Source organism: Streptomyces sp. PA03-3a (assembly GCF_033792735.1).
GTDB lineage: Bacteria > Actinomycetota > Actinomycetes > Streptomycetales > Streptomycetaceae > Actinacidiphila.
In genome coordinates, this window is the sequence record NZ_JARAVM010000051.1 from 1 (window position 1) to 43,165 (window position 43,165).

Sequence of the window (43,165 nt, forward strand, 5' to 3'; positions counted from 1 at the left end):
GCGGAAGGACGGCGGCGGGCGGCCGTGCCGCCGGCGGCGCCAGGGGCGAGGGCGGCGGCCGGGCGGCCGCACGCACCAGCCGGCGCCGCCCCAAGTCGCGGAAGTCGGCCAAGAAGCGGGCCCTGATCTGGACCGCCGGCACGCTCGGGGTCGTGGTCATCGCGGCGTGCATCGGCGTCTACGCGCTGTACCAGCAGCTCAACGGCAACATCAACGCGATCGACCCGGGCATCGGCTCCAAGAACGCCACGTCCACCGGACCGGTCAACATCCTGGTCATCGGCACCGACAGCCGCAAGGGACTGAAGGGCAAGTACGGGGACTCGGCCAACGTCGGCCACGCCGACACCACGATCCTCTTCCATGTCTCCAAGGACCGCTCCAACGCGACGGCGCTGAGCATCCCCCGCGACATCATCACCGACATCCCGGACTGCCCGACGAAGCAGCCCGACGGATCCACGAAGATCATTCCGGCGGAGAGCGGCGTCCGCTTCAACACCAGCCTGGGCCAGTACGGCCGCGACCCGGGCTGCACCATGCGCACCGTCAAGGCGCTGACCGGTATCACCCCCGACCATTTCATGATGGCCAACTTCGACGCGGTGAAGGACCTCTCGACGGCGGTCGGCGGCGTCGAGGTGTGCCTGGCCAAGGACATCGACGACCCGGACTCGCACCTGAAGCTGGCCAAGGGACGGCACACCGTCGCCGGCGAGCAGGCGCTGGCCTTCGTCCGCACCCGGCACAGCGTCGGCTTCGGCGGGGACCTGAGCCGTATCGAACTGCAGCAGCAGTTCCTCAGCTCGATGATGCGCAAGATGAAGTCGGGCGACACGCTGACCAGTCCGACCAAGCTGCTCAAGCTGGCGAACACGGCGACGAAGGCGCTCACCGTCGACACCGGCATCGGCAGCGTGACCAAGCTCAGCGAGCTGGCCAAGGACCTGAGCCGGGTCAACACCAAGAACATCACCTTCGCGACGGTGCCGGTGATAGACAACCCGGCCGAGAAGGTGCACACCACGGTGGTGCTGGACGAGACCAAGGCGCCGCAGCTGTTCAGCATGGTCAAGGACGACGTCTCGCTGACCGAGGTGAAGAAGAAGCAGAAGGCGTCCGACGCGGCCAAGCTCAAGGGCCCCAAGGCCGACCCGATCAACGTACGGGTCGAGGTGCTCAACGGCAGCGGGGTCTTCGGCGCCGCCCAGGACACCGTCAACTGGCTGCAGAACGACGAGGGTGTCAGCCGCTCCACCAACGGCGGCAACGCGCCCGCCGAGGTGAAGAAGACGACGCTGGAGTACGCGCCCAACCAGGCCGACCAGGCACGCCGGCTCGCCGCGATGATGGGGCTGCCGGCCTCCGCGCTCAAGCAGGGCACCGAGGACGCCGCGCCGCGCGCCAACATGACGCTCACCCTGGGCAAGGACTTCAAGCAGGCGGGCACGCCGATCGCCACACCGACGAAGGCGCCCGAGGGCATCCAGAAGGTCGAAGCCGACGACAAGAGCGTGTGTGCCAAGTAGCCGCCCGTTACGGGCACCAGGGTCGACAGGGGTATCAGGGGTGGGGACCGGACGATGACGGACAGTCGTGTGCGCGATCTCGGCTGGGACGACAGCCTCTACGACGACCACCCGCGGGACGGGGCGGCGCGGCGGGGCGCGGACACGGGACGGACCCCGCACCCGGACCCCGAGGACGACGGCGACGGGCCGCCGCGCGGCCCGCGGCCGAAGCGCCGCGGACGCCGGATCGCCCGGTGGACCGCGATCACCCTCGCGGTGCTCATCCTCGGGACGGCGGGCGCCGGTTACGCGTACTACGAGCACCTCAGCGACAACATCCGCAAGGGGAAGCGGAACAGCGGCGACAGCGACGTGGCGAAGGCGCCGACGAACGCGATGAACGTCCTGCTGCTGGGCGCCGACGGCCGTAACTCCGCGGAGAACCTCAAGCTGGGCGGCGCCAAGTACACCAAGGGCGATCCGCCCCGCGCCGACGTGATCATGCTGCTCCACATCTCGGCCGACCGCAGCAACATGTCCGTGGTGAGCATTCCGCGCGACACCCGGGTGCCGATCCCGGAGTGCACCGACCCGGAGACGGGCAGGAAGTTCGCCGCCACCACGCACGCGATCATCAACGAGAGCCTGATGCGCGGGGGTCCCGGCTGCACGCTCGCCACCGTGCAGAACCTCACCAAGGTCTACATCGACCACTGGATGACGATCGACTTCGCGGGTGTGGTGAAGATGGCCGACGCGGTCGGTGGCGTCGACGTCTGCGTGCGGCAGCCCGTGTGGGACCACCCGACCCCGCAGCAGCCGGGCGGCTCCGGGCTGAAGCTGAAGGCGGGCACGCAGAAGATCACCGGCAAGACGGCGCTGCAGTGGCTGCGCACCAGGCACGCCTTCGAGAGCGACCTCGGGCGCGCCCGGGCGCAGCACATGTACATGAACTCGATGGTGCGCGAACTGCGCTCGCAGAACGTCTTCACCGACGCGGGGCGGCTGGGTGACCTCGCCGAGGCCGCCACCAACGCGTTGCAGGTGTCGGAGGAGATAGGGACCCCGAAGAAGCTCTTCGACCTCGGCATGCAGCTCAAGAGCGTCCCGTCGGACCGGATCACGATGCTGACCATGCCGCCCGTCACGGACACCGAGAACGACCAGCACTACATGCCGGACCCGGTGGCCGCCCCCAAGGTGTGGTCGCGGCTGGTCCACGACCTCCCCTTCGACGACAAGGGGAAGAAGAAGGCGGAGAAGCAGCCCGTCGAGTCCGGGCCGGCCGCCCGGCCCGCCGCCGACGTCCCGGTCGCGGTGGTCAACGGCACCGCGGGCGACGCCGCGGGCACCCCCGTGAACGGCCGGGCGGGCGTCCTCGCCCAGGCGCTGGTCGGGTCCGGCTTCGGGCAGGCGAAGGCGGTCGGCACGGCGCAGCCGTCGGCGGCCAGTGTCATCGAGTACCCGGCCGCAGAGGGCGCGCAAGGCCGCTCGGACGCACTCGCCGTGGCGAAGGTGTTCAAGCTCCCCGCCGGCGTTGTGAAGGAATCCTCACATGTCGGCTCCGTCACACTCGTCGTGGGCGCCGACTGGCGCGACGGAACGGTCTTCCAGGGTGCCGCCGACGACGACGGTACGCTGCCCAAGAGCGCCGGGGCCCTTAACGGAGCGAATGATTCAGCCTGCATGGACGTGTACAGGCCATATCGCTGGGATCCCGATTTGGGGTAGTGCGCACGATCGCTTTACACAGCCGATAAGAAACCAAAGCGTTGGCCCCGTCGCGGTTTATGTATCGTGACCTCCAACCATTCGCGAGCAGGGCTGTTCCGGTCCCACAGGACTTCGACAGTCGCACAGCTGACAATCACCCACGATCCGAGCGCCGCGGCGCAGCCGGTGACCGTAGGTACCAGCGCGTCATGGGAGGGCCCACATGCGCCACGGCAGCATCCCCGGAGGGCGGAACGCCCCCTACGATCCTCACGAACCCGGATGGGGCGACTCTCCGTACGGGAACGGTCACGGACAGCAGCCGTACATCCCGCAGCAGCCCGGCTACCCGCACCCGACGGTCCCGCAGCAGCCGCAGCGCGGCGGCTACCGACCCGAGGAGCCGCAGCGCGGCGGCGGGTACCCGCAGCAGGACGCGTACGCGCCGTACCAGCAGCCCGGCCGCGAGGCCGCGGGCTACGACACCGGGGGCTACGGCGACGACGGCCACGGGGCCGAGTACGGCGGCTACGAGGACTACGGGCACGAGGCGGACGACGGTACGTCCACCGGCACCCTGACCGCGACGCAGGACGACGGGGCGGACGACGACGGGCACGACGGGTACGACGGCCACGACGGCGCAGGCCGCCGCGGCACCCGCCGCCGCAAAAAGGGCAAGAGGCGCGCCCTGCGCTGGGTGGCGATCGTCACGTCGGTGGCGATACTCGGCACGGCCGGCGCCGCTTACGCGTACTACCAGCACCTCAACGCGAACATCAAGAAGGACGCGCTCAACCTCGGCGACAGCCAGGCCGCCAAGAGCAAGGCGAACGCGGCGGGCCAGACCCCGCTGAACATCCTCCTCCTCGGCTCCGACAGCCGGGCCTCCAAGGCGAACCAGAAGCTCGGCGGCGCCAAGGCCGACGCGGACCGCAAGCCGCTCGCCGACGTCCAGATGCTGCTGCACGTCTCCGCGGACCGCAGCAACATGACCGTGGTCAGCATCCCGCGCGACACCCGGGTCACCATCCCCAAGTGCACCGACCCGGACGACGGCCACGTCTACCCCGAGACCACGACGGACACGATCAACACGAGCCTCCAGCACGGCGGTCCCGGCTGCACCGTGGCCACCTGGGAGAAGCTCACCGACATATCCATCGACCACTTCATGATGATCGACTTCGCCGGCGTGGTCTCCATGGCCGACGCGGTCGGCGGCGTCCCGGTCTGCGTCAAGGGGAACGTCTGGGACAAGAAGTCCGGGCTCAAGCTCACCAAGGGCGACCACACCATCAAGGGCCAGCAGGCCCTGCAGTGGCTCCGCACCCGGCACGGCTTCGAGGACGGCAGCGACATCGGCCGTACCCACGCCCAGCACATGTACATGAACGCGATGGTGCGCCAGCTGAAGTCGGGCACGAAGCTCACCGACCCGGGCAAGCTGACCGGCCTGGCGGAGGCCGCCACCAAGGCGCTGACCGTCGACACCGGCCTCGGGACGGTCAAGAAGCTCTACGACCTGGGCAACAACCTCAAGGGCGTGCCCACCGACCGCATCACCATGACGACGATGCCGTGGGGCGCCGACCCGCAGAACCCGACCGCGCACGTCGTGCCGACCGGCGCGGCGACCAAGCTCTTCACGCTGCTGCGCAACGACCAGGCCGTGGACGGCAAGGCCTCCAAGAAGAAGAAGGCCGACAAGTCCGCCACCACCGCGAAGCCCTCGCCCAAGGACGAGATCGCGGTGACGGTCCAGAACGGCACCGGCAGCGCCACGACGCCCGCCGTCTCCGGCCGGGCGGGCACGGTCACGGAGAAGCTGAAGGCGCTGGGCTTCACCCAGGCCGAGTCCGACTCCACGCCCCAGTCGCAGTCCGGCAGCACGATCACCTACGCCGGCGACGACGACAAGGCGAACGCCCTGGCCGTGGCGAAGGCGCTGAAGCTGCCGGCCGGCGTGGTCAAGAAGTCCTCCTCCGCGGAGGGCATCACGCTGGTGATCGGCGCCGACTGGACGGCCGGGGCGACGTACCCGGCGGCCAGCAGCACCGACACCAAGGAGGTCCTGGACAGCGCGAGCGCGCTCAACGCCTCCGACGACTCGGCGTGCATGAAGGTGAACCCCTACTACAACTGGTAGGGGTTCACCCCCGCCTCACGCGTCGGCCGCCGCCCGCACCGCAGGGCGGCGGCTGGCGATGACCCGCCGGGCGAGCGAACGCGGGCTGGTCAGGAACCCGAAGCCCCAGGACATGTGCATGGTGGCGAGCGCCACCGGGATCTGCAGCCGCGCGGCGGCCGACAGGCCCTTGCCGGCCGGGAGCGAGCCCAGCACGATGGCCGCGAGGTAGCCGCCGGGGACGACGAAGGCGAGCGGGGTGACCGCCGCTCCCACCACCACGCCCGCCGCGATGGCCGCGACGGCCGCCGGGGCGGCGAGGTAGCGCAGGTTGACCGAGCCCTGGTGGTACCGGGTGACGACACGGCGCCAGCGCCCGTAGTCCTTGTACTGCTTGGCCAGCGCGCGCACGCTGGGCCGCGGGCGGTACGAGACGCGCAGCTCCGGCGAGAACCAGATCAGGCCGCCGGCCTCGCGGATGCGGTAGTTCAGCTCCCAGTCCTGGGCGCGGATGAACTCCTCGTTGTAGCCGCCCTGCTGCTCCAGCACCTCGCGGCGGAACACCCCGAGGTAGACGGTGTCGGCGGGGGCGGCGGCGCCTCCGGTGTGGAAGGCCGCGTTGCCGACGCCGATCTTCGAGGTCATGGCGGCGGCGACGGCGCGCTCCCAGTCGTTCTCGCCTTCGGCGTGCATGATGCCGCCGACGTTGGCGGCGCCGGTCTCCTCCAGCAGCCGCACCGCGGTCTTGATGTAGTCGGCCGAGAGCATGCCGTGGCCGTCGACCCGGACCACGACCGGGTGCCGGGAGGCCTTGATGGCGGCGTTCAGGGCGGCGGGGGTGCGGCCGGTGGGGTTGGGCACCGTGTGGACGCGGGGGTCCTCCCGCACCAGCTCCGCCGCGATCTCGTCCGTGCGGTCGGTGGAGGGGCCGAGGGCGATGACGACCTCGAGCTCGCCCGCGTAGTCCTGTTCGAGGATGTGGCGGACGGAGTTTCGAAGGTGCCGCTCCTCGTCGAGCACCGGCATGATCACGGAGACGGCGGGCAGCACATGGGGGGTCGCAGCGTTCACAGCCGCACACGTTACCGCGAACGGATGATACGAGCGCGTGCGACCGGGCGGGGCTCGTTCCGTACGACGGTATGACTCCTTAGCGTGACTGTATGACCGTCGCTCGTCGCCGTCAGCAACCCGCCGCAGCCGCCCGCAGGACCCGCAAGCGGCCGCCGGTGCGCCGCGGGCTGCGCGTCCTCGGTGCCGTCTCGCTCGGCATCCTGACCGCCAGTGGGATCGGGCACGCCGTCCTGGGGCACATGGACGACCGCCTGGCGCGGGTGGACGCCTTCGCCGGGATGAAGAACCGGCCCAGCCCCACCAAGGGCACCAACTTCCTTCTGGTCGGCACCGACGTCCGCCGCGGGCTGTCCCAGTCGCAGCGCACCGGGCTGCGCCTGGGCGGGGAGCCCTGCGACTGCACCGACACGATGATGCTGGCGCACCTGTCGCGGGACGGCAGGCGGGTCAGCGTGGTCGCGCTGCCGCGGGACTCGTACGCGGAACTGCCGCGCGCCGGCAAGCTGAAGTGGGCCTGGGGGGTGGGCGGCCCCGCACTCGCCGTGAGCACGGTCGAGAAGATGACCGGGGTCAAGGTCGACCACTACGCCGAGTTCGACTTCGGCTCCTTCATGAAGACCGTCGACCGGATCGGCGGGGTCGACCTCTGCTTCGCCCGTCCGCTGCGCGACCCCGTGACCGGACTCGACCTGCCCGCCGGCACGGTACGTGCTGACGGCGGCACGGCACTGCGCTACGTGCGCTCCGGCCACCTCCCCGGCAGCCCCGACCTCCAGCGGATGCAGAACCAGCAGCGGTTCCTGGCCGCCCTGGTCCGCCGGGTCACCGACATCGGGCTGATGCAGAACCCGGTCAAGCTCGACCAGGTGGCCAAGGCCGCGCTCGGCTCGGTGCGCGCGGACCGGCAGACCAAGCCGGACGACCTGATCGCCCTCGCCACGGGGCTGCGCGGCGGCTTCGGGGCCCGCTCGGTGGAGTTCGCGACGGTGCCGGTGGACGCCACCCCGTTCCGGGTGCAGGGGGTGGGGACGACCCTGCGCTGGGACGTCAAGGGCGCCCAGCGGATCTTCGAGGCGCTCCGCGAGGACCGCCCGCTCACCGGCCCGGACGGCGGCCCCCTGGCCACGCCCAGCCCGTCGGCGCCCGAGCCCGAGCAGGTCGAAGTGCCGCCCAAGTCGATCCGCGTCCAGGTCAACAACGGGACGACGGTCAACGGGCTGGGGGCGCGTGTGGACAAGGAACTGCGTCGCCTGGGCTTCCGCACCACCGGTACGCCCGGCAACACCGTCCGGCACGACGCGGAGTACACGGTCATCCACTACGACCCGGGCTGGGACCGCTCCGCCAAGGCGCTGGGGACGGCCCTGCCGTACGCGGAGCTGCGCCGGGTGTCCGGGCTGGGGCCGACGCTGCGGATCACCGTGGGCGCGGACTACGACGGCGTGACCCCGGTACGGGCCGGCGAGCCGGACCCGCCCGCGGCACCGCCGGTGGGGCTCCAGCCGATGCGCGGCGACCGCATCCTGTGCGGCTGAGGGGCGGGGGCTGAGCCGAGGGGCTGAGGGCCGGGGGCCGTCAGTCTTCGAAGCCCTCGGCGGCGCGCTTCTCGCGCAGCTCCATGATCGCCCGGCGGCGGGCCAACCGGTGCGTGCGGCGGATCTGCGCCTCCTGCAGACGGCGCCGGTCGCGGTCGGTCTCGGGCTCGATCTGGGGCACCGGACGCGGTGCGCCCTCGGCGTCCACGGCGACGAAGACCAGGTAGGCACTGGCCACCTGGGTCGCCGGGCCGGACTCGTTCCAGCGCTCGGCGAGCACGCGCACGCCGACCTCCATGGAGCTGCGCCCGGTCCAGTTGACCTGGGCCTGCACCTTGAGCAGGTCGCCGACCCGCACCGGTTCCAGGAAGGCCATCTCGTCCATGGCACCGGTCACCGCGGGCCCCTCGGAGTGCCGTCCGGCGACCGCGCCCGCCGCGTCGTCCACGAGCTTCATGACCACGCCGCCGTGCACGGTGCCCAGGAGGTTCGTGTCGTGGTGGGTCATGATGTGCGCCAGCGTGATCCGCGAGGCGGACGTGGGCTTGAACGGGACAGGGTGCGGGGGTGGCTCCTCGAACATGGCTCCACCCTAAGCACTGCCGTGCCGTGCTCCTCGCCGGGCACATCTTGCCCGGGGGCGGGGCCGGGCGGATGCTGAGAAAGGGGCCGACGTCCCGATGTCCAAGAGGTGATCCGCCATGGAGAAGACGTGGACGATCAAGCTGTCGCTCGAGGAGGACGGCAGCCGCACCGCCTGCACCGCCTCGCTCACCGGGGACGGCGCCCCGGGCGTGGTGGGCCACGGCTATTCGCGGCGCAATCCGCACGACGAGCCCGACATGCGCATAGGGGAGGACGTGGCCGCATCCCGGGCCTGCTCCAACCTGGCGCACGAACTGCTGGAACAGGCCGCCGGAATGATCGAGACCCACACCAACACCCCGACGCATCTCACCGGATGAGATCGTACGGGCACGTTTGGTCACCGCATTTCCGCGGTCCTGTGACCTTTGCATCAGCTCTGCTTCAGAAGAGCCACGGAGGCACTGCCGGGCCGGGCGGCAGGGCACACTGCCCTACATGAACGCATGGCCCGACGGTTGGTCCGACAACAGGAACCAGCGGCAGCAGCAGGTCTCCGAGCCGCCGCTGCCCCCCGAGCTGTCCCCGCGCCGTGCGGCGGCGGCTCCCGGCAGTGTGCCGCGCCAGCAGGCGTACGGCAGCGGCGTCCCGGGCCACGGGGGGCCTGGCGGCGGTGACTACGACGGCTACGGCGGCGGCTCGTACGGCCCGCCGTCCACCGGTGGCCGCGGCACCCCGCCCGGCAGCCGCAAGCGCCGGGCCAAGGGCGTCCTGATCGGTCTGGTCGTCGTGGTCGCCGCGTGGTCGATCGGCACCTACTTCTGGGCGGACGGCAAGGTGCGCCGCGAGGTGGACCTGAGCACGGTCATAGACCGCCCGGAGACCGGCGAGGGCACCAACTACCTCATCGTCGGCTCCGACAGCCGTGAGGGCCTGTCCAGCGAGCAGAAGAAGAAGCTGCACACCGGCTCCGCCGAGGGCAAGCGCACCGACTCGATGATGATCCTGCACGTCGGCGACAACGGGAACTCGCTGATCTCGCTCCCCCGCGACTCCTACGTCACCATCCCCGAGTTCAAGGGCTCCGAGTCCGGCAAGACCTTTTCCTCGCGCGGCCAGAACAAGCTCAACGCCGCCTACTCCATAGACGGGCCGACGCTGCTGGTGCGGACGGTCGAGTACAACACGGGCCTGCACATCGACCACTACGCGGAGATCGGCTTCGCCGGCTTCGCGGGCCTCGTCGACGCGGTCGGCGGTGTCGAGCTCGACATCCCCCGCAACATCGACGACAAGAACTCGGGCCTGCACATCCAGAAGGGCAAGCAGACCCTCAACGGCGACGAGGCCCTGGCCTTCGTCCGCCAGCGCTACCAGGAGGCCGAGGGCGACCTGGGCCGCACCAAGAACCAGCAGAGGTTCCTGTCCGCTCTCGCGAGCCAGACGGCCACGCCGGGCACGGTCCTCAACCCGTTCAAGCTCTACCCGACCATGGGCGCGGGCCTGGACACGCTCATCGTGGACAAGGACATGAGCCTGTGGGACCTGGCGTCGATGTTCTGGGCCATGAAGGGCGTCTCCGGCGGTGACGGCGTCTCGATGAACATGCCGACCTCCGGCTCCATCGGCACCAACGTGGGCAGCGCGCTCAAGTGGGACATGCCGAAGGTCAAGCAGCTCGTCTCGGAGCTGAAGAACGACGAGAAGGTCACGGTCACGCCGGACTCCTGATCCCTCGCGACGGCGGAGGGGCCGGCCGGGCGCGGTGTGCGCGCCCGGCCGGCCCCTTTGCCGTTCCCGTCGGCAACGGAGGGCTCACGGGGTGCTGGAGCCCAGGCGGTCGAGGGAGTGGTTGGCCACGTACTCGTCCATGGTGTCGTTGCGCATGGCCTCCCACAGCTGCTCGCTGCCGTTGTCGTCGAGCAGCACCACCGACTGGCCCTTGATCATGTCGAGCCCGCCGACCGGGGCGTTCATGAAGACCATGTCGCCCGCGCGCACCCCGCGCATGCTCCACATCAGGTCCCGCAGGTCCCCGTCGGAGAGCCGGTCGTCGACGCTGACCACACCGGTGACCTGGTCCAGCAGCTCCTTGGCCTTCAGCGGGTTGCTCATGGAGTCCTTGGTCAGCGTCTTGGCGATCACCGCACGCAGGAAGGCCTGCTGGCGGTGGGTGCGGTCCAGGTCGCCGCGCGGCAGGTTGTAGCGCTCGCGGACGTAGGTCAGGGCCTGCTCGCCGTTCATGTGCTTCCCGGCCAGGTCCACGCCGCCGATGTCGTCGGTGAGGGTCTTGAAGCCGCTCCAGTCGATGACGGCGAGGTGGTCGACCCTCAGGTCGGTGAGCCGCTGCACGGTGTCGATCAGCAGCGGCGGGCCGCCCCAGGAGAAGGCGGCGTTCAGCTTGGCCTTGCCGTTCCCCGGGATCGAGACCCAGCTGTCGCGGGGCAGCGAGACCACGTACGCCCGCTTGTGGTCGGCCGGCAGGTGCACCAGCATCATCGTGTCGCTGCGCTGCGCGCCGCGCTTCCACTCCGGGGCCTCGGCGCCCCGGCCCGTGGTCGGCAGGTCGGAGCGGGCGTCCACACCGACCAGGAGGAACGTTTCACCGCCCTTGGCGGCCTGCGGCTGCTCGCTCTCGGGCACGTTCGTCGGGAACACGTTGGGAATGCGGTCCACCTTGCCGGTGTAGTGGTCCACCGCCCACCACAGGGTTCCGGCCACCCCCAGTACGCCCACGACCAGCAGGACCAGCGCGCCCAGCAGCACCCGACGGGTGCGGCTGCGCCTCCTGCGGGCCGGGTCCGGGGCCCTGCCCGGTGCCGCTTCCCGTTCCGTTTCCGTTTCCGCCGTCCGCTCGTGACCGACCGGATCCGTTGTCGTCATCATTCACCCCCACCATGTGCACCCGCTCCCCACGCGTGCGTCGGGGGCATTGTGGCGCGTGGGACGGTGCCCTGGCCATTCCCGGGTCTTCTTCCGTGCCCGCACCGGGGGAACCCGGACGCCGCCCGGGGCTATGCTCAACATCGCAATCAGGCCACGACCTGGGAGGGACCCTCCGCATGGCGCTCAAGCTCACCGTGATCGGCACCGGCTACCTCGGTGCGACGCACGCCGCGGCGATGGCCGAGCTGGGCTTCGAGGTACTGGGCCTGGACATCGACCCCGCCAAGATTGAGACCCTCTCCGCCGGCCGCGTGCCCATGTACGAGCCGGGCCTGGAGGACCTGCTGCGCCGCCACGTCGCGGGCCTGCCGGACTCCAGCGGGCGGCTGCGCTTCACCACCTCCTGGGAGGAGGTCGCCGCCTTCGGCGACATCCACTTCGTCTGCGTGAACACCCCGCAGAAGCACGGCGAGTACGCCTGCGACATGAGCTACGTCGACAGCGCCTTCGAACTGCTCGCCCCGCACCTGAAGCAGCCCGCGCTGGTCGTCGGCAAGTCGACCGTGCCGGTCGGCAGCGCGGCCCGGCTGGCGGCCCGGCTCGCCGAGCTCGCCCCCGCCGGGGACCGGGCGGAGCTGGCCTGGAACCCCGAGTTCCTGCGCGAGGGCTTCGCGGTCGAGGACACCCTCCACCCGGACCGCATCGTGGTCGGCGTCGCCTCCGAGCACGCCGAGAAGCTGCTGCGCGAGGTCTACGCGACCCCGGTCGGCGAGGGCACGCCCTTCGTCGTCGCGGACTACCCGACCGCGGAACTGGTCAAGACGGCGGCCAACGCCTTCCTCGCCACGAAGATCTCCTTCATCAACGCCATGGCAGAGGTCAGCGAGGCGGCCGGCGGGGACGTGGTGAAGCTCGCCGAGGCCATCGGGCACGACGAGCGGATCGGCAAGAAGTTCCTGCGCGCCGGCATCGGCTTCGGCGGCGGCTGCCTCCCCAAGGACATCCGCGCCTTCATGGCCCGCGCCGGCGAACTCGGCGCCGACCAGGCGCTCACGTTCCTGCGCGAGGTCGACTCCATCAACATGCGCCGCCGCGCCCACATGGTCGAGCTCGCCCGCGAGGCCTGCGGCGGCAGCGGCTTCCTCGGCAAGCGGATCGCGGTGCTCGGCGCGGCCTTCAAGCCCGACTCCGACGACGTCCGGGACTCCCCCGCGCTCAACGTCGCCGGGCAGATCCACCTCCAGGGCGGCCAGGTCACCGTGTACGACCCCAAGGCGATGGAGAACGCTCGACGGCTCTTCCCGACCCTCGGGTACGCCGCGAGCGCCCTAGAGGCGGTCCGCGGGGCCGACGTCGTGCTGCACCTCACGGAGTGGCAGGAGTTCCGGGAGCTCGACCCGGCGGAGCTCGGGGCGGTGGCCAGGGGGCGGCACGTCATCGACGGGCGGAACGCGCTGGTGCCGCAGGGGTGGCGTGAGGCGGGGTGGACGTTCCGGGCCATGGGACGCCCCCACGCGTAGCCCTCCGGGGTGCCCGGGGTGCCCCTTGCGGCCGGTTGTCGTGTGCGGGTTGTTTGCGCCTGCGGCGGGCGTCCCCCGCCCTCCCGCCCTCCCCCAGCCTTCGGCCGGGGGGACCCCCATCCGGCGCGGTCAGTGACCGCCTCGCGCGTTCGTGGTGGGCCGGGGGCGGGGCCTCCGGGGCTGCACGTCCTGCACTGGGCTATTTACGTGCATGGCGGGCGGTCCGGATCGGTGCCGTCTCTGCCACACACAAATATCCCGCAGCGTCCAGAACATCCACCCTCCCCCAGCCTTCGGCCGGGGGTGCCCCCAACTCCCCCGCCCCTCCGTATCGTGGGGCGCCTGACGGCCGGAGGGGGGTAAGGGCGGTCCGTGCTCGCCGCACACGTCCATCTGAACCCCCACCGGCCGTCAGGACCTCCGTGGGGGCCACCCTCCAGCGGTAGCCGGGGCCCCTCGGCCTTCGGCCAGAGGCGGCCTCACTCGACCTGGTTGAGGGTCAGCCGGCCGCCGGAGGCCAGGGTGCGTCACCACCTCAGCAATCGTCATGATCGGGCGCCTGCTTGGCGTCGCCATGACACACACCGCCCCGCGAGCGCCGGTGGGCGGGTCGCGCCAGCCGTCCCGCCGGAGCTGCCCCCGGCCACCGGTGCGCGCACCCTGTCTCGGCCAGCGGCCAGGGACCCCCTACCGGTGGCAGTTTCCTGCGGTGTGGGGTGGGGTGGGCCCCCATCACCCCCACCGGGCGTTGGTCGCCCGACGAAACGGAGGGGGCGGGGGAGGTGGGGGCACCCCCGGCCGAAGGCTGGGGGAGGGTGGGCGTTCTGGACGCTGACGTGTATTTGTTGTGCGGCACGGACGGCACCGAGCGCAGGTGCCCGCCATGCACATAAATATGCGGTACAGAATGCCCAGCCCCGGAGGCCCCGCCCCCGGCCCACCACGAACCGCGCGAGGCCCGCACCAACCGCGCCGGGCAATCGGGCGGGAGGGCGGGGAAACAGCCCGCCGCAGGCGCAACAGACCCGCAGACGAGCGCGGGCCGCACGGGACACCCCGGGCGGCCCGCGCAAGCGTCAGTGGACGTCACCCATGAGCGCGATGACCCGCTTGCGGTACAGCACGAAGGCCGCACCCGCGGCCAGCGCGACGAAGCCCTGGATCGCGAACGACGTCTCCGACAGGAAGGCGTCGCCGATGACCAGCTGCAGGATCGCGGCCACGCAGTCCCCCGCCGTGACGGCCAGGAACCACAGGCCCATCATCTGGCTGGCGTACTTGACCGGGGCCAGCTTGGTGGTGACCGACAGCCCCACCGGGGACAGGCACAGCTCGGCGGTGGTCTGGATCAGGTAGACCACGGCCAGCCACAGCGGGGTGACCTTGACGTCGCCCGAGGCGGCGGCCTGGGCGAGCATCATCACCACGAAGGAGACGCCGATGCCGGCGACGCCGAGGGCGAACTTCACGGTCGTGCTGGGGTTCCTGCGGCCCAGCGTCATCCACAGGGCGGCGAAGACCGGGGCGAGCGCCATCACGAACAGCGGGTTCAGGGACTGGAACCAGCTCTCGGGGAAGGTGAAGCCCCACAGGGTGGACGCGGTGTGCTCGGAGGCGAAGACCGTCAGGGTCGAACCGGACTGGTCGTAGATCATCCAGAAGACGGCGGCCACGACGAAGAACCAGATGTACCCGCCGACCTTGGTCTTCTCGTCCGGGGTGAGCTCCTGGTCCCGGCGGATGCGGGTGAAGTAGTACGCGGGCAGCGCCAGGCCCAGCAGGGAGAGCGGCCAGAGCACCCAGTTGATCGTGAAGTGGCCGGTGAAGGTGACCACGCCGTAGAAGACCACCGCGGCGGCGAGCCAGCTCAGCGCCTTCTTCATCAGGCCGGCGCGCTCGGCGTCGTCAAGGGGGGTGGGGACCACGCTGGAGACCGGCGCGAGGTGCCTGGTGCCGATGAGGAACTGGGCCAGGCCGAGCCCCATCCCGACGCCCGCCATGGCGAAGCCCAGGTGCCAGTCGACCTGCTGGCCGACGGTGCCGATGGCGAGCGGGGCGAGGAAGGCGCCGAGGTTGATGCCGATGTAGAAGATCGTGAAGCCGCCGTCCCGGCGCGGGTCGTTGCGGTCCGGGTACAGCTGGCCGACCATCGTCGAGATGTTCGACTTCAGCAGGCCGGAGCCCACGGCGATGAAGACGAGGCCGACGAAGAACGAGGCCTTCACCGGCACGGCAAGCAGGAAGTGGCCGATCATGATGATCGTGCCGCCGATGGCGACCGTGCGGCGCGGCCCCCAGAGGCGGTCGGCGAACCAGCCGCCCGGCATCGCCAGCAGGTACACCGTCGCGGTGTAGACGCTGTAGATCGCGCCCGCGGTGGCGGCCTTCATGCCGAGGCCGCCGTCCGTGACCGAGGCCGTCAGGTAGAGGACGAGAAGGGCCCTCATGCCGTAGTAGCTGAAACGCTCCCACGTCTCGGTCATGAAAAGGGTGGCCAGGCCGCGGGGGTGGCCGAGGAAGGTCTTGCCGCCGGCCGCAGGGATGCCCTGCGGCGCGGCGTCCTTCGTCAGGCTGGACGCCATGGACTTTCCTTGCTGCTCGGGACGCGCTGCGAGAGCGGTGCGCGCCCGGTGGGGGGAGGCCGGCACCGGGGCGCGCGGGGGCGCACCGGGATCCACGGCCCACGGAAATGCTGGTGGGGACCAGCCCCGTACCGGAAGGGCCCTTCGCCGCGTGGGGCGCGCCAAGGGTCCTGTGTACCTATACGGGCTTTTGGTTACCTTATGGCAATGCGAGATGTGCTATATGAGACGACTTGAGATGTGCCTCACAACAGTGACGGCCCGCCCGGCGTGCGGTTTCTCCGAGCGGACTACCATCAGCCCATGACCCGCGTACTGCTCGCCGAGGACGACGCATCCATCTCGGAACCGCTCGCACGCGCGCTGCGCCGCGAAGGGTACGAGGTCGAGGTGCGCGAGGACGGACCCGCGGCGCTCGAAGCCGCCCTGCTCGGCTCCTTCGATCTTCTGGTGCTCGACCTGGGGCTGCCCGGAATGGACGGTCTCGAGGTGTGCAGAAGGCTGCGCACCGAAGGCCATGGCTTCCCGGTACTGGTGCTCACCGCCCGCGCCGACGAAGTGGACACGGTGGTCGGCCTGGACGCCGGCGCCGACGACTACGTGACCAAGCCCTTCCGGCTGGCCGAGCTGCTGGCCCGGGTGCGGGCGCTGCTGCGGCGCGGCACCGCCGAGGCCCAGCATCCCTCCACCCAGGGCGTGCGCATCGACGTCGAGTCGCACCGCGCGTGGATGGGCGATGAGGAACTGCAACTCACCGCGAAGGAGTTCGACCTCCTGCGGGTGCTGGTGCGGGACGCCGGCCGGGTGGTCACCCGGGAGCAGCTGATGCGCGAGGTCTGGGACACCACCTGGTGGTCCTCTACGAAGACCCTGGACATGCACATCTCCTGGCTGCGCAAAAAGCTCGGCGACGACGCGGCGGCCCCCCGCTACATCTCCACGGTGCGCGGGGTCGGCTTCCGGTTCGAGAAGAACTAGGAAGCAGGGGCACACCAGGGGTCCGCGCGGTCTGAGACGCTTCACTCATGCGCCGCCGTCTCATCCAGTCCACGCTCGCCGTGGTGCTCGTCGTCATCGCCGTCTTCGGTGTCTCCCTCGTCCTGGTGGAGGCCCGGACGATCGAGAACAGCGCCAAGGAGAGCGTGGACTCCGAGGCCGTGCGGCTGATCGGCATCGTCGAGAGCAGGATGATCGGCGAGGAGCGGATCAGCCGCGAGGTGCTGGCCCAGCAGATCGCCCCCGGGCGGTACGCGCTGGTGCAGATCCCGGGGGCGGAGCCGATCGCCATCGGCACCAGGCCCACGGGCCAGGTGATCTCCTCGCGGCAGACCGGCGAGCAGGGCGAGACCGTCACCGTCGAGGAGTCGCGCAGCAAGGTGAGCCAGGAGATCGGCCGCACCCTGCTGATCATCCTGGCGGTGGCGCTGCTGGCGGTGCTGGCCGCCGTCGTCCTCGCGGTGCGCCAGGCACGGCGTCTCGGCAGCCCGCTGACGGACCTCGCGGAGACCGCGGAGCGGCTGGGCTCCGGCGACCCCCGGCCGCGGCACCGGCGCTACGGCGTCCCGGAGCTGGACCGGGTCGCCGACGTGCTGGACCGCAGTGCCGAGCGCATCGCCCGGATGCTGACCGCCGAGCGGCGCCTGGCGGCGGACGCGTCCCACCAGCTGCGGACCCCGCTGACGGCGCTGTCGATGCGGCTGGAGGAGATCATCGCCACGGCCGAGGACGAGGACGCCGTCAAGGAGGAGGCGGCGATCGCGCTCGGTCAGGTGGAGCGGCTCACGGACGTCGTGCAGCGGCTGCTCACCAACGCGCGGGACCCGCGGACCGGCTCGGCGGTCGTCTTCGACATCGACGACGTGATCAAGCAGCAGGTGGAGGAGTGGCGCCCGGCGTACCGCAGCGCGGGCCGGGCCATCACCTCCGCGGGCAAGAACCGGCTGCGCGCGGTCGGCACCCCGGGGGCGGTGGCCCAGGTGCTGGCGACACTGATCGAGAACGGGCTGATGCACGGCTCCGGCACGGTCGCGATCACCACCCGGGTCACCGGTACGCAGGTCGTGGTCGAGGTCACGGACGAGGGCCAGGGCGTGCCGCCGGAGCTGGGGGCGCGGGTCTTCGAGCGGACGGTCAGCGGCCGCAACTCCACCGGCATCGGTCTCGCGGTCGCACGCGACCTGGCCGAGGCCGACGGCGGCCGCCTCGAACTCCTACAGCAGCGTCCGCCGGTCTTCGCGCTCTTCCTGGCGCGTGAGGACCAGGTCACCCGCGGGAGGGGCGCGGAGAAGCGTTAGCTGACGTGGGTGCCGGTCCGGGCGCCGGGGGTCTCGTTCCCCTTCGCGACCAGGAACGATTCTGCTTGGTGCACGGCCGGCTCGCGGACGGGGAGTGCCTTGAACACCCAGCTGCGGTACGACCAGAAGCGGAACAGGGTCGCCACGCCGATGCCGATGAACTTGAAGACGTTGCTCTGCAGCGGGCTGTCCCAGCCGAAGGCGTAGGTCGCCGTGTAGAGCACCCCGTTCTCGATCACCAGGCCCACGGCGCTGAACACCATGAAGAGGGTCAGCTCGCGGGTACGGCCCGACTTGTCGCGGTCACGGTAGGTGAAGTAGCGGAACCCCACGTAGTTGAAGGCGATCGCGGCGACGGTCGCGATGATGCCGGCCCGCACCACCTGGAGATCCGTGGTGTGCCGGACGAGGTTGAAGACCCCGATGTTGACCAGGACCCCAGCCCCGCCGACCGCGCCGAACTTGGCGATCTCGCGGGACATCGCCGTCAGCCGGTTCCGCAGCCCTGCCGCACCGTCCATGTGATCGTTCGGCCCCGTCTGTGTCTGGTCAGTGACCTTCATGCTATCCGGGGCCCCTCCGGGACGGCGGTCGGTGCGTCATTGATGCCCAGATATCCTGGTGACTGTGACATTCCCCGTAGTCGGCATGATCGGCGGCGGCCAGCTCGCCCGTATGACCCACGAGGCGGGCATCCCGCTCGGCATCAGGTTCAAACTCCTCAGCGACACACCCGTGGACTCCGCGGCCTTGGTCGCCGGTGAGGTCGTGGTGGGCGACTACCGCGACCTCGGCACCTTGCGCGCGTTCGCCGCCGGTTGTGACGTGATCACCTTCGACCACGAGCACGTCCCCACCGAGCACCTGCGGGCGCTGGAGGCCGACGGCATCGCCGTCCGCCCCGGGCCCGAGGCGCTGGTGCACGCCCAGGACAAGGGCGTGATGCGGGCGAAGCTCGACTCCATCGGCGTGCCCTGCCCGCGGCACCGCATCGTCTCCGACCCGGCCGACGTGACGCGCTTCGCCGAGGAGGGCGAGGGGTATCCGGTCGTGCTGAAGACGGTGCGCGGCGGCTACGACGGCAAGGGCGTGTGGGTGGTCCGCGACGAGGCCGGCGCCGCCGAGCCGTTCCGGGCCGGCGTGCCGGTGCTGGCCGAGGAGAAGGTCGACTTCGTACGGGAGCTGGCGGCCAACGTCGTGCGCTCCCCGCACGGGCAGGCGGTGGCCTACCCGGTGGTGGAGTCCATCCAGGTCGACGGCGTGTGCGACACGGTCATCGCCCCGGCGCCCGAGCTGCCGGAAGCCCGTTCGTCGCAGGCCCAGCGGCTCGCGCTGACCATCGCCAAGGAGCTGGGCGTGGTGGGTCACCTCGCCGTGGAGCTCTTCGAGACCCGGGACGGCCGGATCCTCGTCAACGAACTGGCCATGCGCCCGCACAACAGCGGCCACTGGACCCAGGACGGCGCCATAACCTCGCAGTTCGCCAACCACCTGCGCGCGGTCCTCGACCTGCCGCTCGGCGATCCGCGCCCGCGCCAGCCGTGGACGGTGATGGCGAACGTGCTCGGCGGTGACTACCCCGACATGTACGCGGCGTACCTGCACTGCATGGCGCGGGACCCGCAGTTGAAGATCCACATGTACGGCAAGGACGTGAAGCCCGGCCGCAAGGTGGGCCATGTCAACACCTACGGCGACGACCTGGCCGAGGTGCGCGAACGCGCCCGGCACGCCGCCGACTACCTGCGAGGGACGATCCAAGAGTGAGCAATCCCGCTGGGCCGCTGGTCGGCATCGTGATGGGTTCCGACTCCGACTGGCCGGTCATGGAGGCCGCCGCGCAGGCGCTGGACGAGTTCGAGGTGCCCTACGAGGTCGACGTCGTCTCCGCGCACCGCATGCCGCGCGAGATGGTCGCGTACGGCGAGCAGGCCGCCGAGCGCGGCCTCAAGGCGATCATCGCGGGCGCCGGCGGCGCCGCGCACCTGCCCGGGATGCTGGCGTCGGTGACTCCGCTGCCGGTGATCGGCGTGCCCGTGCCGCTGAAGTACCTGGACGGCATGGACTCGCTGCTGTCCATCGTGCAGATGCCCGCCGGTGTCCCGGTCGCCACGGTCTCGGTGGCCGGAGCCCGCAACGCGGGCCTGCTCGCGGTGCGCATGCTCGCCGCGCACGACACGGAACTGCTGGAGCGCATGCGGCACTTCCAGGACGAGCTGAACCAGCAGGCCACCGAGAAGGGCAAGCGCCTGCGTGCCAAGGTGGAGGGGTCGGCCGGCTTCGGTTTCGGAGGGAAGAAGTAGTCCATGGACCTGCTCGCACGCGCACAGGAACTGCTCGCCGCCCACCCCGTGGTGGACGGACACAACGACCTCCCGTGGCGATTGCGCGAGCAGGTCCGCTACGACCTCGAGCGGCGTGACATCGCCACCGACCAGTCCGCCCACCTGCACACCGACATCCCCCGGCTGCGGGCGGGCGGCGTCGGGGCGCAGTTCTGGTCGGTGTACGTCCGCAGCGACCTCACCGGGGGCGACGCGGTCGTCGCCGTCCTGGAGCAGATCGACTGCGTGCTGCGCCTGGTCGACCGTCACCCGGACGCGCTGCGCCTGGCGGTGACGGCGGACGACATGGAGGCCGCCCGCGCCGAGGGCCGCATCGCCTCCCTCATGGGGGCCGAGGGCGGCCACAGCATCGCCAACTCCCTGGGGGTGCTGCGGATGCTGTACACGCTGGGCGTGCGCTACATGACGCTCACCCACAACGACACCATCGACTGGGCGGACTCGGCCACGGACGAGGCGCGGCACGGCGGCCTGACCGCCTTCGGCGAGGAGGTCGTCCGCGAGATGAACCGCCTCGGCATGCTGGTCGACCTCTCCCACGTCTCGCCCGGCACGATGCGGGCGGCGCTGCGGGTCAGCGAGGCCCCGGTGCTGTTCTCGCACTCCTCCTCGCGCGCAGTGTGCGACCACGTCCGCAACATCCCGGACGACGTCCTGGAGCAGCTCCCCCGCAACGGGGGCGTCGCGATGGCCACCTTCGTGCCGCAGTTCATCCTGCCGGCGGCCGCCGAGTGGATCGTCGGCGCGAACGAGAACATGAAGGCCCACGGCCTGCACCCGCTCGACCAGTCGCCGAAGGCCCAGGCCGTCCAGGAGGCCTACTCGGCCGCACACCCCCGGCCGCTCGCGGACATCGGCACCGTCGCGGACCATCTCGACCACATGCGCGAGGTCGCCGGCGTCGACCACCTCGGCCTCGGCGGCGACTACGACGGGGTCGTCCACCTCCCCGAGGGCCTGGGCGACGTCTCGGGCTATCCGCGGCTGTTCGCCGAACTCCTGCGCCGCGGCTGGTCCGAGGACGACCTCGCGAAGCTGGCATGGCGGAACGCGGTCCGCGTGCTGCGCGACGCCGGATCGGTGGCGGCGGGGCTCGCGGGCAAGCGCGGCCCCTCCACCGCCTCGATCGAGGACCTGGACGGCTAGGACGGCACGCGGCCCCTCCGTCGGCCGCCCCGGCCCGGCGTGCGCGCGGCGTCGCCGGGTCAGCGCCGCAGGCGGCTCCACGGGGTGAAGGTGAAGCCCGCACCGCCGGGGAGGAGCGCCGTCCCGGCGACGAGGGCGGGGGCGTGCAGGGACGCCCGGTCGGAGGCACCGGTGTCGGCGAGGCCGCCGGAGGTGGTGGCCGTGCCGCCGGACGTGCCGGACGACCCGCCGGAACCGCCGGTGATACCGCCCTCCTGCCCGGTGACGTCCAGGGTCAGGGAGACCCCGGGGTCCTCGTTGGGGGTGCAGGTCGTGGTGGTGCCGAGGGCCTCGACGGTCAGGACGCCCGGGGTGAGGGTGGCCCTCCCGTCGTGGGCGGGTGTGTAGGTGCCGGTGAGGTCGGGGATCTCGATGGGGTCGCCGGCCTTGATGGGGTCCTTGTTGGTGGGGCCCTCGACGGCGACCTCGCCCTGGTCCGCGCCGCCGCCTCGACCTTCATCGAGGGTTTGACGGAGTCGGCGGGTACGTGGGCCGGGCTGCCATGACGGACTCGCCGAAGTGGACGACGAGGTCGTGGGCGCCGCCCTTCTCCTCGGCGTTGATCTGCACCGGCGAGACCGCGCTCTTGTCGCCGATCGGCGTCCTGCAGTCGTACGTGACGTCCCCGACCGTCGCGTACGCGGCCGGGGCGCCGCCGAGAACGGCCGCCTGCCGCCATGACGGCGACAGCGGTCGACGCCGCGGCCGCCTCGCGCTTGGGGAGTGACACCAGATGCCTCCCTTCCCCCAGAAATTACTGACGCTCCATCAGGTGTGAGGCGACAGCACGCCCGGGAGGGAAAGAGGGGAAGACATCCGGCTCAGGCGGGGGAGGCGACCTCGGCCCAGACCGTCTTGCCCGGCCGGCCGTCGGCGTGGCGCACGACCCCCCAGTCCAGGCAGAGCCGCTGCACTATGAACATCCCGTGCCCACCGGGGCGTCCGGCCCGGTGCGGGGTGCGCGGGGCGGGGCTGCCGGCGCCGCCGTCGGCGACCTCCAGGCGCAGGGCCTTGGCATGCCGGAACAGCCGCAGCTCCTCGGGACCGCCCGCGTGCAGGCAGGCGTTGGTGACCAGTTCCGACACCACCAGCAGGACGTCCTCCGCCGCCGCACGGCGGTCCGCGGTGTCGGCCGGCAGCCAGCCCCAGTCGTGGAGTGCGCGGCGGGTGAAATCACGCGCGCTGGGCACCACGCCGGCCACGTCGGCGAGTGACAGCCGACGTGCCTCGCCGTCCTGGTCGGCCTGACCGCGCGGCGGCACTTCCGCATCGCCCGGGTCCGGGCCGCGGTCGTCGGCCGCAGGTGGCCGGGTGGTGCTCATCAGCGCCTCCACTCACCGATGTCCGGCAGTGTCCGAAGTGATCCCGAGATCTCTCCTGCCCGGGCCGCTCCGGTGAACACCTCCGGGTGCGGACGAAACAGGGCGTGCCGTGGCGCCCCCCTGAGGAGCCGCCACGGAGGGTCACTCCTTGAGTGCGTCGTCCAGGGTGTCGTGGACGGTGAACACGGCCTCGGCGCCGGTGATGGCGAACACCTTGGCCACGGCCGGCTTCATCCCGGCCAGATGGACCGCACCGCCCGCGGCCTCGACCTTCAGCCGGGTGCCGAGCAGGACATTGAGTCCGGTGGAGTCGCAGAACTCCAATTGCGTGCAGTCCACCACGAGGGTGCCGAAGCCGTCCTCGATCAGGGTGTCGAGGGGCTCGCGCAGCAGGTCGGCCGTGTGGTGATCGAGCTCACCGGCGGGCGCGACGACCGCTTTCGTGCCGTACCGCTGCACGGAAACGTGCAGCCGGTCACGCCCGGTCGTGTCCACCGTCTCGCGGTCCATGCACACTCCTCCCGGACGACTCGGCGATCCGCTTCTCGCACCCTACGCGCTTCCTGACCTGGGTGGTAGTCGCTCCGGCGGCGTCCGCAGATCGGTGGCCCCCGGGTTGCAATATCCATGCCGAACGGGGTAGGCGTTGAGTGTGGGCTGAATTTCACGCTCCGCTTGCCCTGCCGCCGCACCCCGAGGGAGGAGAGCATGGCACCCCGTCTCGACGCGCACGACGCGTCGGCGACCACCGAGGCCGGCGTCCACGAGGAACACGGAACACCGGAGGGCCTGGAGGACCTCCCGGAGATCCCGCCCTTCGACGAGGTGGGTCCGGTCGACGCACGGGCCCTGTCCAAGACGCTCTTCCAGCGACTCGAGACGCTGGAGGAGGGCACCCAGGAGTACAGCTATGTACGCAACACCCTGGTCGAGCTCAATCTCGCCCTGGTGAAGTTCGCCGCCTCCCGGTTCCGCTCCCGCAGCGAGCCGGTCGAGGACATCATCCAGGTGGGCACGATCGGGCTGATCAAGGCCATCGACCGCTTCGAGCTGAGCCGCGGGGTCGAGTTCCCCACGTTCGCGATGCCGACCATCATCGGCGAGATCAAGCGCTTCTTCCGCGACACCTCCTGGTCCGTGCGGGTGCCGCGGCGGCTGCAGGAGCTGCGGCTGGACCTGGCCAAGGCCGGTGACGAGCTCGCGCAGCAGCTGGACCGCGCGCCGACCGTCGCCGAGCTGGCCGACCGGCTGCAGATCACCGAGGCAGAGGTCGTCGAGGGCATGAGCGCGAGCAACGCGTACACCGCGAGCTCGCTGGACGCCCAGCCCGAGGAGGACGACACCGAAGGGGCGCTCGCCGACCGCATCGGCTACGAGGACCATGGTCTGGAGGGGATCGAGTACGTGGAGTCCCTCAAGCCGCTGATCGCCGAGCTCCCGGCGCGCGACCGGCAGATCCTCTCGTTGCGCTTCGTGGGCAACATGACGCAGTCCGAGATCGGCGTCGAGCTGGGCATCTCCCAGATGCATGTGTCCCGGCTGCTCAGCCGCACCCTCGGGCGTCTGCGGCGGGGGCTGCTCGTGGAGGAGTGACCCGCTCCCTTCCCCTTCCCCTTCCCTTCCCGGTACGGCGCGGTGGGCCCGGTGAGACTTCCCTCACCGGGCCCTCGGCGTTCTCAGGACCGGCCCGTGGCGCCGGCGCCGGCGGGCGGGGGGTGAAACGGCCGCACCCGCCCGCGCCCGGCGCGGGTCAGATCGATTCGCGCACCCCGCGCCGCCACACCGCGGACACCAGCGGCACCCCGGGCCGGTAGGCGAGGTGGACGTGCGACGGGGCGTCCAGCACGACCACGTCGGCCCGCGCGCCGGGCGCGAGCCGTCCGACGTCGTCCCGGCGCAGCGCCAGCGCCCCGCCGAGGGTCGCGGCCCGCACCGCCTCGTCGGGCGTCATCCGCATGTCCCGTACCGCGACGGCCACGCAGAAGGGCATGGAACTGGTGAAGGAGGAGCCGGGGTTGCAGTCCGTGGACAGCGCGACCGTCGCGCCCGCGTCGATCAGCCGGCGCGCGTCGGGGTAGACCGCGCGGGTGGAGAACTCGGCGCCGGGCAGCAGCGTCGCCACCGTGCGGCCGCTCGCGAGCGCGTCGACGTCGGCGTCGGTGAGGTGGGTGCAGTGGTCGGCGGAGGCCGCGTCCAGCTCCACGGCGAGCTGCACGCCCGGACCGTGGCCGAGCTGGTTGGCGTGCACCCGCGGGACCAGGCCGCGGGCGGCGCCGGCGGTGAGGATCGTGCGGGCCTGGTCGCCGTCGAAGGCGCCGCGCTCGCAGAAGACGTCGACCCAGCGGGCGTACGGGGCGCAGGCGTCGAGCATGGGGCCGGTCACCAGGTCGACGTAGCCGGCCGGGTCGTCGGCGTACTCGGGGGCGACGATGTGCGCGCCGAGGAAGGTGACCTCGTCGGCGTGGTCGCCCGCGATGCGCAGGGCGCGGGCCTCGTCGTGCGGGGTGAGGCCATAGCCGGACTTGGTCTCGATGGTGGTGGTGCCCTGGCGCAGGGCCTCGGCGACGTAGCGGGCGACGTTGGCGTGCAGCTCCTCGTCGCTCGCCGCGCGGGTGGCGGCCACGGTGGTGCGGATGCCGCCGGCGGTGTACGCCTGCCCGGACATGCGGGCGTTGAACTCGCGGGTGCGGTCGCCGGCGAAGACCAGGTGCGAGTGGGAGTCGACGAAGCCGGGGATGACCGCCCGTCCGGCCGCGTCGTACGACTCGTCCGCGGCGGGCGCCGCGGCGGAGGGGCCGACCCAGGCCACGTGCTCGCCGTCGATGACGAGCGCCGCGTCCTCCAGCAGCCCGAGCGGGCCCTGCCCGAGCGCCGGGTCGTTGGTGACCAGGCTGCCGATGCGGGTGATGACGCTGCTGCTCATGACGGGGTTCCTTCGGCGGCGGGGACGGCGGAGATCGCGGCTCCCAGGGCCGCGCCCACGTCGTGGACGAGCTGATGCGCGCCGTCGCGGACGACGTGGCGGCCGCCGACCACCGTGTGGCGGACGTCGGCCCCGGTGGCCGCGAAGACGGCGGTCTCGGCGCCGAGCCGGGCCGGGGGGCCCGCGGTGCGCGCGCTGTCCAGCGCGATCGTGGTGAAGTCCGCGAGCGCGCCCGCCTCCAGCCGCCCCGCGTCGGCCCAGCCGAGTGAGGCGTGCCCGTCGGCGGTGGCGGCGCGAAGCAACTGGGCGGCGGTCCAGTGCCCGCGGGTGCGGGTGCGCAGCCGCTCGTCCAGCTCCATGGCCCGCGCCTCCTCGAACAGGTCGATCACGGCGTGGCTGTCGCTGCCGAGGCTGAGCGGGCTGCCCGCCTCCTGCAGCCGCTTGGCCGGGCCGATCCCGTCGGCGAGGTCCCGCTCGGTGGTGGGGCACATGCAGATCGTGGTTCCGGAGCCGCCCAGCAGCGCGATGTCCTCGTCGGTGAGGTGCGTGGCGTGGACGGCCGAGGTGCGCGGGCCGAGCACGCCGTGGTCGGCGAGGAGCCGGGTGGGGGTGACGCCGTGCGCCGCGTGGCAGGCCTCGTTCTCGGCGGGCTGCTCGGACAGGTGGACGTGCAGCGGCGCCTGGCGGTCCTCGCTCCAGCGCACGACGGCGGCCAGCTGGTCGGCGGGGACGGCGCGCACCGAGTGGACCGCCGCGCCGATCCGCGCGTGCGACCGGTCGGCGAGGGCGTCGGCGCGTTCGGCCCAGGCCTCGGCGTCGCCGTCGCTGAAGCGCAGCTGGTGCGGCTCGGGGGCGGCGCCGAAGCCGGAGGAGAGGTAGACGGTGTCGAGGAGGGTGATCCGGATGCCCGCCTCGGCGGCGGCGGCGATCAGTGCCTCGCCCATGGCGTTGGGCTCCGCGTAGGGCGCGCCGCCCGGCCGGTGGTGCACGTAGTGGAACTCGCCGACGCAGGTGATGCCGGCCAGCGCCATCTCCGCGTAGGCGGCGCGGGCGAGGTCGAAGTACGTGTCGGGGGTGAGCGCGGCCGCCACCCGGTACATCGCCTCGCGCCAGGTCCAGAAGGTGCCGCTGCCCTGCTGCACGGTGCCGCGCAGGGCCCGGTGGAAGGCGTGGCTGTGGGCGTTGGCCAGGCCCGGCAGGGTGAGCCCGCGCAGCGTCACGGCCCCGACGGGCGGCGCGGCGGCCCCGGTGCGCACGGCGGCGATCCGGCCGTCGGCGGCGGTGTCGACGACCACGCCCCGTTCGACGCGGCCGCCCGTCCACGCGTACTCGGCCCAGTAGCTCTGCGGCGTCAGCGACACGCCAGGCCCTCCAGTACGTCGGCGAGTGCGGTCACCCCGGCCAGGCAGTCGTCCTCGGTGGCCGACTCGGCCGGGGAGTGCGAGACCCCGGTGGGGTTCCGCACGAACAGCATGGCGGTCGGGACGGCCTCGGAGAGGATGCCGGCGTCGTGTCCCGCCCCGGTCGGCAGCACGGGCACTTCCCCCAGCAGCTTGACGAGCTCGTCGCGCAGGTCGTGCGCGAACTCCACGACCGGGGTGAAGGACTCCCGGGTGACCTCGACCCGGACGCCGTCGCGCTCGCCCCGCTCGGCCGCGGCGCGCTCGATCTCGCCGACGACCTCGGCCAGGGTGGCCTCGTCGGCGGCGCGCGAGTCCAGCCAGCCGCGCACGAGGGAGGCGATGGCATTGACGCCGTTGGGCTCGACGCCGACCTTGCCGAAGGTGGCCAGCGCCCCGGCGAGCCGCGCCTTCTTGCGGGCGGCCAGCACCGTGTTGGCATAGGTCAGCATCGGGTCGCGGCGGTCCTCCAGGCGGGTGGTGCCCGCGTGGTTGGCCTCGCCGTGGAAGTCGAACCGCCAGCGGCCGTGCGGCCAGATGGCGGAGGCGACGCCGACGGCGTGCGGGGTGTCGGCCAGGGCGCGGCCCTGCTCCACGTGGAGTTCGACGAAAGCGCCGATGCGGGCGAGGCGTTCGGGGTCGGGGCCGATCGCCTCGGGGTCGTGCCCGGCGCGTTCCATGGCCTGCGCGAGAGTGACGCCGTCGCCGTCGCGCAGCTCCCGGGCCTTCCCGGCGGACAGCTGACCGGCGGTCAGCCGGGAGCCGACGCAGGCCAGCCCGAAGCGGGCGCCCTCCTCGTCGCCGAAGTTGACGATCGCCAGCGGCCTGACGGGGGCGGCGCCGCGGGCGCGCAGCTCGTCCAGCGCCGCGAAGGACGACACGACGCCGAGCGGGCCGTCGAAGGCGCCGCCGTCGGGTACCGAGTCCAGGTGCGAGCCGGTGACGACGGCGTCCCCCGCGGTGGCGTCGCCGAGCCAGGCCCACTGGTTGCCGTTGCGGTCCAGCTCGTACGCCAGACCGCGGCTCTCGGCCTGCGCCCGGAACCAGGCGCGGCAGTCGGTGTCCGCGCCGGTCCAGGCGTAGCGGCGGTAGCCCCCGGAGCCGGAGTCGCGGCCGATGGGCCGCAACTCCGCCCACATCCCGTGGAACGAGGAGGTCACGCCTCCCCGCCTTCGGCGCTCTCGGCGCCCTCGCGCATCGGAACCCGCACACCGCGCTCGGCGGCGACCTCCTCGGCGCGCTCGTACCCGGCGTCGACGTGCCGGATGACGCCCATGCCCGGGTCGTTGGTGAGCACGCGGCGGATCTTCTCGCCCGCCAGCTTGGTGCCGTCGGCGACGGTGACCTGGCCGGCGTGGATGGAGCGGCCGATGCCGACGCCGCCGCCGTGGTGGATGGAGACCCAGGAGGCACCGGAGGCGACGTTGACCATGGCGTTGAGCAGCGGCCAGTCGGCGATGGCGTCCGAGCCGTCGAGCATCGCCTCGGTCTCACGGTACGGGGAGGCCACCGAGCCCGCGTCGAGGTGGTCGCGGCCGATGACGACCGGGGCGGCCAGGGTGCCGTCGGCGACCATCTCGTTGAAGCGCTCGCCGGCCTTGTCGCGCTCGCCGTAGCCGAGCCAGCAGATGCGCGCGGGCAGGCCCTGGAAGTGGACCCGCTCACCGGCCATCCTGATCCAGCGGGCCAGCGACTCGTTCTCCGGGAAGAGCTCCAGGATCGCCTTGTCGGTCTTGGCGATGTCGGCCGGGTCGCCGGACAGCGCCGCCCAGCGGAAGGGGCCCTTGCCCTCGCAGAACAGCGGGCGGATGTAGGCCGGGACGAAGCCGGGGAACGCGAACGCCCGCTCGTAGCCCGCGAGCTGGGCCTCGCCGCGGATGGAGTTGCCGTAGTCGAAGACCTCGGCGCCCGCGTCCATGAAGCCGACCATGGCCTCGACGTGCTTCGCCATCGCCTCGCGGGCGCGCTGGGTGAACTCGGCGGGCTTCTCGGCGGCGTACGAGGCCATGTCCTCGAAGTCGACGCCGATCGGCAGGTACGCCAGCGGGTCGTGGGCGGAGGTCTGGTCGGTGACGATGTCGATGGGCGCGTCCATGGCCAGCAGCTGCGGCACCAGCTCGGCGGCGTTGCCGAGGACGCCGATGCTCAGCGGCTTGCGCCGGTCGCGGGCCTCGGTGGCCAGCGCGAGCGCGTGCTCCAGGGAGTCTGCGCGCACGTCCAGGTAGCGGTGCTCGATGCGGCGTTCGATGGCGCGCGGGTCGACGTCGACGCAGATCGCGACGCCGCCGTTCATGGTGACGGCGAGCGGCTGGGCGCCGCCCATGCCGCCGAGACCGGCGGTGAGGGTGATGGTCCCGGCCAGGCTGCCGCCGAACTTCTTCTCGGCGACGGCGGCGAAGGTCTCGTAGGTGCCCTGGAGGATGCCCTGGGTGCCGATGTAGATCCACGAACCGGCCGTCATCTGGCCGTACATGGTCAACCCCAGCGCCTCAAGGCGGCGGAACTCCTCCCAGGTGGCCCAGTCGCCCACGAGGTTGGAGTTGGCGATGAGCACGCGCGGCGCCCACTCGTGGGTCTGCATGACGCCGACCGGGCGGCCGGACTGGACGAGCATCGTCTCGTCCTGCTTGAGGCTCTGCAGGGTGCGCACCATGGCGTCGAAGGATCGCCAGTCGCGGGCGGCCTTGCCGGTGCCGCCGTAGACGACCAGCTTCTCGGGGTGCTCGGCGACCTCGGGGTCGAGGTTGTTCTGCAGCATGCGCAGCGCGGCTTCCTGCTGCCAGCCCTGCGTGGTGAGCGCGCTGCCGCGCGGTGCGCGTACGGTCCTCGCTCCGGCACCGGTTCCGGTCATGCCCCTGCCTCCTCGCGACTGGATTGAGTCATTCACATCCTGGTCTGCTGAATAGCACTAGTCAACCGGGTCGCCGTGCCTCTCCTGGGCCTGCCGTGGGGACGTTCCGGGTCACATGTCCCCTCGGAAGGTCGTACCCGCCCGGGGCCCGCCCCTCACGGGCCCGCCCCGGCCGGCCCGGGCCTGACACGATGGCCGTATGACCGAGGAACCTGCGGCACGACGGGAACGGGCACTGCGCGCGGCGGTCGAGCGGGGACTGATCGGCCCCGACAGGCCCGTGGTCGGACTGCTCGACCTGGACGGGGTCCGGGCGGCCGCCGCCGATCTGCGGGCGGCCTTCGCCACCCCCGGGGTGGAGGTCACCCACACCTTCGCGGTCAAGGCGGCCTCGCTGGTGCCGGTGCTGCGGCTGCTGTCCGAGGAGGGCATCGGCGCGGAGGTCGCCAGCCCCGGCGAGCTCGCCCTGGCCCGGGCGGCGGGCGTACCCCCCGGCATGATCGTGCTGGACTCCCCCGCCAAAACCCCGGACGAACTGCGGCAGGCGCTCGCCCTCGGCATCGCCCTCAACGCCGACAACCCGCAGGAGCTGGCCCGCCTGGACCGGCTGGTGCCGCCCGGCACCACCGCCGCCCCGCTGGGTCTGCGGGTCAACCCCCAGGTCGGCGCGGGCAGCATCGGGGCGATGAGCACGGCCACGGCCACGTCGAAGTTCGGCGTCGCCCTGCGCGACGAGGGCGCGGTGGACTGGGTGGTCCGCGCCTACCTCGACCGGCCCTGGCTGACCCGGCTGCACACCCACACCGGGTCGCAGGGCGTGCCCCTGGAACTGATGGCGGCCGGCGTCCGCGCGGCCCACGAGCTCGCCGAGCGGATCAACACGGCGGCCGGGCGGCGGCAGGTCACCACCCTCGACATCGGCGGCGGCCTGCCGGTCAACTTCGCCTCCGACGAGGTGCGCCCGGGCTTCCGTGCCTACGCCGACGCACTCCGCGCCGCCGTGCCCGGGCTCTTCGACGGGCGGTACGCCCTGGTCACGGAGTTCGGCCGCTCGCTGGTGGCCAAGCAGGGCACGATCCTGGCGCGGGTGGAGTACGCCAAGCGCGCCGGGGGCCGCGCGATCGCCGTGACGCACGCCGGCGCCCAGGTCGCCACGCGTACGGTCTTCGCGCCCGGCGCCTGGCCGCTGCGGGTGCTGGCGCTGGACCCGAAGGGGCGGCCCAAGGACGGCGAGCCGGTCGTCCAGGACGTCGCCGGGCCGTGCTGCTTCGCGGGCGACCTCGTCGCGACGGCGCGCGAGCTGCCGCTGCTCGCCGAGGGCGACCTCGTGGCGCTGCCCGACACGGGGGCGTACTACTTCTCGACTCACTTCGCGTACAACTCACTCCCCCGCCCCGCCGTCCACGGCTACTCCGGGCCCGGGCCGGCCTTCAGCACCCTGCGGCGCGCCCAGACCCTCGAGGACCTCGTACGGGAGAGCGGCGGCTGAACCGGCGCCGCCCGTCACCCGGACGGCTCAGCCCGCCGCCGCCGCACGGCGGCGGGGGGAGCCGCCGGGACCGGCGTCGCCGGCCACCGGCCCCGTGGCCTCGTATCCGGGGACGGACCGGGCGGCCGGACCGCGTCCCGCGTGCTCGGGCCGGACCCACAGCAGCGTGTCGTGGGCCCGCTCCCAGCGCCCCAGGCGCACCGCCTTCGCCCACAGCCCGGCCCCGGCCCCCGCGAGCAGCATCCCGGCCGCCGCCGGCGCCGCGGCACCGGACGCGAGGGCCGCCACGAACGCCCCGAGCAGCCACCACCGGCGGGCCCGGACCCACGCGCGCGCGGTCACCCGGCGGTCCTGCAGGAAGACGCTCCGGGGCGCACGCTCGGCCGTCTCCGCGAGGGCCGTGTACCGCCGCCGGCGCGCCAGGAAGGCCACCACGGCGGCGACCACGAAGAGCGCCGCACCGCCCAGCACCCCGATGCGGCGGCCGGTCAGTCCTGGCACGAAGACCCCGACGCCCGCGGCCACGACCCCCAGCCACCACAGCCACCGCCCCGGCACCCGTACCAGGACCGCCACCCGTGCCAGCACATACGCCCCACGCACCACCGCTGCCTCCTCCTCCACGGCTCGATCCGAGAGTGCTGGGGAGGGAGGTTACTCACGGAACATCAGAATTCCGTGAGAACGGCACCGCGTGCGGGGCTCGGGAGGCAGTGATACCACTGAAACCAGGGGCCTCTGGGGCTGGAGTGGTGCGTATGAACATCGTGGTCGACCTCAATCGCTGCCAGGCCTACGCGCAGTGCGCGTTCCTCGCTCCCGAGGTCTTCGAGCTGCACGGCGAGGAAGCGCTGCTGTACGTCCCGGCCGTACCGGAGGACCAGCAGGAGCGCGTCCACCGGGCCGCGGTGGCGTGCCCGGTGCAGGCCATCCTCACGGGCGGGGCGGCTGGTGCCGATGTCCGGTGAGCTGCGCGACGGGCGCATCGTCGTCGTCGGCGCGTCCCTGGCCGGTCTGCGGGCCGCCGAGACGCTGCGCGACGAGGGGTTCGAGGGCTCGCTGACCCTGGTGGGCGACGAACCGCACCCGCCGTACGACCGGCCGCCGCTGTCCAAGCAGGTGCTGCTCGGCCGGGTGCCCGCGACGGCGACCGGGCTCCCCGCGCGCCGCCCGGTGGACGCGCAGTGGAAGCTGGGCGTCGCCGCCGCGGGGGTCGACGGGATCGGCAAGCGGGTCTTCCTCGCGAACGGCGAGGAGGTGCCGTACGACCGCCTGCTGATCGCCACCGGCACCCGCGCGCGCCCCTGGCCGAACCCCGCCGAGGCCGCCCTGGACGGGGTGTTCGCGCTGCGGACCAGTGACGACGCGGCCGGGCTCGCCGAACGGCTGGACGCCGGGCCGCGGCGGGTGCTGGTGATCGGCGCCGGGTTCACCGGCTCGGAGATCGCCTCCGCCTGCCGGGAGCGGGACATCCCCGTGACCGTGGTGGAGCGCGGCCCCGCGCCCCTGGTGGGCGCGCTCGGCGGGACGCTCGCCGCGGTCGCCGCGGAGATGCACCGCAGGCACGGGGTCGACCTCCGCTGCGGGGTGCAGGTCACCTCACTGGAGGGTGACGGCCGGCTGACCGGCGCCCGTCTCTCGGACGGGAGCACCGTCGAGGCGGACGTGGCCGTGGTCGCCCTCGGCGCCGTCCGCAACACCGAGTGGCTGGCCGAGTCGGGGCTGGCCGCGGGCCCGCGCGGCGTGACGTGCGACGCCGGCTGCCGCGCCTTCAACATGTACGGCATCGTCACCGACGACGTGTTCGTCGCCGGAGACGTGGCCCGCTTCCCGCACCCGCTCTTCGGCTACCAGCTGATCGCCCTGGAGCACTGGGGCAACGCGGTCGCGCAGGCCGAGGTGGCGGCGCACAACATGGTCAGTACGGGGCCCTTCCGGCGGCCGCACCTGGCGGTGCCGACCTTCTGGTCCAGCCAGTTCGGCCACAACATCAAGTCGGTGGGCGTGCCCACCTACTCCGACCAGGTCGTCGTCGCCCAGGGCTCGCTGCGCGAGGCCCGGCTGGTCGTCGTCTACGGCTACAAGGGCCGGATCACGGCGGCGGTGTCGGTGAACCGGGCCAAGTGGCTGGACTACTACCAGAACCTGATCGAGACGGCCGCGCCGTTCCCGCCCGAGCCCGGGGCCGCCGACCGCACCGCCCCGATGATCCCCCTGCCGTCCGACGTGCCCGACCCGGCTGTGCTCTCGCACGGCCCGACGGTCGCCCTCACCGGTCATCTGCCGGACCGGCGCCTGACCCTGGTGCGTCCCGGCGGCTGAGGCCGCCGCCGACCGCACCGCGGACGGGCCGTGGCAGGACGCCGGGGCCCCCGACGACGAGGAGCCCCCGCGCATGGCTGCGGACACGCTGTTCCGAAGGATCACCGACTACGCCAGCCGGCCCGATCCGTACCCGCTGTACGCCGAACTCCGCGAGAGCAAGGTGGCGCCGCAGGACGACGGAAGCTATCTCGTCGGCACGTACCACGAGATCACGGCCCTGCTCCACGACCCGCGGATCAGCTCCGACCGGCGCCACCGCAGCGACCCGGAGGAGGCCCGGCTGGCCGCGGAGCTGGCGCCGTCCTTCATCGGCCTGGACGACCCCGAGCACGACCGGCTCCGCCGCACCACGATGCGGCCCTTCGGCCCGCCGCACACCCCCGGCCGGGTGGACGCCATGCACGGTGAGATCGTCCGCATCGCCGACGAACTCGTCGCCGGGCTCCGCGGCAAGCAGCGCGTCGACGTCGTCGACGACTTCGCCTACCCGCTCCCCGTCACCGTGATCTGCCGGCTGCTGGGCGTGCCCCCGGAGGACGAGCCGAAGTTCCGCGGCTGGTCCGACGCGATCGTCGGCGGACTGGACCTCAACCCCGACCAGGACCCCACCGAGCGCACGCAGGCCGCGACCGAGGCCCGCCGGGCGATGGGCGTCTACCTGGGCGGGCTGGCCGAGGGGCGGCGTGGCAAGCCCTCCGACGACCTGCTGTCGGCGTTCGTCAACGACCAGGACCCGGCCGGCGGGCTGACCCAGATCGAGCTGATGGTGACCTCGGTGCTGCTGCTCGTCGCCGGGCACGAGACCACCGTCAACCTGATCACCAACGGGATGCTCACCCTGCTGCGCCGGCCCGACCAGCTGGAGCTGCTGCGCCGTGAACCGGCCCTGATGCCGCAGGCGGTGGAGGAACTGCTGCGGTTCGAGCCGCCCGTGCAGATGCTGCCGCAACGCACCCCGCTGGTGGACGTCGAGGTCGCGGGGGTCACCGTGCCCAAGGGGGCGCCGCTGATCCTCGTGCTCGCCTCGGGCAGCCGCGATCCGCAGCGGTTCCGCGACCCCGACCGGTTCGACCCGCAGCGCACCGACAACCAGCACCTGGGCTTCGGCAGCGGCGTCCACAGCTGCTTCGGGGCGCCGCTGGCCCGGCTGGAGGCGCAGATCGCCCTCACCGCCCTGCTGCGCGCCCTGGACGGCCTGCGGCTGGTGGACGACCCGCCCCCGTACCGGCGCAGTCCGGTGCTGCGCGGTCCCCGCCATCTGCTCGTGGAGCACGACGGGGCGCGCGCCTGACCCCGGGCCGGGCGCCGGTCACTCCACGAACAGGCCCTGCGCCGCGGCTTTGGCGTCGAACTCCTCCAGCCGCGCCTGCGCGTCCGGCAGCCCGTCGCACACGGCCTCCAGCAGCACCCGTCCGAGCAGCATCGGCGCGCACGCGGTGTCGAAGGCGAGCCCCGTGCCGACGGCCGCCGGAAGCAGGACGTCGGAGTGGGCGGCGACCGGCGCGAAGGCGCTGTCGGCGACGGTGACGGTCGTGAGCCCGCACGAGCGGGCGTACTCCAGTGCCTCGACCACCTCGCGCGGATGCCGGGGCAGCGCGAAGCACAGCAGGGCGCTCGCTCCGGCCCGTACGGCCGCGTCCACGCGGTCGGCGAGCATGCTGCCGGCCTCGTCGAGGAGGCGGACGTCGGGGTGCACCTTGGCCGCGAAGTAGCAGAAGCCCCGGGCCTGGGCGGCCGCGGCGCGCAGTCCCAGCACGGGCAGCGGCCGGGACGCGGCGAGCAGGGCGCCGGCACGGGCGACGGGGGCCGGGTCGGCGAGCAGCGCGGCGAGGTGCCGCAGGTTCTCGATCTCGGCCTGCACCGCTTCCTGGTACTCGTTGTACGCGTCCCCGGCCGGCTCCCCCTGGGGCCGCGCGGCGGGGGCGACCTCGCGCAGGTGGCGGCGGAGCGCCGGGTAGCCGTCGAAGCCGAGCGCGACGGCGAAGCGGGTCACGGAGGGCTGGCTCACCCCGGCGAGCTCCGCGACCTCGACGCTGGACAGGAAGGGCGCGTCGGCGGCCCGGCGGACGAGGCAGTGGGCGATGCGGCGCTGGGTGGGCGTGAGCCGGTGCGCTTCGAACAGCTTCACCAGACGCGCCGACGCGGTGTCCGTCCCGGCGGCTCCGGTGGCGTTCTCGGTGGCCATGACGCCCTCTCCGCTCGGCCATTCATGTGCCGATGACTCTGCATGATTCCATACAGGAGGGCAAGGCGCCCCGGCTCACGCGGGCGGCAGCAGCTTCTTCTGCGGTTTGCCCATCGCGTTGCGCGGCAGCTCGGTGAGGAAGCGGACCTTGCGGGGGCGCTTGTGCGCCGACAGGTGGCCGGCGACGAAGTCGATCAGCTCCCGTTCACCGACCCCGTCCGCCACCACGTAGGCCACGATCTCCTGGCCGAGGTCGGCGTGCGGGGCGCCCACCACGGCGGCCTCGCGCACCGCGGGGTGGTCCAGCAGGGCGTTCTCCACCTCGCCCGCGCCGATCCGGTAGCCGCCGGACTTGATCAGGTCGGTGGACGCCCGGCCGACGATCCGGTGCATGCCGTCCGGCTCGATCGCCGCGATGTCCCCCGTCCTGAACCAGCCGTCCTCGGTGTACGAGGCCGCCGTCGCCTCCGGCCGTCCCAGGTAGCCGTCGAAGAGGGTGGGCCCGGTGAGCTGCAGCTCGCCGATCTCCGCGCCCGCCTCGGCGGCGATCCGGGTGCGGATCCCCGGCAGTGGCAGCCCGACGGAGCCGGGGCGCCGCTCCCCGGCCGCCCGGGTGCTGATCGTGATCAGGGTCTCGGTCATGCCGTAGCGCTCGACCGGCCGCTGCCCGGTCAGCGCCTCCAGGTCGCGGAAGACCGGCGCCGGCAGCGGCGCGCTGCCGGAGACCAGCAGCCGGGCGCCGCTCAGCGCCCGGGCGGACTCCGCGTCCCGCGCGACCCGGCCCCAGACGGTCGGCACGCCGAAGTACAGGCTGCCGCCCGCCGCCGCGTACGCCTGCGGCGTCGGGCGGCCGGTGTGGACCAGACGGCTCCCGGTGCGCAGCGCGCCGAGCACGCCCAGCACCAGACCGTGCACGTGGAACAGCGGCAGCCCGTGGACGAGGGTGTCCTGGGGCGTCCACTCCCAGGCCCCGGCGAGGGCGTCCAGGTCGGCGGCGACCGCGCGGCGCGGTACGAGGACGCCCTTGGGCGCCCCGGTGGTGCCGGAGGTGTACAGCACCAGGGCCGTGGTGTCCGGGTCCGGCTCGGGACCGTCCCAGGGCCGGCGCTCGGTGAGGACGGCGGGGGGCGCCTGCACGGCCCCGGAGTCGCGCAGGATGTGGTCGCGCTCGGCCGGCCCCGCGTCGGGCGGCACCGGCACGACCGGGACGCCCGCCAGGAGACCGCCGACGACCGCCGCGACCGTCTCCAGGGACGGCGTCGCGTGCACGGCGACCGCCGGGGCACCCGCGACGCGCGCCGCGAACGCGCCCGCGGCGCCGAGCAGATCCTCGCGTGAGCAGGTGCGTCCGTCGACGGTGACCGCGTCCGGGCGGTCGGACGGGGCGTCGTGGAGGGCGGTCAGCAGGCGCGGCACGGGTCCGGTCACGGGACGACCCTACTGGGGGCGACCCCTGAGAAGGTTCGGGGGTTTCCCCCAGTGCCGCCGGGCGGTGCGGTCCGTACGGTGGCGTCATGGACGCCCGTGACCCAGAGCTCAAGAAGGAATTCGCCGCCACCATCCAGGCTCGCAAGGACCTGGGGGAGGAGTACGAGTCGGCCCTCATCGACTCCTTCCTGGAGAAGATGGACCGGCGCATCGACTCCCAGGTCGAGCGGCAGGTGCGCCGCGAACTGGCGGAGAGCCAGACGGCGTTCGCCCGTGCCGGACGCCGGGTCGGCCCGGAGTCGCACGGCCGGGGCGGCAGCCGTTTCGGCGCCCGCTACGGCTTCGGGGCGTTCTCCCTGATCATGGCCATCCCGCTGTCGGCCATCGCGGCCGACAAGGCCGACCTGGCCGGGCTGCTCGTCGCCTGGATCGGCATCGTCGCCGTCAACGCCGCCCATTCGCTGGGGTGGCTGTTCCACGAGCGGAGCGCCGCCCCGCGCCGCGGCAAGGACCCGGACGCCTGGGAGGACTGACCGCCCGGCGGCGGGCGGTCCCCGCTCGGGCCGGGACACCCCCGCGGGTGCCCGCCCGCGGGCCCGGTTCCCGCGCCACCCGGGAATCGTGGGAGAACGTTCGCTGAGCGCGGCGAGGGCGGCCGGGGCTGCGCTCGTGGATGCCGCGGACGCCGCGGCGGCCAAAGACGCGGAGGGATGCCCGCGACGGCGAGGAGTTGCGGTGGTCGATCTCATGTCGAAGACGGTAGGCGGAACGCCGCCCACGAGATGATCTTGCCCGGATCCTGTGGACCGCCCGCAGGTTGTGGACAACCCCGTCACCCTGAAGACGTCACGGCGGGGAGACGACCGCCCCCGGCGGCCCTGGCCCCGTGGCCGCTCTCGGCGGGGCGCACGCGCGCGCCGCGACGCGGGCTCCCGGGTCCGGCGCCGCTACGCGGTGAGCAGCGCCACGACGCGGCGGGCCGCGCTCTCGTCGCGCGCCGCGGCGAAGGGCAGCGGCCCGGCGGCCATGCGGAACGGCAGCCCGTCCGCGCCGAGCACCGTTCCGCCCGCCTCGGCGACCAGCAGGATGCCGGCGGAGTGGTCCCAGGGGTTGTCGTAGGCGTAGGTGGCCGCGTCCAGCCGCCCGAGCGCGACGTCGAGGTAGTCGCAGCCGGCGGAGCCGCTCGCCCAGGGCTTGACGCCGTGCGCCGCCCCCAGTTCGTACAGCCGCCGGTGCTGGTCGTCGGTGAGGTGCGCGGGCCGGGCGCCGGCCACCAGCAGCACCTCGTCCGCGTGCTGCGCGCCGCCGGGGGCCGCCCGCAGCAGCCTGCCGCCCGCGTGCGCGCCCTCGCCGCGCCGGGCGGTGGCGAGGATCCCCTCGACGGGCCGGTACGTCCAGGAGGCGAGCAGCTCACCGCGCGCGGCGAGGGCGACCTGGGTGACGAACGCGGAGTCGCCGCGGACGAAGTTGGAGGTGCCGTCGACCGGGTCGACGATCCAGACGGGATCCTCGCCCAGCAGCGCCCCGAGCAGCGCGGGGTCCGCGTGCACGGCCTCCTCGCCGATGACGCGGGAGCCCGGCAGGAGGCGGGTGAGCGCGCGGGTGAGGCGTTCCTCGACGCGGCGGTCGGCGACCGTGACGAGGTCCAGCGGGCCCTTCTTCTCGTCGACGTCGCCCTCGGCGAGGCGGCCGAAGCGGGCGAGCGCCTCCTCGTCGGCCACGGCGCGTATGGACTCCTCGACGGCTGCGAACGTCTGTGCGCTGATCACGGCGGCCACTCAACCAGAAGAGCGGCCCGCGCGTGGCGCGGACCGCTCTTCCACAGATTGCGCGGGAACCGCCGCACCCCCGGTCACCCGGGGGGCGGGACGACGGCGGTCCCCGCGAGGGACGCGGGCCGGATCAGGGCCGGGTCACGCGTCCTGGGGTCACCATGGAGTCCGGGAGCCGCTCCGGAGGTCCTTGGTGCCACATCCGTGGTGTCGGCCGGGCGACCGGTGCGCCGTCCGCCGACATCCACCAATGTGCCGGAGCCGTGTTAAGGGCGTGCTGCGGGTACGTGACGTGGGTGTACCACTTCCGCGAACCTGCGGCGGAGCCCCCCGGGGGCGCCCCGGGGTGCCGCTACTTCGCCTCCTCGGCGAGGAAGGCGAGCAGGTCCTGGCGGCTGACCACGCCCGTCGGCTTGCCCTCGACCAGCACGATCGCGGCGTCGGCCGAGCCCAGCACGGCCATCAGGTCGCCGACCGGCTCGCCGGAGCCCACCTGCGGCAGCGGCGCGCTCATGTGCCGCTCCAGCGGGTCGTCGAGGGTGGCGCGCTTGGTGAACAGCGCGTCGAGCAGCTCCCGCTCCACGACGGAGCCGATGACCTCGGCGGCCATGACGTCGGGGTGGCCGGCGCCGGGCTTGACGATCGGCATCTGCGAGACGCCGTACTCGCGCAGCACCTCGATGGCCTGGCCGACCGTCTCCTCGGGGTGCATGTGCACCAGGTGCGGGATGCCGCCGTCCTTGCGGTCCAGCACGTCGGAGACACGGGCCTGGCCGGTGCCCTCCTCCAGGAATCCGTAGTCGGCCATCCACTCGTCGTTGAAGATCTTCGACAGGTAGCCGCGGCCGGAGTCCGGCAGCAGGACGACCACCACGTCGTCCGGGCCGAGCCGCTCGGCCACGCGCAGCGCCGCGACGACGGCCATGCCGCAGGAGCCGCCGACGAGCAGGCCCTCCTCCTTGGCGAGGCGGCGGGTCATCTGGAAGGAGTCCTTGTCCGAGACCGCCACGATCTCGTCCGCGACAGTGCGGTCGTAGGCGGTGGGCCAGAAGTCCTCGCCGACGCCCTCGACGAGGTACGGCCGGCCCGAGCCGCCGCTGTAGACGGAACCCTCCGGGTCGGCGCCGACGACCTTCACCCTGCCGTCCGAGGCGTCCTTCAGGTAGCGGCCGGTTCCGGAGATGGTGCCACCGGTGCCGACGCCCGCCACGAAGTGCGTGATCTTCCCCTCGGTCTGCTCCCACAGCTCCGGGCCGGTGGAGTGGTAGTGCGAGGCCGGGTTGTTGGGGTTGCTGTACTGGTCGGGCTTCCAGGCGTTCGGGGTCTCGCGCACCAGCCGGTCGGAGACGTTGTAGTAGGAGTCCGGGTGCTCGGGGTCCACGGCGGTGGGGCAGACCACGACCTCGGCGCCGTAGGCCCGCATGACGTTGATCTTGTCCGCGGAGACCTTGTCAGGGCAGACGAAGATGCAGTGGTAGCCCTTCTGCTGGGCCACGATCGCCAGGCCGACGCCCGTGTTGCCCGAGGTGGGCTCGACGATCGTGCCGCCGGGCTTGAGTTCGCCGCTCTTCTCCGCGGCCTCGATCATCCGCAGCGCGATGCGGTCCTTGACCGAACCGCCGGGGTTGAAGTACTCGACCTTGGCCAGGACGGTCGCCTGGATTCCTGCCGTCACGCTGTTGAGCCTCACCAGCGGGGTGTTGCCGACGAGACTGATCATCGAGTCGTGGAACTGCACCATTGTCTCCGGGTTCTCCGTGATTGTGAGGCCAGGGTAAGCGGTTTTCCCACACGGGGCCGCCCCTGCCGGGACCGGGCCCGGCATGCTTCACATCGGTGTTACGTACGCCCCGGAAGGTCCGGTTGTAGAGTCGCACCGTGGCGCGATCACGACACGTCGCAGTTACGACACCGGGCTTGTACAACCGGGGGGTGAGCAATGCCTGACGAGAAGCACCCGGACACCGCCGACGCGGGCACGGGCAACGCCGACTACGCCGCCGCCCTCAGCGGTCTGGCGGCCGTGGAGTCCGGTCTCGCCTCCGTACGGGAGCGGCTCACGGCACTCGCCGCCGTACGCCCGTCACGGCCGGCCGAGCCGGTGATGCCGGGCGGGATCGCCGAGGTGATCCACGGCGAGGCTGAGCAGCAGCACATGATCGAACAGCTGCAGCGCGAGGCCCGCAAGGAGGTGCTGACCTTCGTGCGGCCGCCGTACGTCGCCGCGGCGGGCAACATCGTGCAGAAGGAGCGGCTGACCGCCGGGGTGGAGTATCGCTCGCTGTACGAGACGACGGCGCTGGTGTACCCGGGTGCGGCGGACATGCCGGGCTTCGTCGAGCCGGGCGAGCTGGCCCGGGCGGCGCCGAGCGTGCCGATGAAGCTGATGATCGTCGACGCCGAGCGGGCGCTGCTGCCGCTGTCCGGCGGCCGCGACCGCTCCGTGGTCTCCTCCGCCGGCCTCCTGCTGCTGCACCCCTCGGTCCTGGTGGACGCGCTCCTGGAGCTCTTCGAGGACCGCTGGCTGCGCGGCACGCCGCTGCGGATGCCCTCGCCCGGCGGGGAGACCGAGGAGGACCCGGAGTTCCCCGACTCCCCGGAACTGGACGAGCAGTTGCTCTCACTGCTGATGTCCGGGCTGCCCGACAAGGCCATCGCCTCCCAGCTCGGGATATCCCTGCGCACACTGCAGCGCAGGATCCGGTCCCTGATGGAGTCCACCGGAACCGCCAACCGCACCCAGCTCGCCTGGTTCGTCGCCCAGCAGCGGCTGACCTGAGTCCGGGCCGCGCAGCGGTTGCGGCGGGCGCCGGACGGGGCAACAAATCGTTGTACGGGTCGGGCCACGGGGGCCCGCACACCCGGCGCGGGAGGTGGACGTTGTCCAGGGCAAGGGTGGCGCGGCGGATCGCGACGGCCGCCGCGTACGGAGGAGGCGGCATCGGGCTGCTGGGCGGCGCCGCGGTCGGCCTGCTGCTGACCGAGGGCGCGCTCGCCCGGCGGGCCGTCGGCGGCTCCGACGCGGTCCCGCCCCGAGCGGACGGCGTCTACGGCGCCGCCTTCGCGCTGAGCACCGACGAGCGGCCGATCGTGCTGGCCCTCGTGGGCGACTCCACGGCGGCGGGCCAGGGGGTGCACCGGGCGAGCCAGACCCCCGGCGCGCTGCTGGCGTCAGGGGTGGCGGCGGTGGCCGAACGGCCGGTACGGCTGGTCAACGTGGCCAACCCCGGCGCACAGTCCGACGACCTGGCCCGCCAGGTCGATCTTCTGCTGGGGTCCGGCCCCGGCACCGCCCCCGGTCTGTGCGTGATCATGATCGGGGCGAACGACGTGACGCGCCGGATGCCGCTCGCCGTCTCGGTGCGGCTGCTGTCCGACGCGGTGCGGCGGCTGCGCGAGGCGGGCTGCGAGGTGATCGTCGGAACCTGCCCCGACCTCGGCACCATCGAGCCGGTCTACCAGCCGCTGCGCTGGATCGCGCGCCGGCTGAGCCGCCAGCTCGCCGCCGCGCAGACGATCGCGGTGGTCGGCCTCGGCGGCCGCACCGTGTCCCTGGGCGACCTTCTGGGGCCCGAGTTCGAGTCACGCCCCCGCGAGATGTTCGGCCCGGACAACTACCACCCGTCGGCCGAGGGGTACGCGACCGCGGCCATGGCGATGCTGCCGACCCTGTGCTCCGCCGTCGGGCTGTGGCCCGAGGAGGACGAGCGCCCCGACGCCCGGCGCGGCGAGGGCTTCCTCCCGGTGGCCCAGGCCGCCGCGGAGGCCGCGGGCGAGGCCGGCACCGAGGTCACCCCGGCCGCCGGCACGGTCTCCGGTCCCCGCGGGCGCTGGGCACTGCTCAAGCGCCGCCGCCGTCGCCGCCTCCCCGACGCGACGGAGCCGGCCGCCACGGCGGCGGCCGAGGCCGCCCAGAACTAGGGCCTCCCGGCGGGGCGCGGGCCCACGGACGGCGGTACGCGCCGCCGCCGTCCGCGAGTCCGCTGCGCCCGCGGCGGGCCCTCTCCCGCCCGCCCGAACCCGGACCACCGGCACCCGCAGGGGCGCCCATCCCCCCGGCCGCCGACCACCGCGGAAGCGCGGGCACGGACGCGCAGGGCCCATGGGCACTC

At 72.7% G+C, this 43,165-nt stretch carries 36 protein-coding genes and 1 pseudogene; 20 read left to right on the top strand and 17 right to left on the bottom strand.

Going from position 1 to position 43,165, the window contains the following annotated elements:
- The 3 genes from PV342_RS37060 to PV342_RS37070 all read left to right on the top strand — a co-directional run.
- The coding region (locus PV342_RS37060; RefSeq protein WP_500320553.1) for an LCP family protein at positions 1–1,529 on the top strand (1,529 nt) is incomplete at its 5' end.
- Between the two features lie 54 nt (positions 1,530–1,583).
- On the top strand, positions 1,584–3,242 hold the full coding sequence (locus PV342_RS37065) for an LCP family protein (protein ID WP_400802552.1): 1,659 nt from the start codon (positions 1,584–1,586) through the stop codon (positions 3,240–3,242).
- Positions 3,243–3,447: 205 nt separating this feature from the next.
- The gene (locus tag PV342_RS37070) at positions 3,448–5,373 is read left to right on the top strand and encodes an LCP family protein (protein WP_500320555.1); all 1,926 of its coding nucleotides are present in this window, start codon (positions 3,448–3,450) and stop codon (positions 5,371–5,373) included.
- 15 nt (positions 5,374–5,388) lie between these two features.
- On the opposite strand, the gene PV342_RS37075 is transcribed toward PV342_RS37070, so the two are convergent.
- Positions 5,389–6,552, bottom strand: a complete 1,164-nt coding sequence (locus PV342_RS37075) for a glycosyltransferase family 2 protein (RefSeq protein ID WP_500320576.1) — start codon at positions 6,550–6,552, stop codon at positions 5,389–5,391.
- Here PV342_RS37075 and PV342_RS37080 point away from each other — a divergent pair.
- Entirely contained in the window at positions 6,516–7,961 is a 1,446-nt protein-coding gene (locus PV342_RS37080) for an LCP family protein (RefSeq protein ID WP_400802557.1), read from the top strand. The two genes, PV342_RS37075 and PV342_RS37080, sit on opposite strands and share 37 nt — an antisense overlap.
- A gap of 40 nt (positions 7,962–8,001) precedes the next feature.
- Here PV342_RS37080 and PV342_RS37085 read toward each other — a convergent pair whose 3' ends face one another.
- Positions 8,002–8,544, bottom strand: a complete 543-nt coding sequence (locus PV342_RS37085) for an acyl-CoA thioesterase (protein WP_018559720.1) — start codon at positions 8,542–8,544, stop codon at positions 8,002–8,004.
- Between the two features lie 118 nt (positions 8,545–8,662).
- On the opposite strand from PV342_RS37085, the gene PV342_RS37090 reads away from it, so the two are divergent.
- The gene (locus tag PV342_RS37090) at positions 8,663–8,926 is read left to right on the top strand and encodes a DUF1876 domain-containing protein (RefSeq protein ID WP_500320558.1); all 264 of its coding nucleotides are present in this window, start codon (positions 8,663–8,665) and stop codon (positions 8,924–8,926) included.
- 118 nt (positions 8,927–9,044) lie between these two features.
- Positions 9,045–10,277 carry an LCP family protein gene (locus tag PV342_RS37095; RefSeq protein ID WP_500320560.1) on the top strand — a complete coding sequence of 411 codons (1,233 nt, stop codon included), beginning with the start codon at positions 9,045–9,047 and terminating at the stop codon, positions 10,275–10,277.
- 84 nt (positions 10,278–10,361) lie between these two features.
- Here PV342_RS37095 and PV342_RS37100 read toward each other — a convergent pair whose 3' ends face one another.
- Positions 10,362–11,432 carry an LCP family protein gene (locus PV342_RS37100; protein ID WP_500320562.1) on the bottom strand — a complete coding sequence of 357 codons (1,071 nt, stop codon included), beginning with the start codon at positions 11,430–11,432 and terminating at the stop codon, positions 10,362–10,364.
- A gap of 176 nt (positions 11,433–11,608) precedes the next feature.
- Between PV342_RS37100 and PV342_RS37105 the strand changes: the two genes are divergently transcribed.
- A complete protein-coding gene (locus tag PV342_RS37105; protein WP_329187522.1) occupies positions 11,609–12,952 on the top strand; it encodes a UDP-glucose dehydrogenase family protein in 1,344 nt (447 codons plus the stop codon).
- A 1,076-nt stretch (positions 12,953–14,028) separates the two neighbouring features.
- Here PV342_RS37105 and PV342_RS37110 read toward each other — a convergent pair.
- Positions 14,029–15,534, bottom strand: coding sequence for a peptide MFS transporter (locus tag PV342_RS37110; protein WP_500320564.1), 1,506 nt, complete (start codon positions 15,532–15,534; stop codon positions 14,029–14,031).
- A gap of 303 nt (positions 15,535–15,837) precedes the next feature.
- On the opposite strand from PV342_RS37110, the gene PV342_RS37115 reads away from it, so the two are divergent.
- Positions 15,838–16,512 (top strand): response regulator transcription factor, encoded by a 675-nt coding sequence (locus PV342_RS37115; protein ID WP_018559726.1) that lies wholly within the window; start codon positions 15,838–15,840, stop codon positions 16,510–16,512.
- A gap of 47 nt (positions 16,513–16,559) precedes the next feature.
- Positions 16,560–17,828 carry a sensor histidine kinase gene (locus PV342_RS37120; protein ID WP_018559727.1) on the top strand — a complete coding sequence of 423 codons (1,269 nt, stop codon included), beginning with the start codon at positions 16,560–16,562 and terminating at the stop codon, positions 17,826–17,828.
- Here the strand turns inward: PV342_RS37120 and PV342_RS37125 are convergent.
- On the bottom strand, positions 17,825–18,349 hold the full coding sequence (locus tag PV342_RS37125; RefSeq protein WP_386988784.1) for a GtrA family protein: 525 nt from the start codon (positions 18,347–18,349) through the stop codon (positions 17,825–17,827). The genes PV342_RS37120 and PV342_RS37125 overlap by 4 nt on opposite strands.
- 106 nt (positions 18,350–18,455) lie before the next feature.
- Between PV342_RS37125 and PV342_RS37130 the strand changes: the two genes are divergently transcribed.
- From PV342_RS37130 to PV342_RS37140, 3 genes are read left to right on the top strand one after another with little or no spacing between them, the layout of a single operon-like run.
- Positions 18,456–19,595, top strand: a complete 1,140-nt coding sequence (locus PV342_RS37130) for a 5-(carboxyamino)imidazole ribonucleotide synthase (RefSeq protein ID WP_400802574.1) — start codon at positions 18,456–18,458, stop codon at positions 19,593–19,595.
- Positions 19,596–19,627: 32 nt separating this feature from the next.
- Positions 19,628–20,131: a 5-(carboxyamino)imidazole ribonucleotide mutase gene (purE, locus tag PV342_RS37135; protein WP_051102095.1), complete on the top strand. Its 504-nt coding sequence runs from the start codon at positions 19,628–19,630 to the stop codon at positions 20,129–20,131.
- A gap of 3 nt (positions 20,132–20,134) precedes the next feature.
- Positions 20,135–21,319: a dipeptidase gene (locus tag PV342_RS37140; RefSeq protein ID WP_392603854.1), complete on the top strand. Its 1,185-nt coding sequence runs from the start codon at positions 20,135–20,137 to the stop codon at positions 21,317–21,319.
- Positions 21,320–21,378: 59 nt separating this feature from the next.
- On the opposite strand, the pseudogene PV342_RS37145 reads toward PV342_RS37140, so the two are convergent.
- The 3 genes and pseudogenes from PV342_RS37145 to PV342_RS37155 form a co-directional block, all read right to left on the bottom strand.
- Positions 21,379–21,979, bottom strand: a pseudogene (locus PV342_RS37145) (hypothetical protein); the annotation flags it as partial.
- A gap of 200 nt (positions 21,980–22,179) precedes the next feature.
- Positions 22,180–22,680, bottom strand: a complete 501-nt coding sequence (locus PV342_RS37150; protein ID WP_361000718.1) for an ATP-binding protein — start codon at positions 22,678–22,680, stop codon at positions 22,180–22,182.
- A gap of 141 nt (positions 22,681–22,821) precedes the next feature.
- Positions 22,822–23,190, bottom strand: a complete 369-nt coding sequence (locus PV342_RS37155; RefSeq protein WP_500320568.1) for an STAS domain-containing protein — start codon at positions 23,188–23,190, stop codon at positions 22,822–22,824.
- A 198-nt stretch (positions 23,191–23,388) separates the two neighbouring features.
- Here PV342_RS37155 and PV342_RS37160 point away from each other — a divergent pair, with 198 nt between their 5' ends.
- Positions 23,389–24,273 carry an RNA polymerase sigma factor SigF gene (locus tag PV342_RS37160; RefSeq protein ID WP_018559736.1) on the top strand — a complete coding sequence of 295 codons (885 nt, stop codon included), beginning with the start codon at positions 23,389–23,391 and terminating at the stop codon, positions 24,271–24,273.
- Positions 24,274–24,430: 157 nt separating this feature from the next.
- Here PV342_RS37160 and hutI read toward each other — a convergent pair whose 3' ends face one another.
- From hutI to hutU, 4 genes are read right to left on the bottom strand one after another with little or no spacing between them, the layout of a single operon-like run.
- The gene (gene hutI, locus PV342_RS37165; RefSeq protein WP_400802579.1) at positions 24,431–25,603 is read right to left on the bottom strand and encodes an imidazolonepropionase; all 1,173 of its coding nucleotides are present in this window, start codon (positions 25,601–25,603) and stop codon (positions 24,431–24,433) included.
- Positions 25,600–26,958, bottom strand: a complete 1,359-nt coding sequence (locus PV342_RS37170) for a formimidoylglutamate deiminase (protein ID WP_400802913.1) — start codon at positions 26,956–26,958, stop codon at positions 25,600–25,602. Before PV342_RS37170 ends, hutI begins: the two co-directional genes overlap by 4 nt.
- A complete protein-coding gene (locus PV342_RS37175) occupies positions 26,955–28,142 on the bottom strand; it encodes an allantoate amidohydrolase (protein ID WP_386988779.1) in 1,188 nt (395 codons plus the stop codon). The genes PV342_RS37170 and PV342_RS37175 overlap by 4 nt, the downstream gene beginning before the upstream one ends.
- A 17-nt stretch (positions 28,143–28,159) precedes the next feature.
- Positions 28,160–29,854: a urocanate hydratase gene (gene hutU / locus PV342_RS37180; RefSeq protein ID WP_018559740.1), complete on the bottom strand. Its 1,695-nt coding sequence runs from the start codon at positions 29,852–29,854 to the stop codon at positions 28,160–28,162.
- Between the two features lie 199 nt (positions 29,855–30,053).
- Between hutU and PV342_RS37185 the strand changes: the two genes are divergently transcribed.
- Positions 30,054–31,343: a type III PLP-dependent enzyme domain-containing protein gene (locus PV342_RS37185; protein WP_400802582.1), complete on the top strand. Its 1,290-nt coding sequence runs from the start codon at positions 30,054–30,056 to the stop codon at positions 31,341–31,343.
- A gap of 27 nt (positions 31,344–31,370) precedes the next feature.
- Here PV342_RS37185 and PV342_RS37190 read toward each other — a convergent pair whose 3' ends face one another.
- A complete protein-coding gene (locus PV342_RS37190) occupies positions 31,371–31,967 on the bottom strand; it encodes a hypothetical protein (RefSeq protein ID WP_400802584.1) in 597 nt (198 codons plus the stop codon).
- Between the two features lie 134 nt (positions 31,968–32,101).
- Here PV342_RS37190 and PV342_RS37195 point away from each other — a divergent pair, with 134 nt between their 5' ends.
- From PV342_RS37195 to PV342_RS37205, 3 genes are all read left to right on the top strand, one after another.
- A complete protein-coding gene (locus PV342_RS37195; RefSeq protein ID WP_018559743.1) occupies positions 32,102–32,311 on the top strand; it encodes a ferredoxin in 210 nt (69 codons plus the stop codon).
- Positions 32,301–33,665, top strand: coding sequence for an NAD(P)/FAD-dependent oxidoreductase (locus tag PV342_RS37200; protein WP_386988611.1), 1,365 nt, complete (start codon positions 32,301–32,303; stop codon positions 33,663–33,665). Before PV342_RS37195 ends, PV342_RS37200 begins: the two co-directional genes overlap by 11 nt.
- Before the next feature lie 73 nt (positions 33,666–33,738).
- The gene (locus PV342_RS37205; RefSeq protein ID WP_018559745.1) at positions 33,739–34,959 is read left to right on the top strand and encodes a cytochrome P450; all 1,221 of its coding nucleotides are present in this window, start codon (positions 33,739–33,741) and stop codon (positions 34,957–34,959) included.
- 18 nt (positions 34,960–34,977) lie between these two features.
- Here the strand turns inward: PV342_RS37205 and PV342_RS37210 are convergent, their stop codons facing one another.
- Together PV342_RS37210 and PV342_RS37215 are read right to left on the bottom strand one after the other, a co-directional pair.
- A complete protein-coding gene (locus PV342_RS37210; protein ID WP_386988608.1) occupies positions 34,978–35,853 on the bottom strand; it encodes a MurR/RpiR family transcriptional regulator in 876 nt (291 codons plus the stop codon).
- Between the two features lie 75 nt (positions 35,854–35,928).
- Positions 35,929–37,281, bottom strand: a complete 1,353-nt coding sequence (locus PV342_RS37215) for an acyl-CoA synthetase (protein ID WP_500320572.1) — start codon at positions 37,279–37,281, stop codon at positions 35,929–35,931.
- Positions 37,282–37,367: 86 nt separating this feature from the next.
- On the opposite strand from PV342_RS37215, the gene PV342_RS37220 reads away from it, so the two are divergent.
- The gene (locus PV342_RS37220; RefSeq protein ID WP_386988602.1) at positions 37,368–37,814 is read left to right on the top strand and encodes a hypothetical protein; all 447 of its coding nucleotides are present in this window, start codon (positions 37,368–37,370) and stop codon (positions 37,812–37,814) included.
- Between the two features lie 414 nt (positions 37,815–38,228).
- Here PV342_RS37220 and PV342_RS37225 read toward each other — a convergent pair whose 3' ends face one another.
- Positions 38,229–39,050: an inositol monophosphatase family protein gene (locus PV342_RS37225; RefSeq protein ID WP_500320574.1), complete on the bottom strand. Its 822-nt coding sequence runs from the start codon at positions 39,048–39,050 to the stop codon at positions 38,229–38,231.
- A 355-nt stretch (positions 39,051–39,405) separates the two neighbouring features.
- The gene (locus PV342_RS37230; protein ID WP_329191155.1) at positions 39,406–40,791 is read right to left on the bottom strand and encodes a cystathionine beta-synthase; all 1,386 of its coding nucleotides are present in this window, start codon (positions 40,789–40,791) and stop codon (positions 39,406–39,408) included.
- A 201-nt stretch (positions 40,792–40,992) separates the two neighbouring features.
- Between PV342_RS37230 and PV342_RS37235 the strand changes: the two genes are divergently transcribed.
- Both PV342_RS37235 and PV342_RS37240 read left to right on the top strand, forming a co-directional pair.
- Positions 40,993–41,832, top strand: a complete 840-nt coding sequence (locus PV342_RS37235; protein ID WP_018559751.1) for a helix-turn-helix transcriptional regulator — start codon at positions 40,993–40,995, stop codon at positions 41,830–41,832.
- Between the two features lie 116 nt (positions 41,833–41,948).
- Positions 41,949–42,974, top strand: coding sequence for an SGNH/GDSL hydrolase family protein (locus tag PV342_RS37240; RefSeq protein ID WP_329191154.1), 1,026 nt, complete (start codon positions 41,949–41,951; stop codon positions 42,972–42,974).
- Positions 42,975–43,165: the final 191 nt, after the last annotated feature.

Coding starts and splice junctions, on each gene's coding strand:
- PV342_RS37065 (WP_400802552.1), top strand. CDS start 1,584: ATGACGGACAGTCGTGTGCGCGATCTCGGCTGGGACGACAGCCTCTAC.
- PV342_RS37070 (WP_500320555.1), top strand. CDS start 3,448: ATGCGCCACGGCAGCATCCCCGGAGGGCGGAACGCCCCCTACGATCCT.
- PV342_RS37080 (WP_400802557.1), top strand. CDS start 6,516: ATGACCGTCGCTCGTCGCCGTCAGCAACCCGCCGCAGCCGCCCGCAGG.
- PV342_RS37085 (WP_018559720.1), bottom strand. CDS start 8,544: ATGTTCGAGGAGCCACCCCCGCACCCTGTCCCGTTCAAGCCCACGTCC.
- PV342_RS37090 (WP_500320558.1), top strand. CDS start 8,663: ATGGAGAAGACGTGGACGATCAAGCTGTCGCTCGAGGAGGACGGCAGC.
- PV342_RS37095 (WP_500320560.1), top strand. CDS start 9,045: ATGAACGCATGGCCCGACGGTTGGTCCGACAACAGGAACCAGCGGCAG.
- PV342_RS37100 (WP_500320562.1), bottom strand. CDS start 11,432: ATGATGACGACAACGGATCCGGTCGGTCACGAGCGGACGGCGGAAACG.
- PV342_RS37105 (WP_329187522.1), top strand. CDS start 11,609: ATGGCGCTCAAGCTCACCGTGATCGGCACCGGCTACCTCGGTGCGACG.
- PV342_RS37110 (WP_500320564.1), bottom strand. CDS start 15,534: ATGGCGTCCAGCCTGACGAAGGACGCCGCGCCGCAGGGCATCCCTGCG.
- PV342_RS37115 (WP_018559726.1), top strand. CDS start 15,838: ATGACCCGCGTACTGCTCGCCGAGGACGACGCATCCATCTCGGAACCG.
- PV342_RS37120 (WP_018559727.1), top strand. CDS start 16,560: ATGCGCCGCCGTCTCATCCAGTCCACGCTCGCCGTGGTGCTCGTCGTC.
- PV342_RS37125 (WP_386988784.1), bottom strand. CDS start 18,349: ATGGACGGTGCGGCAGGGCTGCGGAACCGGCTGACGGCGATGTCCCGC.
- purE (WP_051102095.1), top strand. CDS start 19,628: ATGGGTTCCGACTCCGACTGGCCGGTCATGGAGGCCGCCGCGCAGGCG.
- PV342_RS37140 (WP_392603854.1), top strand. CDS start 20,135: ATGGACCTGCTCGCACGCGCACAGGAACTGCTCGCCGCCCACCCCGTG.
- PV342_RS37150 (WP_361000718.1), bottom strand. CDS start 22,680: ATGAGCACCACCCGGCCACCTGCGGCCGACGACCGCGGCCCGGACCCG.
- PV342_RS37155 (WP_500320568.1), bottom strand. CDS start 23,190: ATGGACCGCGAGACGGTGGACACGACCGGGCGTGACCGGCTGCACGTT.
- PV342_RS37160 (WP_018559736.1), top strand. CDS start 23,389: ATGGCACCCCGTCTCGACGCGCACGACGCGTCGGCGACCACCGAGGCC.
- hutI (WP_400802579.1), bottom strand. CDS start 25,603: ATGAGCAGCAGCGTCATCACCCGCATCGGCAGCCTGGTCACCAACGAC.
- PV342_RS37175 (WP_386988779.1), bottom strand. CDS start 28,142: ATGTGGGCGGAGTTGCGGCCCATCGGCCGCGACTCCGGCTCCGGGGGC.
- hutU (WP_018559740.1), bottom strand. CDS start 29,854: ATGACCGGAACCGGTGCCGGAGCGAGGACCGTACGCGCACCGCGCGGC.
- PV342_RS37185 (WP_400802582.1), top strand. CDS start 30,054: ATGACCGAGGAACCTGCGGCACGACGGGAACGGGCACTGCGCGCGGCG.
- PV342_RS37195 (WP_018559743.1), top strand. CDS start 32,102: ATGAACATCGTGGTCGACCTCAATCGCTGCCAGGCCTACGCGCAGTGC.
- PV342_RS37200 (WP_386988611.1), top strand. CDS start 32,301: ATGTCCGGTGAGCTGCGCGACGGGCGCATCGTCGTCGTCGGCGCGTCC.
- PV342_RS37205 (WP_018559745.1), top strand. CDS start 33,739: ATGGCTGCGGACACGCTGTTCCGAAGGATCACCGACTACGCCAGCCGG.
- PV342_RS37210 (WP_386988608.1), bottom strand. CDS start 35,853: ATGGCCACCGAGAACGCCACCGGAGCCGCCGGGACGGACACCGCGTCG.
- PV342_RS37220 (WP_386988602.1), top strand. CDS start 37,368: ATGGACGCCCGTGACCCAGAGCTCAAGAAGGAATTCGCCGCCACCATC.
- PV342_RS37235 (WP_018559751.1), top strand. CDS start 40,993: ATGCCTGACGAGAAGCACCCGGACACCGCCGACGCGGGCACGGGCAAC.